This window comes from Gaetbulibacter sp. M240 (genome assembly GCF_043876815.1).
Classification (GTDB): Bacteria; Bacteroidota; Bacteroidia; order Flavobacteriales; family Flavobacteriaceae; genus Gaetbulibacter_A.
This window is the reverse complement of record NZ_JBAWKA010000004.1, coordinates 346,028-403,698: the sequence shown is the minus strand read 5'-3', so window position 1 is coordinate 403,698 and position 57,671 is coordinate 346,028. Positions and strand designations below refer to the sequence as shown.

Below are 57,671 nucleotides of genomic sequence, written 5' to 3'. Positions count from 1 at the left end.
CTTGCTAATCTATATTCGTTCCCATACAATTCAGAGTCCGTAATACGCTGTAAGGTGTTTGGGTGGAGTAAATGATCTAAAACACGTTCTTGATATCTTAAGACTGTGCTGTGAATTTTAGGATCTTCCGGTCCACTAAAGAAATTAAATCCACGACGTTTTTGTGCTAGATAATTATAGAGGTCATTTGGTGCTTCAAAAGCATTTGGTGCAAAAACATGATCACTCAAAGCTTTCATAGCCCGTTTCTGGTCTTTTAGACTTACTGGAGTATAAGGCTGCGTAGCATTTTCCTGGCCAACAAACGCTCTGTTAACATAAACACCACCAATAAATCTAGATATGGTATTAGCCGCACCTGCTTTTTGACTATTCAAAATATTGAAAACACGTCTTAGCTCATCATAAAACTCTCCTTCTGTCGAAAACTTGGTTTTAATATTTTTCATGAGGTCATCTGCAAGCCCCATTCTACTTATAGCCCATGTTATTTGGTCATTTGATTGATCTCCGGTGTTAACTCTCGGGTCAATGGCTTTACCGGGTGAACGCATATCGTCGGCATCATTACCAAAAATATGTTCCGGTCTCGTAGATTGAGCTAATAAAGCTTCGCGTTCTTCCTCTGATTTAAAGGGTTTATAACCACATTGAATAGCCCATATATCGTATGGTCCAACGGCAACATCATCATATTGTCCTTGCTTACTTCTATCTCTTGTAATATTTAGAGCGGCGTAATCCATAACAGAAGCCGTTAAACATTTTCCTTCGATAAATTCAGGATCCTCCAATTGCTCTGGTGAAAATAACTGACTAGCTTTCATGTTATGATAAAGCCCTAAAGTGTGTCCAACTTCATGCATGATCAATGCTGTCATGGATTGCTTTCTAATTTTTTCCATTTCAAAATCCGACGCACCGGTAGCACTTACTACAGCATTGGCAAACATAAGTTCCTGGTGTAGTTCACTTCCTAATGAACAAAATTTAGGATCGTTGCTAAATGGTTCTGCTTCAGCTTCCATGCCCACATCGTTAAATAATTTATCGTAAAGAACGCGATTAGTAAAATGAACAAATTCGAGCATAATATCAGCACCTAGAATTTCACCTGTTCTCGGATTCACGAAACTAGGTCCGTAACCTCCATAAGCAGGGCTTGGAGAAGATACCCAACGCAATACGTTGTAACGAATATCACCTGCGTCCCAATCGGCATCATCAGGCTGAACCTTTACCGCCATAGCATTTTTAAAGCCGGCTTTTTCAAAGGCTTTATTCCATTGTAAAACGGCTTCCTTTATGGTTTCACGCCATTCGAAAGGTGTGGTATTCTCGATCCACCAGGTAATTGGTTCTACTGGTTCTGAAATTTCAGCATTCGGATCTTTCTTTTTTAAATTCCAACGATGAATTAAATCTCTGTAGGCTGTAGTTCCGGTACCCGTTTGATCGTCTACCTGTTCTGTAAAATAACCAACACGTTGATCATCCAAACGCACTTCATAATCATTATCGGGCATTTCCATTAAACTGTGGAAAACTTTTATACTCACATTTCTACCATCAGCAACAGCATTCGATCCGCCATTTAGAACAGAAGGCGAAGAGTATACGTATTCGACCTCCAAATTGGTGTTCTCAGGATAATTATTTATTTCTAATATTTTTGATTTAGATTTACTTAAACTTCCTAATTTGAAAGACATAGGAGAGCTTCCGGGGGTAGAAGGACGTTTAATCTGTGAAAATGTTTCTGTTAAAAACAGATCATCTGCCTTAATTAAATAAAGGCCTTTATCTTTGTCGTAGGCCTCAATTTCTACGCTGGCCATATTGCCTTCACTCATGTTGGCGTCTTTCGACTTTGATAAAGGATTCTCAGGATCAAAATAAAATGAGGTGTTTTGGGTTACAAATTCTATTTTGTTGAAATATTTTTCAACCTTAAAAACTTTGGAATCTCTATAGGAACCCCTAATGATTCTCCCAGCATCCATAACGCCATCAGCAATTTGGCTGAAATAAATATACTCTTTATCTAATTGGTCTTTCGAAACTACCATTTGAAGAGAGCCTGTTAGAGTGTCTTGATAGATTGAAAAAAGACCTTCAATTTTCTTGCTGGACTTGGTTAAACTCTCAATAGTTTTTTCTTTTTTAGGGGTGGGAGCTTTGGCTTCAACATCATCTTTTTTCTTGTCTTTTCGCTTTCGCTGGGCCTGCATATCGGATGGAGTCAAGACAAATAAAAGCGACAAGGCTAAAACAAAAATGTTAAACGCCTTTAGGGATTTTGGTGTCATTTTGCAATTGGATTTTAAGAATTATTGAATAATTAAAAGTTAGTCGGAGCTAAAATAATAAATGTATAATTCAAAAGATTGTAAAAAAAAGTTAAAAAAGATATAATTGATTGTCTTAATTAAAGTTAGGACATTTACCCTTCGATTTTTAATCCATATCTTTACACACATGATAAAAGATATTAAATTAGCCGTATTAATTGACGGTGATAATATTCCTTCCAGATATATTTCCGAAATGCTGGAAGAAATAACCAAATATGGTACACCAACCATAAAACGTATTTACGGTGATTGGACAAAACCACACTTATCCAAATGGAAAAAGATATTACTGGAGCATGCTATTACACCCATCCAACAATATGGGTATACAACAGGGAAAAATGCTACTGATTCGGCGATGATCATTGATGCCATGGATATCCTTTATTCTCAAAAGGTAAACGGATTTGTTTTGGTGTCCTCCGATAGCGATTTCACGAAGCTAGCCACACGTCTTCGTGAAGCGGGTTTAGTTGTATACGGAATGGGAGAAAAGAAAACTCCAGATCCCTTCATTGTGGCTTGTGATAAATTTATTTACCTAGAGATTTTAAAGTCTGACAACGAAGGTAAGCATGAAAAGGGAGATAGTTCTAAAAAGCAAAACCTATACAATATTACGCCCAAAACGATTAAGCTGTTAAAAAGCTCTGTTAATGGGGCTGCAGATGATGACGGTTGGGCATTTTTGGGAGATGTTGGCTCATTGATTTTGAAAACGCAACCTAACTTCGATTCTCGAAATTTTGGATTTGCTAAACTTACACCCCTGTTTAAATCGTTAGATCAGCAATTTGAGCTTGAACAACGTGACCAGCACTCAGGTGGTCGATTCAAATTAATTTACGTTAGAAATAAAGAATAGAAAAAGCGCCTTGTGCGCTTTTTTATTAGTCTGTAGTTTCTTCCATGGTGTGATATACGTTTTGAACGTCATCATCTTCTTCCAGCTTTTCTAGTAATTTTTCAACATCCTCAGCTTCTTCTGGTGTTAATTTTTTTGTGACTTGTGGAATACGTTCAAAACCTGATGATAGGATCTCGACACCTCTGGATTCCAATTCCGACTGAATGGCTCCAAAACTTTCAAAAGGAGCATAGATTAGAATACCATCGTCATCCACAAAAACTTCTTCAGCACCGAAATCAATTAATTCTAATTCTAGCTCTTCAGGATCTAGGCCTTCAGCAGGAATTCTAAAATTACAAGTATGATCAAACATAAAAACCACAGAACCAGAAGTGCCTAAACTACCATCACATTTATTAAAATAACTACGAACGTTGGCTACGGTTCTGGTATTATTATCAGTTGCGGTTTCAACTAAAATAGCTATTCCATGCGGTGCATATCCTTCAAAAATAACTTCTTTAAAATCGCCTAAACTTTTGTCGCTGGCGCGCTTAATGGCTCGCTCTATATTATCTTTAGGCATGTTTACGGCCTTGGCATTCTGAATAACAGCGCGCAGTCTGGAATTTGTATCCGGGTCTGGACCACCTTCCTTCACAGCCATGACAATATCTTTTCCAATACGCGTAAAGGCCTTGCTCATGGCTGACCAGCGTTTCATTTTTCGTGCTTTCCGGAATTCAAAAGCTCTTCCCATAGTATATTTTTTTAAATCTTTCCGCGGAAGCGGAATAAATAAATGCCTTTTTAGAGCACAAAAATAAAATTATTCTTCAGGTTCTACAATAGATTCTATAGCTTCAATAAGTTTAAAATCTTTTTCAGTAACCCCACCGGCATCATGTGTAGATAAGGAAATGGTTAGAACATTATAAACATTGGACCAGTTTGGATGATGGTTTTGAGCCTCGCATTCAAATGCAATGCGACTCATGGCACTGAAACAATCTTTGAAATTTTCAAATTCAAATTCAGCGTGCAACGCTTCATCAAAATAATCCCAATCCGGGTAGCGTAGTAATTTTTTTTCGATATCGTTATTTGATAATTTATCCATAAGAAAATGTGTTTTTTAAAATTACTTATATTTTTAGTTCTGATAAAATATCCTGGCTATTTAATTGCAGATGTTTTGGTAGTTTGTTGAATTTTGGGAGTACTGCCAAGTAACGATCATCATTCGTGGTGTAAACACGCTTATATATAGCCTGTTGTTCCAAATGCAGAGATTCTGTGATTTCCTTTATAAAATCGTCATGATGTACAAGATCAGTACTGCCTAAATGAAAAATTCCGGATTTTTTTCGGTTAATAATGTAATGTATTTGCTGGGTTACTTTAGAGTCTGTTGTGACATTTATAATCAGGTTTGGAAACACTTCAATAGGGTCCTTACTTTTAATTTGTTCAATGATTTCAGTGATTCGCGGAGAATGTGCTCCAAATACCATAGGCAACCTTAAAATAGCGATCTGTCGTTTGGGCAATCGCATGAGCATATTTTCGATTTTAATCTTAAAATGACCGTATATACTATTGCTATAGGTTTTATCGTCCTCATAACTTGGGTATTTGCTATAGGCATCAAAAACATTTGCGGAAGATAAAAACAGTAATTTTATTTTATTGGAAAACACATACTCTGCAAGATGTTGATGTAATAAAACCTGTTTTGAAAAATCGCCGCGAAGGGCAGATATAATAATAGTAGGTTTCGTAATATCTAAGATCTCATATATATCGTCTTCTTCCAGATTGAATTGAAAAAAGTGATGATTCTTTTCCAAGACCGTATTCGAACGATTATAAGTCCCAAAGGTTTTAAAATAGGCGCAAAGCTCTTTGTAAATAGCAGAACCTAAAAATCCGCTAGCTCCAAGAATTAAAATGTTATGCTTACGGTCGTTCGCCTTTTTTGACATGAATCAAACTTTGATTTATTTTTTATAAAATGGAAGTTTTACGATAGTAGCCGGAATAGTTTTTTTTCTGATTTGAATATGGATGATATTTCCAACACCACTATTCTCCGTGGTAACATAACCTAAACCAATACCTTTACCCAGAGACGGGCTCATAGTTCCGGAAGTCACTTCTCCAATAGGTTCATCATTGTCATTAACAATAGGGTATCCCTGTCTGGGAATTCCGCGTTCATCCATTTCAAAAGCAATCAATTTGCGTTTCGGACCTGCTTCTTTCTCGGCTTTTAAAGCCTCAGAGTTTGTAAATTCTTTCGTGAATTTTGTGATCCAGCCTAACCCTGCTTCAATAGGCGAGGTGGTATCATTAATATCATTTCCATATAAACAATACCCCATTTCTAAACGTAAGGTGTCGCGTGCCGCTAAACCAATTGGTTTAATACCATAATCAGATCCGGCCTCTAAAACCTTATCCCATACTTGCTTAACCTCACTGTTTTTGCAATAAATTTCAAATCCGCCGCTTCCGGTATATCCCGTAGCAGAGATGATAACGTGTTCGATTCCTGCAAAATCACCAACAATAAAGTTATAAAACTTGATCGCTGATAGATCACGGCTGCTCAGACCTTGCATGGCTTCAACAGCCCTAGGGCCTTGTATGGCTAATAGCGAATAATCTTCACTAATATTTCGCATCGTAGCACCAATGGCATTTTTAGACTCCAGCCACTTCCAGTCCTTTTCAATATTGCTGGCATTTACAACCAATAAGTATTGTTCCTCTTTAATTTTATAGATGATCAAATCGTCAACAATACCGCCTTCGTCATTTGGCAAACATGAATATTGCGCCTGACCAATTTGCAGTTTTGAAGCATCATTACTGGATACACGCTGTATCAAGTCCAAAGCGTGTTCACCTTCAATCAAAAACTCACCCATATGAGATACATCAAACACACCAACGGCGTTTCTAACCGTTTCATGTTCTATATTTACGCCTTCATATTGCACAGGCATATTATAGCCCGCAAAGGGCACCATTTTGGCCCCAAGAGCTTCATGAGTTTTTGTTAAAGCCGTGTTTTTCATTTACGCTTATTTAATGTGTTACAAAGTTGCGCAAATGTATTGAAAATTTATAATACCGCTTTCGCGGAAATTGGAAAAGGTTTGTTAAAAATCAGGTCAACAAAAAAGTTTTTAAATCTTCATACGAGGCAATTGAAGTAGCTTTCTTTTTTTTGTCTATTACCGCTTTGATTTGTTCTGGAAGTTCCTGCTTATCCGATATAACATCTTCAACGACGTCCAAGAATTTTGTTGGATGTGCCGTTTCTAAAAACACAGTGTGTGCTTTTGGGTGTTTTTTTAAATAAGCTTTGCAGCCTAAATAACCCACAGCTCCATGCGGATCGGCGACGTAATTGTATTTCTGATATATTTCTAACATCGCAGATTTGGTTTCCTCATCAGTAAAGCTATAAGAGCTAAGATACTTTTTTAGGGCTTCAAAGTTATTTTTATAGATTTCCTGAATGCGTATAAAATTACTGGGCGCTCCAACGTCCATGGCATTACTGATGGTTTGGATGGCTGGTTTTGGTTCGTATAATTGTGACAATAAATATCTTGTAACGACATTATTCACATTGTTAGAAGCAACAAATTGTTCCACTGGCATTCCAAGTTGTTGGGCCATCATACCGGCACAAATATTACCAAAATTCCCGCTGGGCACAGAAAATACGAGGTTTTCATGTTTTTCATGTAACGCCTTGTAGGCAAACATAAAATAAAACATCTGCGGTAACCAACGTGCCACATTTATAGAGTTGGCAGAGGTTAAGGCCATCTTACTTGTTAAGTTTTCATCGAGAAAGGCTTGCTTTACCATGGTTTGACAATCATCAAAAGTGCCATCGACTTCCAAAGCTTTAATATTTTGACCTAAGGTGGTTAGCTGTTTTTCCTGAATATCACTCACTTTTCCGCTCGGGTAAAGGATCACTACATTAACACCTTTTACACCCAAAAATCCATTAGCAACGGCGCCACCAGTATCTCCGGAAGTGGCTACTAATACAGTAACTTCATTATTGTTATTTCTGTTGAAATACCCTAGACAACGTGCCATAAAACGCGCACCGACATCTTTAAAAGCCATTGTAGGCCCGTGAAATAATTCTAAAGTAGAAATCTGTTCATTTAAATCAACGACAGGAAAGTCAAAAGATAGTGTTTCTTGAATGATCCGTTTTAATTCTGCTTCAGGGATATCCGGACTAACAAATTGTCTAATGGCTTCATATGCAATGACTTCATGAGATAAATTTGCAATATCATTCCAAAAGGATTTTGGTAAAGGCGTAATGCTTTCAGGAAAATACAAGCCTTTGTCTGGCGCCAATCCCTTTATTACAGCTTCTCTAAACGTCGCATTAGGCGCTTCATGATGTAACGAATAATAGGTCATTAGTCTTTTAATATTTTAATTCCCTCTGTATTTATTTTACTTACAAATACATCAAAGGCAATGTCTGTTTTTGAAAATATATTTTTTATGGTTTCAGCAACTTTCTCAGCCATTTCAGGCCCTTCACTCAAGGTATAGATCGAGGGGCCCGAACCCGAAATCCCACAACCTAATGCCCCCGTTTCCAGAACGGCTTTTTTAACCACGTCAAAATGGGGAATCAATGCACTGCGATGCGGTTCTACAACCACATCTACAAGCGACTCTTTTATTAATTGATAATCATTAGTGTGCAGGGCATGAATAAGACTACCTACATTGGCCCATTGCGTAATGGCTTTATCCATGGAAATTTGTTTCGGTAAAATAGCACGAGCTTCAGCTGTTTTAATTTCTATCTGAGGATGAACCATAGTGGCAAATAAGTTCGGCGGCGTGGGTATTTCTAAAACCTTTACAGGAGAAATACTCTTTACCAAAGTAAAACCTCCAAATATGGCTGGAGCAAGATTATCGGCATGCTCACATTTACTGGCGATCGCTTCTCCTTTAATAGCAAAAGCCGTAAGCTGCGTTTTATTGAAGGGCCTACCCAACAACTCATTCATACCGAAAACACTTCCAACGGCACTAGCCGCAGAGCTTCCAATGCCACTTCCAGGTTTTATGTTTTTGAAGATCTCAATTTCAAAACCAAAATCGACATCAATGTTATCATACATTTCTAAAGCAGAAACCCCGGCAACATTTTCCCTGGAATCATATGGTAGGTCGTAGCCTTCGATCTTGGAAATAAAAATGCCTTTCTTTTCAACCTTCCTTATAATCATTTCATCACCGGCGTGATCTAAACAAAATCCTAGTACGTCATAACCACATGAAACGTTAGCTACTGTGGCAGGCGATATTATTTTTATGCTATCCATTTTTAATTGTTTCCGATTCTAATGATATCTGCAAATAATCCTGAAGCTGTTACATCGGCACCAGCTCCCGCACCTTTAATGATCATAGGTTGTTCTGGATAACGCGTGGTGTAAAACATCACAATATTATCTTTTCCTTCTAAATTATAAAACGGATGTCCTTGCGGAATTTCCTCTAATCCTACGCTGGCTTTGCCTTTATTAAATTTAGCAACATACTTTAACTGACTCCCTTTTGAAGCTGCTGAAGCGTATAGCTTTTGATAATGCGCCTCATCCTTGATCAGGGTTTGATAAAAATCTTCAACGGTGTCGCTTTGTAATCCGGATTCAGATAAAAAGGTTTTATTTTCAATGTCTTCCAAATTCATTTCAACGCCGGATTCCCGCGCTAAAATTAATATTTTTCGCGCAACATCAACGCCACTGAGGTCAATTCTAGGGTCAGGTTCGGTGTAACCTTCAGCTGCAGCCTGTTTCACCACATCATAGAATTTGGTATCCTTGTTAAAGTTATTAAATACAAAGTTCAAACTTCCTGAAAGCACCGCTTGTATCGATGTAACTTTATCGCCTGATGCAATTAAATTATTTAAAGTATCTATTACTGGTAAACCGGCACCTACATTGGTTTCAAATAAAAATGGCGCATTGTATTTCAAGGATAGTCGCTTTAATAAATTATAATGATCCAGATCGCTGGAACAGGCAATTTTATTACAAGCTACCACACCGATACTTTCGCGTAAATAATCTTCATAAAGACTTGCAACATCAGCATTAGCAGTAATATCAACAAAAATACTATTGCGGAGATTCATACTTTTTACAGTTTCAAAAAAAACATTTAAAGAAGCTTTTTCACCAGCAGCTAACACAGATTTCCAATCTTTTAAATCAATACCATCTTCATTAAAGGTCATGGTTCTGGAGTTTGACAAACCAGCAACACGAATATTGATTTTTAAGTTGTCCTTTAAATACTTTTTCTGTGCTTTAATTTGTTCTACCAGGCGTTCACCTACATTACCAACGCCTGTAATAAAGACATTAAGTTGTTTGGTTTTTATTTCAAAGAATTGCTCGTGTAAGGTGTTCAAGGCTTTTTTTACATCTTTTTCGGCAATTACTACCGAGATATTTTTCTCTGAGGCGCCCTGAGCGATCGCCCGAATATTCACATTATTTCTACCTAAGGCACTAAACATTTTACCGCTTAAACCCTGATGATTTTTCATATTATCACCTACAAGAGCTACAATAGAAAGATCTTTTTCCACTGTAAGCGGTTCAATTTTATGGCAGGTTATTTCATATTCAAAAGTTTGATCAATAGCTGTTTTAGCGCGATCAGCCTCATTGGTTTCAATCCCCAAACAAATAGAATGTTCTGATGACGCCTGAGTAATAAGGATCACATTGATTTTTTCCTGTGACAAGGTCTCGAATAAGCGTTTTGAGAATCCTGGAATACCGATCATGCCACTCCCTTGAAGGGTTAAAAGTGCAATATCGTTGATATTACTGATACCTTTTACCGGTTTAGACCCATTACTCGGACTATTTGAAATTATAGTACCGTCGGCTTCGGGTTCCATCGTATTTTTAATGTGAATTGGGATATTAAGATCCAAAACAGGTTGCACTGTTGGTGGATACAAAACCTTGGCACCAAAATGGGAGAGTTCCATAGCTTCCTGATAGGATATATTTTTTATCGGGTAAGCTTGTTTTACCAGTTTTGGATTCGTTGTATACATTCCGCTTACATCTGTCCAGATCTCTAAAGTATCTGCATGTAATGCCGCAGCAATGATAGCTGCTGTAAAATCAGAGCCACCGCGACCTAGTGTAGTATCCTCGCCATTTCTGGATTTGGCAATAAATCCGGGAAGGATAGTAATTGATTTATCAGATGATTTAAAATATTCTCTTATCAATTGGTTACTGATGCTATAATCAACTTCAGCTTTTGTAAAATTTGAATTTGTAATAATGAGTTCCTGTGTATTCTTCCGCGCAGCAGAAAGCCCTCTATTTATAAGGGTTTCAGCTATAATTAACGAAGATAGTTTTTCTCCGAAACCAACCAGTTTATCTGATGTTTTAGGAGATAACTCATTAATTAGAAAAATACCGTCCAAAAGACTTCTTAGATCCTTTAAAGTAATACTAATATGATCTATTAAGGATTTTGTTGGTGTTTCATTTAAAGCATTGATAATGTCGGTATGGATGGCTTCAACAGTTTTGAATGTTTCGATATAACCGGCATCTTTGTTTTGAGCTTGCTGTCCTGCAAAAAGTAATTTATCTGTAATGCCGCCGACAGCTGAAACGATACATATTACATCTTCATCCTTCGAATAAGTTTCGAGAATGGCTATAACCTTATTGATGTTTTTTGAAGACCCAACAGAGGTTCCTCCAAATTTTAAAACTTTCATGTTTTAATACGTTGTAAATTGAAAAAATAATTGATAAAGAGGTGATTTTTGAAATCACAGCAAAGACCTGAAGGAAATGTAATTAATAACCCCAAGGGGTTGTAATCGTGGTGGTTGTAACAAACAAAGAAGCAGTTTTCTCTGAGAAAAAAGAAAATGAAAATGCGTTATTAGCGTTTGATTGATACATTATTACTATTTATTACCCTTCAAAAGTATTACTTTTAACCTAATAAAAAAACTTGTTTAATTTTTTTGCGGGATTCTTATATAGTCTCAATTTTTATAAAAAAAATTCCGCTTTAAGCGCGAAGAATTGATAAATCAATAATCGGTGTTTCATGAAAATTTTCTCTAAAGAACAAATTTACGAAGCTGATCAACAAACCCTGAAAAACCAGGGAATTAGCTCGACAGAGCTCATGGACCGGGCGGGAAGCCAAATTTTTAATTGGATACATCTCCGCATGCAAGGTGCTCAGGTTCCCATTCATGTATTTTGTGGCATTGGGAATAACGGGGGCGACGGGCTGGTTTTAACACAGCATTTAATCTCCCACGGATATAACGTAACGACCTATATTGTAAACTACAGTCACAAGCGGTCCAAGGATTTTTTGGTTAATTATGATAAGGTGAAATCAATGACCAAGTCCTGGCCCATTGTACTGGAAGATAAATCATCCTTTCCTGAAATGAATCAAGACGACATCATAGTTGATGCTGTTTTTGGTATAGGACTTAACCGACCGGTAATTGGTTGGGTGAAAGGTCTGTTTATGCATTTTAGAAAATCAAAAGCCTTTACCTTATCTATTGATGTACCATCAGGGTTATTTTTAGAGCAGCCTGTAAAAGATGACGACGCCGTCGTTTGGGCTGGTTATACCTTGAGTTTTGCTTCGCCGAAATTGGTGTTCTTTTTACCGGCGACCGCTAAATTTACACAACAATGGGAAGTTTTGGATATCGGTTTAGATCAGGACTATTTGATGTCTGTAGAGACAGAAGCGGATCTAATAGGTAAACATGAAGTGTTGCCATTATATATCCCAAGAGAAAAATTTTCTCATAAAGGTACTTTCGGTCACTCCCTAATTATTGGAGGTAGTTATGGTAAAATAGGGGCCGTAATCTTATCGAGTAGGGCAGCTTTGTGTGCCGGTTCGGGATTAGTGTCTGCCTATGTTCCGAAATGCGGCTATATCCCCTTGCAGTCGGCCTTTCCTGAAGCTATGGTGCTTACTGATATAGACGATAATGAAATTACGGATATTTCTTTTGACATGGAACCTACTGTTATTGGCATAGGTATGGGATTAGGAACTTCTCCAAATACCATGGATGCCTTTGAAGCGTTTTTGCAAAACAATAAGACTCCACTTGTTATTGATGCTGATGCTTTGAATATTTTGGCTAAGAGGAAGGCTCTTTTAAAATTATTGCCGCTTCATTCTATTTTTACGCCACATCCTAAAGAATTGGAACGACTGATAGGGACGTGGTCTGATGATTTTGAAAAGTTGAAAAAAGTAAAGGCCTTTTCAAAGAAATATCGCGCTGTTATAGTTTTAAAAGGTGCTCATACTATAACCGTGTTTCAAGATAAATTGTATATCAATACTACAGGAAATCCGGGTCTTGCTACGGCAGGAAGTGGCGACGTATTAACCGGTATTATAACTGGTTTATTGGCTCAGGGTTACAGCGCACTTGCCGCTGCTATTTTTGGGGTTTATTTGCATGGGAAAGCTGCTGATATCGCTGTAGAAAATTTTGGTTACCAAAGTTTAACAGCCAGCCATGTTATTGATTATTTGGGAAAGGCATATTTGAGTTTGTTTGAACAACCGCAGTTGCCCCCGGAAGAAGAAAATGACCAGGACGATTAAAAACAAAAAAGCCCACATTTTTGTGAGCTTTGTGTTCCGTTAAGATATATTAAATATTCAATTCTTCAAACAAGTTGATAAGATCAGGATTAGAAGGTCTTGGCGCAGATGCATCAACAATATTTCCTTCTGGATCAATCAAAATAAACCTTGGAATACCTTGAATTTTATAATCCGTTACAAATTGAGATTTCCAGTCGTTATCGGCAAATAATTGAATGCCACCTAGCTCTTTATCTTCTACCATAGCTTTCCAGGCTTCATGATCTTGACGTCTATCGATGGATACACTTACAAAAGCAATGTTTTTGTCATGATATTGATTTTCAACCTCTTTTAAAAAGGGTATCTCACGTTTGCATGGTCCGCACCAGGTAGCCCAAACATCTACATAAACATATTTTCCTTTGAGGTCATCCAACGACATGGTTCCTCCTGCATAATTTTCGTAATCCACAAATTTCGGTGAAGGATTGCCGGGATTTAAAGCTTGAAGCTCTTTGTATTTATCACTGATAACCTTTTTATGGTCTTCATTTGTAGTGTGGGTCATGAAAGTATCATAAAAAGTATCTAGATCTTTGGCGTAATTAATATTAAAATTGGCAAAATCAAATAGCAATGTGTTCTTTATGGTATCACTTTGAATATCGCCTACCGTTTTCATAAATGCCAAATCATTTTGTAAGCTATCCTTTTTAGCTAAGGTTTTACTTTTAGTCATATAGTAAGATTTTACCATACTTTGATAATCGTTCGAATACAAATAATCATCTTCATTATTGTAATCAAGAGTTTCCGTTTCGTCTAAAAAATCTTCTGAAACTTCAAACTCAGGGTTACTTGAATAGTATTGATGCGCTTCTTCATAATTCATTAGCCTGTTTAAATAGGCATAATTAATGTTTCGGGATTCTTTAGCTTTGAAATTTTCGGCTAGATTTGCTGTGGCGTTCAACAAGGAATCCTGAGTTGTCTTTAGTGCCAGCATTTTTTCCTTAAACTCCTCTTCATTCAAAGAATAGGTATCCTTACTATTTCCAAATTTCTCCTTGGTAAGTGATTTTTTTTCTATCAGGTAATTATTGGCTTCAGCACCTTTTCCAGTGATACTAAGCGAGTTTTCAAAATCATTGTTGTCATAACTTATATTCAGATTGTATCCAGGTTCTAAATGAAGAAACACGGGATGTTGACTGTCATAAAGTACGTAAGAAGGGGATTTTACATAAAGCGTATCCGTAAAGGAACCGTCACTTGATAATTCTAAAGTTTCTGTAAAAGATCTATCATTAGTATTTATGGTAAGTTCGCTATCTCCAAGGTTTGCGACCTTCCCGGAAATAACAACATAATCTACATTAGCGTCTTGCTTGCAGGATATAACTAAAAGAATAGAAATAGCTATTAAAAGGTTTTTCATTGTTTTGGTTTTGTGATTTGAACAAATATATGTTTTTAGACTTATAAATATTTTAAGGCTTTGTTAATTTTTTTCTTACACTTTTTAAATTATTTTTTTAATAAGTGATTGGTATTCAATAGTATTTGGGATTATTTTTACCTGTAACAAGTGCCTTTGCACGTTTGATATTGTTTCTTCGTCCATGATACATTGAGACCATTCGGTAATTTCTAACCATGACCGTACATCTTCAATTTGAATATTATACATTTCTGAAATTCTAATTTCGATTTGCTCTGTGTCTTTAAAATCTCGAGTGTAAGTATTTATAATTTCAAGAAGACTTTTTAATATTTCCGGTTTATTTTCAATGATTTCATCCCGAGCAGCAATAACAAAACAAGGCCAGGGAGAAAGGCAGTTTCCTATACGACGCAAGGTTCCATTATCAACAAGAGGCTTTGTCATGAATTTTTCCCAAAGGAGATAGTCTACAGCTTTGTTTTTAAAACCGGTTAAAGCGCCTTCAATATCTTGAATGATATTGAATTTCAGATCTTTTTCAATATCCCATTGATTCTGCTCTGCATTAATGTAAGCCATTAAATGCGATCCGGATCCCGAACGGCTAATAGCGGCTGTAGTGCCTTTAAGATCATTTACTGTTCTGTAGGTCGAATCTTTATCGACATGAATACCCCAAACTAGAGGGGATTCAACATAAGTTTGAATAATTTTACTGGCATTACCATCAATAATATCTTTAATGATACCTTCAGTTAGGATTATGGCAACGTCAATGTCATCATTTCGAAGTGCATGACACATAGCTCCGGTTCCTCCCGGAAAATCACGCCATTGAAGGTCAATATTTTGTTTTTTAAAGGCTTTGTCCTTTTGAGCCAAGTGCCAGGGCAGATTAAAATGCTCAGGTACACCACCTATTTTTAGTTGAGTCATTTGTATTCGATTTTAAAACCTTTCCAAAGCATAGGTTATTAGATTTTCAATGGTCTGGCCCGGATCTGAACTAAAGGTTCCATTAGCTCGGTTGGCAATGATCGCATTTAGTGATAAGGCATGATGCCCTAAAAGTTTTGATAAGCCATAAATTGCAGATGTTTCCATTTCAAAGTTCGTGGCACGTATTCCTTTAAAATTAAATGATGCAATAGCATCGATTAAACCGGAATCGCGAAGTGGTAATCGTAATACACGTCCTTGAGCCCCATAAAATCCACCTGCTGTTACCGTAAGGCCAAGGTGTGTTTTTGAACTTTGAAATTTATTTTCTAAAAAGGCACTGTTCTTTACTATCAATGGTCTGGCTTTCTGGGGATCCCAATTCGTATGTTTCATAAAAGCGTCTTCAATATCCTGATGTTGAATAGTTTTTGTTTGATAGGCGTGGAGCATACCATTGATATCAAGGCCGAAAGCACTTAAAACAAAGGAATCTAAAGGGATATCTTCATGAAGCGCTCCTGAAGTTCCCACGCGTACTATATTTAAACTTGTGAGATCTTTTTTTGGCAATCGTGATTCAAGATCAATATTTACAAGGGCATCAAGCTCATTTATAACAATATCAATATTATCAGGGCCAATACCTGTGGAGATCACACTAATTTCTTTATTGTTGTAAGTTCCGGTGTGTGTTACAAACTCACGCTTTTCAGTTTTAAAACGTATAACGTCAAAATGCTTTGAAATTTTAGAAACACGATACTGATCCCCGACAAAAATAATGTTATGCGCAATATTTTCTGGTTTAAGATTGAGATGATATACACTTCCGTCAGGATTTAAAATGAGCTCTGAGGCTTGTACGGTCATTAGGATACTGTTTTAATTAGTTTGTTTTCTTGAGGATTAAACTGAAAATCCAGTTTAAACAATCCTCCAAAGGGTAAATTATTATTAATTTCTGCCGAAAAATTATGCTGTCCTAGTAAAGCTTCGTAGCCTTTTCTATTTAGGGTAATTTCGTCCTTAGTTTCATTGAAGAAAATACTAAGTTTTTCAACGATTCTGTTAATCTGTAGATCGCCATACCCATAATAACCCTGATAGTTCAAGGCATAACCCAATAAATGGTTTCTCGATTTAATGGGGTTATCCCTAACGATACTTAAAATATTACTCTCCATACGATTCAAACCTGTAAAGGTACTTGGAAACCTTTCCAAATGAGCTTTTAAACAATTACTGAGATATTTGAAGGTGGAATTGGTAACGATGTAAGGCTTGAGTAAGTTATGGTCTTTTCCACAATAGATGGCCCATATGGTTAACACCATATCAATATCCTTAGGTGTGAGCTTCAATTTTTTATCAAAATGACTAAAAAGTTGATTGTCTGTCAGTTCGGTTAAAGCTTTTAAGTTTTTGCTTCCACGGATTCTACCACTGGTTATAACGTATATGGGTGCTTTGAATTTTTTTTGTTGTAAAAGAACAATAACCCCAATTAAATTCATATGGCAGAATAAATCGTATTCAAACCACAGGTTAATTTCTGAATAAGCTTCAGGAGTTTCAAGTTTCTCGAAGGCTATTTTTATCTCATCGAGATTTAACTCAATATCATAATAAGAACTAAAAAAATTCTGCCTAAGCTCCAAGAATTCAGGCGTATCGATCTTTTCGATGGTTGGTCCTTCACACAACATTTCCTGCCAGGTAAGGATTTCTCCGGTGAATCGAAGATCCTTAAGTTGCGTTGTTAAAACACTACCATTGGTAATGTGAAGAGGTTTTTTCGACATTCTTTTATCCTCCAACGCGTTTAACGTTAAAGCCTTTATCTTTTAAAAGCGACATGATTTTGTCTCGGTAATCGCCTTGAATTATAATTTTTTCGTTTTTAAAACTTCCACCAACACCCAAGGTCGTTTTAATTTCTTTAGAAAGTATTTTAAAATCTTCCTGTGCACCGTTGTAACCTTCCAGTATGGTGATTGGTTTTCCTTTTCGTTTTTCGTATTTGCAAATAATAGGATCGTCCTGAATCCAGATATTGGGTACTAGTGCTTCCTTGTCCTCAGATTCAGGTTCAACGTGGTCTGGAAAAAGATTTTTCAGTTGATCTTTTAAATCCATAAATTTTATTTTTTGATCAACCCAAGCTCAATTAAACGCTCATTTAAAAATTCGCCAGCTGTAATATCTTCGTATAATTTTGGATTTTCATCGTCAATACAACTTTCCAGAACATTTAATTTCATGCTACTAATAGGGTGCATAAAAAACGGAATCGAATAGCGCGAGGTACCCCAAAGTTCTTTAGGTGGGTTCACAACACGGTGAATCGTAGATTTTAATTTATTATTGGTGTGTCGCGACAGCATATCGCCCACATTGATCATTAGTTCGTCAGGTTCTGCAATAGCGTCGATCCATTCACCCTTGTGGTTCTTAACTTGTAATCCACGTCCTTGAGCACCCATTAAAAGCGTTATTAAATTGATGTCGCCGTGCGCTGCTGCACGAACAGCATCTTTAGGTTCTTCTTTTATCGGAGGATAATGGATAGGTCTTAAAATAGAATTCCCATTATGGATATAATTATCAAAATAATTTTCTTCCAGATCTAAATGAATAGCCAAAGCACGAAGTACAAATTTTGCTGTTTTTTCAAGCATTTTATAGGCTTCTTTACCCACTTCGTTAAAGTCCGGTAATTCTTGGACCATTACATTCTCAGGATATTCTTTTTTTAATTCAGGATTATCTTCCACATACTGTCCGAAATGCCAGAACTCTTTTAAATCACCTTGTTTTTTACCTTTTGCACTTTCTTTTCCAAAAGACACGTAGCCACGCTGGCCACCTATACCTGGAATTTCATATTTCTGTTTCGTTTCAAGTGGTAAATCAAAAAAATTCTTAACCTCTTTATACAAGCGATCAACCAAAGCGTCATCTAAAAAATGGCCTTTTAAAGCTACAAAACCTATTTCTTCATAGGCTTTACCAATAGCATCAACAAAAGCTTGTTTTTTAGAACTGTCATTCGAAATAAAATCATTTAAATCTACGCTGGGAATACTGTTCATTATTTATTTTTTAAAATATCTGTAATTACAAATGTACAAAAACATTGGAAAGATTCGGCTACTACAAAGGGCTTTGATCAAAATAACAGATTCCACTTTTTATGGTATATTTGATCATAGGACAGAACGAAATTTATGAGTCAACAATCCCAAACCAACCCTATAGATTTTCAGACCGAAGGGCTTCAGCCTGAATTTCTAATTTCACTTTATTATAATCTGCTAAAGCCGAGAATGATAGAGGAGAAGATGCTTATTTTACTTCGTCAGGGAAAAATAAGTAAATGGTTTTCCGGCATTGGTCAGGAAGCCATAGCTGTGGGTGTGACATTAGCCCTCCAGAAAGAGGATTACATTTTACCGATGCATCGGAATTTAGGCGTTTTTACCTCACGTGAAATACCTCTATATCGCCTCTTTGCTCAATGGCAAGGCAAGGCTTCCGGGTTTACCAAGGGGAGAGACCGTTCGTTTCATTTTGGCACTCAGGAATTTTCTATAGTGGGTATGATCTCCCATTTAGGACCGCAATTAGGCGTAGCAGATGGTATCGCTTTAGCTTCTAAATTAAAGGGAAACCAACAGGTAACAGCCGTATTTACCGGTGAAGGAGGAACAAGTGAAGGTGATTTTCATGAGGCTTTAAATGTAGCTTCAGTGTGGGACTTACCTGTACTTTTTTGCGTTGAAAATAATGGCTATGGTTTGTCAACACCAACAAATGAACAATACCGCTGTGAAAATATTGCTGACAAAGGGCCCGGTTATGGTATGGAATCATGTATTGTGGATGGTAATAATATTCTCGAGGTTTACAATACCGTCAGTCGTTTGGCGGAAAGTATTCGGGACAACCCGCGTCCTGTTCTTGTTGAATTTAAAACATTTCGACGTCGTGGCCATGAGGAGGCCAGTGGCACAAAATATGTTCCGGACGATTTGATGGAAGCTTGGGCTTTAAAAGATCCGGTGGAGAATTTTGAGCAATTTTTAGAAGATAAAGGCATTATTGATGGGGCTAAAAAGTCTGGTATTAAATCCGAAATCTCTGAAGAAATTAACACAAATTTAGATAAGGCTTTCGCAGAAGACACGATTGTTTCAACTGATATTAATGAATTAAATGATGTATTTAAACCATATGATTATCAATGTATTAAAGAAAATAATAATTTAAAAGAAATACGATTTATTGATGCTATATCCGAAAGCTTGAAACAAAGCATGGAGCGTCATGATAATCTGGTACTTATGGGCCAGGATATTGCAGAATATGGCGGTGCTTTTAAAATTACCGAGCAATTTTTTGAATGGTTTGGAAAAGATCGCGTGCGAAATACTCCTATTTGTGAATCGGCTATAGTTGAAGTAGGGATGGGCCTAAGTATCGCCGGAATGAAAAGTGTTGTTGAAATGCAGTTTGGCGATTTTGTTAGCTCCGGCTTTAATCCTATTGTAAATTATCTGGCTAAATCCTATTATCGTTGGCAACAAGAAGCTGACGTGGTTATTAGAATGCCTTGTGGTGCCGGTGTTGGTGCTGGTCCATTTCATTCCCAGACCAATGAGGCCTGGTTTACCAAGACGCCGGGATTAAAGGTTGTATATCCAGCGTTTCCTTATGACGCCAAAGGCTTGCTGAATACGGCTATAAATGACCCTAACCCAGTGATGTTCTTTGAGCATAAAGCGCTGTACAGAAGTATTCGCCAAAACGTCCCAAAAGCTTATTACACCTTACCTTTTGGTGAAGCGTGTTTAGTAGAATCCGGAACAGATATTAGTATAATTACTTACGGAGCCGGAGTGCATTGGGCTTTAGAAGTTTTGGAAAAACACCCTGAGATATCAGCAGACCTTTTAGACCTTAGAACCTTACAACCTCTGGATACCGAAGCCATTTTTAAATCGGTAAAAAAGACCTCCAAAGCCCTTTTGCTTAGTGAGGATTCTTTATTTGGAAGTGTTATCAGTGATATTTCAGCCTTAATTATGGAGCAATGTTTTGAGTTTTTAGACGCTCCCGTTAAACGTGTGGGGAGTTTAGAAACACCAATTCCATTTGCTAAAGGTTTGGAAAATAATTATTTAGCGAAAAGCCGCTTCGAATCTGCCTTAATAGAAGTTTTAAAGTATTAAGATCATGTTTTCTGTTTTAAAATTTTTTCCAATTCTCTTTTTGATGGTATTTTTTAACTGTAAAGAATCATCAAAATCATTTGAGGATGATTATCGTTGGGAAAGTTTGGAGGTAACGGCGACGGCTTACAATGCCCTAGCCAATCAAACGGATAAAAATCCTCGAATCACCGCATTTGGGGATAGTTTGGATTCTAATGGTCGGTATATTGCTGTATCTCGCGATCTGTTAAAAATGGGATTAGGACATAATACTCCGGTGAAAATTGAAGGTCTTGAAGGCATTTATTGGGTGAAAGATAAAATGCATTATCGTTGGAAAAAACGCATCGATATCTTTATGGGTGTAGATCTGGACTCTGCTAGAAACTGGGGTAAAAAACGTGTTTGCATGACTTACGGAATTATTAAAGACACCCTATAAACCATATAAGATTTTCACAAGGTATTCGCTTCAGAAATGACAAAGGGATAGGCTTTTTTTACGATTTCCTGTTCTGCATTCGAAAGCTGGTCGATAGATTTATTTAAAATCTTAGAGCTGTATAGTGAGCGTAATTCATAAAAAGCCTTGGACATTTCATTTTGGACATGAATAAAGGTTTTGTAGTCTGTTTTTTTACCAAACTGTAAAGAAATAACTGCCTTTTGTGGATTTACCGAAAGATCTTTGTTCTTCGTTCCATAGCAATAGGAACAACTGTTGTCGCCATTATTATCAACAAATAATTTCACCTTCTCCTTTAACTCTTCTAGCTGAATAAGGTCTTTATTTACCATGATTTCATTATCGTTGTTTATATTAATTAAAAGTATATTTCGCTCTGCGACAATACCGCCACAATCTCCTGTAGGACAAACTGCAGGGAGCATTCGGTTAATACCTTGATCTGATGAAATCGTTGCAGTTACCAGAAAGAAGATAAGTAATAAAAAAGCGATGTCGGCCATGGAGCCTGCATTAACGGAGGGTACAAGTTTTGAATGTCTCATTAGATTTGTTTTAATGTTTTTTCTAAGAGTCACAAAAACAGTACCATACATCATTTTTAGTTAATGGGCATAGCGTTTTACACCTTTCCAGGTTGTTGCTTGGAAATAATTATTTGTTAAGATCCTACGTGTTAAAAACAGGTTCTCACCAAAGATAGTATCGCTACGTCTTAATATGGTTTTAAATGGTTTCATTATTTAAATTTTTAAATTGTGTTTGGTTTGAAAAAAAAAGACGCCATTTTTTAGATGACGTCTTTGGATGTTCAGTTTTAAAGCTTTTTTAGCTGATTACTTGTTTATCTGTAACGTCTTTTGTTGTTCCATTGGTAAGCCTTTGAAGCTTTAAAGGTTTCACTTAACTGATTATTGTGAAGTGTTCTCATTATTTCTGTTGTTTTTTGATGATGAATTTGTTTGTTTAAGTGTCACTTATCTGTAACGTCTTTTTGTGTTCCATTGATAAGCCTTTGATGTTTTAAAGGTTTCACTAATATGATTGCTGTGTAAAGTTCTCATGGTTTCTGTTGTTTGTTGATGATGAATTTATTTGTTTAAGCGTTATTATCTGTAACGTCTTTTTGTGTTCCATTGATAAGATTTAGTATTTTTAAATGTTTCACTTATCTGATTGTTGTGTAAAGTTCTCATGATTTCTGTTGTTTTTTGATTGTTTTATACTAGATAGACGACTAAAAAATAATTTTGTTACAGTACTATGTATTACAAAGTAGTATTTAACACATTTTTAACTAAAAAAGAGTAGAGGTGCACCATTAAAAATTATGATAGGAGTAGAAAAACATGTCAAAAATACTCTTGGGAATGGTTTTTGTTATTTTATTATTAAAAATGAGCTCGTATTTTAAATATTGATGCTTTAATAAATATATTTGAACTTTAAAAAGTGCATGCTTCAATTATGAAATCAGTTTTACCGCTAATACTTGTAATACTTTTTGTAGCGAAAAGTTTTGCTCAGATTGAAAACCAAAACAAAAGCAAAACTATTCCAGCTATTGAAAGCAAAAAAGATTCTTCTGATGTGATTGTAGTTAAACCAATTATTCCTGAGAAAAAGGATAATAGTGGTCTTAATGGCATGAATGTACCGAGTGTCCTTCCAAAATTCGAGATGCCTCAGAAATCCTTTTCCATGCTTCCGCAAGAACAATTTGGCAATCCGGGTGAATTATTTGATAAGCGATTTCAAAATAAGAGTAACGATATAAAGCGAGAATTGAATCTAGGAACTAAGGGAAGTAAAACAGATCAATTTTTTGGAGAAATAAAAACGAAATCAAAAAAAGTTCGGGTAAGATATAGGGATTATGGAGAGCAAGATGGTGATCTCATCCGGGTTTTTATCAATAATAATGTTTTGCAATACAGGGTATTATTGGCCAATGCCTTTGGTGGTTTTGAAATAGACCTTAAGGAAGGGCAGAATGTTTTTGATTTTTTAGCCATAAATGAAGGCTATCTGGTGCCAAACACCGCTCACTTTCAAATTATAGACGAGGATGGAAATGTTTTAGCCTCAGATATGTGGGCTCTTTCTCAAGATGTTAAGGCTACCATCATTATAACCAAAGAATAAATTTCATTATTTAATTTCTGTTTCTACTCACGGAGTGTGGATTTTTCTAGGCTTAAAGGTTTTTTATCAAAATTTTCCAGCAAAAAAATCGTCAAAAACCCTTTAAAGGTGTTATTTTTGCAAATCTGAAAAACAAAAGCATGTCCAAAATTTCTACTCTAGAACTCGAAGATCGCAAAGAAGGAAAAAAGTTATATAGTTATCAAAAAGGCGCTATTAACAAGATTTTTAAAAGCTTTGAAGAATCGCCGGACGATTATCATCTCTTGTATCAACTTCCCACTGGCGGTGGAAAAACGGTTATATTCTCTGAAATTGTTAGGCAGTACCTAAAACATCACCAAAAGAAAGTTTTGGTCATGACGCACCGTATTGAATTGTGTAAGCAAACCTCAAATATGCTTACCGAATTTGGTGTGGTGAACAAAGTGGTAGATAGTAAAGCTGATCTAAGTGACCAGGGAGAATACAGTTGTTTTGTAGCGATGGTAGAAACCCTAAATAACCGCTTAAATGATGATAAGTTAGATATCTCGGATATCGGACTTGTTATTATTGATGAGGCTCACTACAATTCGTTTACCAAATTATTTAAGTTTTTCAGTCAATCCTTTATTCTTGGTGTTACGGCAACTCCTTTAAGTTCCAGCATGGAATTACCTATGACAGATAATTATGATGAACTTATTGTAGGTGAGAGTATCGAATCGTTAATTGAAAATGGTTTTCTGGCACGGGCGGAAATGTTCTCCTATAATGTGGGGTTAACATCTTTGGTCGTTGGAGCTAATGGTGACTACACGGTAAAGTCGTCTGAGGATCTTTACACAGCTACCGATATGTTGTCGAAATTATTACAGGCCTATGAGGAGCGTTCAAAAGGGAAGAAGACCCTGATTTTTAACAATGGTATTAATACGTCGTTACATGTCTATGACACTTTTAGGCGTGCTGGTTATCCTGTTGCACATTTGGATAATACCAATACCAAAAAGGAACGTGCGATGATCTTGAAGTGGTTTAAGAAAACACCGGATGCTATTTTAACATCCGTGAGTATCTTAACTACCGGTTTTGATGAACCTACCGTAGAGAGTATTATCCTGAATCGTGCTACTAAGTCGTTAACCTTATATTACCAAATGATTGGCCGTGGATCACGTGTTCTGGAAAATAAAAAGACCTTCCAAGTGATTGACCTTGGTAATAATTTCCACCGTTTTGGACCCTGGGGTGATAATCTGGATTGGCAACGCATATTTAAATCTCCAAATTATTATCTCGATGCCTTATTAAGTGATGAAGAACTGGAAAGTAATTTCAGGTATGAAATGCCTGATGAATTGCGGGAGAGGTTTTCTAATTCAGAAGAAGTATATTTCGATATTCAAAAATGTTATGTTGATGCCGTTAGAGCAGGTGAGTCCTCAAAGGTGGTTTTAGAGCGGTCCATAGAACAGCATGGTAAAATTTGTATTGAAAACAGCGAAGATGTTTATGATGCTCTTACTTTGGCTAAGGAATTAGGTGACGATATTGACCATAGGATTGGGAAATACACTAAATGTATTAGTAAAAGCACCTTTAATTTTGTGGAATGGCTGAAAGGTGATTATCGAAAAAAATTAAATTCCTATTTAAGACAAAATTTTGATTTGGTTTTCGAAGAAATCCATGGTTATCCGCCGGAGGATTAAACTTAATATTATTTTATCTCTCTGGATTTAAAACCCTTAAATATCCTGTATCTTTGCCCACAAAGTCAGGTAAAAACAACGACAATTTAGAAATATCAAATGCCGAAACCTTCCAAAACCTTAAGTATCGTATTGGCGTTTTTCGCTATTTATGTCATCTGGGGTTCTACGTATTTACTAAATAAAATAGCCGTTTCCGAGTTGCCACCTTTTTTATTAGCTTCAATTCGCTTTATAAGTGCCGGTGTCATTATTTTTATTATTGCTAAACTATTAGGGGTTAGTATTGCAATTACCTCGGCGCAAGTGAAAAATACGATAATTGCAGGTTTTTTGTTTTTAACCTTCGGTAATGGTGTGGTGGTTTGGGCTCTAAAATATGTTGATAGTGGCTTTACGGCTTTGGAAATTTCTGCACAGCCTTTAGTGGTACTTATCATGATGCGAATATTACAAGGGAAAAAAATCTCAGCCATGTCTTATGTAGGTGTGGTTTTAGGATTTATAGGAATTTATCTATTGGTTAGTCAGAAACAAATCATTAGTCAAGAAAACCAATTGTTGGGTATAGCGATGATTTTCGTTTGTATGATTAGTTGGTCTTACGGAAGTTTATTCGTTGGAAAAGCCAATTTACCTTCAAATTACTTTGTAAATACTGGTTACCAGATGTTATTCGGAGGCTTGATGCTGGTTATTGCAAGCTTAGCATTTGGAGAGCCCTGGACTTCACCTGTTTACTGGAGTACAGATGTCATTTGGTCTATCATAATTCTTATTGTTTTTGGCAGTATCGTAGCGTTCACCTCTTTTAATTATTTGCTTAAAGTGGTTTCGCCGGAAAAAGTAAGTACAAGCACTTACGTAAACCCTATAATAGCATTAATATTAGGTTGGTGGATTTTAGATGAAACGATCAATTTACAGTCTATTATAGCAGCAATAATTTTGCTTACAGGGGTGTATTTTATTAATTCGAAACGAAAGTTCAGACCGCGCAGTATTGGGCGTTAGAAGCTATACTCTTAAATTAATTTCGATTGTATGTCATTCAAAATACAGATCAATAAAATTAGAAGAAAAATCATGCAAGGCCTTACCAAGCGTATTGGCCGGTCATATCGAGAACCTAAAAAAGGTGAGTTTTCCGCTAAAGATATTCAAAACGTCTTGATCATACGTCCAAATCATCGCTTGGGTAATCAATTGTTATTAACGCCTTTAGTTCAAGAGGTTTCGGTGTTATTTCCCGATGCAAACATCGATATTTTTGTTAAGGGTGGCGTTGCTTTTCCGGTATTTGAAAATTATAAAGCGGTAAAAACTATTATTCCTTTACCTCGTAAACCATTTAGTAATTTGATCACCTATTTCAAATGCTGGTTTTCGATCAATCAAAAAACATACGATCTGGTTATTAATGCCGATAAAAATTCTTCTTCGGGACATTTATTAACCCAGCTAGCGAATTCAAAAATTAAAATATTCGGTGAAATTCATCCTTCCGTAGAAAAAACATATCCTGATTTTAAACATATTTCGAAATATCCTATTTACAATTTACGCTATCATTTAAAAAACTGGGGTTTCACAATCGATCGAACCGAAGTTCCGGTTTTAGATATTAAATTAACGGAGGAAGAAATTTCAAAGGGAAAAATGATCTTATCAAATCTCGTAAATAGTGAAAAGCCAATTATTTGTATCTATACTAATGCTACGGGAAACAAATGTTACTCCGAAACCTGGTGGGAAACTTTTTATTCGCGTTTACTAACAGCGTATCCGGGATATACTATCATTGAGATGTTGCCCATTGAAAACACATCTCAAATTAACTTTAAAGCACCTCATTTTTATAGTAAGGATATTCGGGAAATGGCGAGTATTATCAAAAATACCACTGTATTTATAGCCGCTGATAACGGTGTAATGCATTTGGCGAGTGCTGCATTAAACCCTACCGTAGGATTCTTTTCTGTAACAGATGAAGATATCTATGGACCTTATGGAAATGGTAGTTTCGCTATCAATACGAATGAAACCGATATAGACGATTGGATTCTAAAAATAGATTCTATCTTAAAATAATTAATCAAGTGTCTTCCTGCGCTTTGTAACGTTCTTTAATCTGCGCACCTTTCTTAATGTAGTTATACAAGGGTATAGCGATGCCTAACAAGAATAATATGCTAGCCAATTTTAGTTGATGGCTATAGTGCGCAAAGGTATCTCCCGCGGTTAGGATTCCTAAAATCAACAACACTGAGAATGGTAGTGAAAAGGTTAAAATGGCTAGCGCGAATTCCATATTAAAGGTTTTACGGGCCTCAGGAACTTCTATTTCTTTATCAGAAACACCACAAATATGAGCAAAAGGCCAAAAGCTGCAAGCACTTAACCCGAAAACAAGATAAAGTAAAATATCATTTTCAACACCAACTTTAAAGAAATAGGATAAACTACCAATAATAAATATGGTCAATGCGGCACGTAGGGATAGTAAAGAAAATATTTGAAGAAATTCTGTTTTTTGAATACGTACTGACAAACCTATAAAAATAAGAACCAATGGCGCCATGATCACACTCAGTCGGTTTAGAATCTCCTGTAAAACGATAGGGAGATTGGTATTGTTAAACCCAAAAGTCAAAAGGATTAGAGCGACAATTATAAAAGCATTAATAGGCTCGAAAAGGAGGGTTTTAATCAGACTTACAAGCTTATTTTTTGTGGATTCCTTAGGAATACTTTGATTATTCAGATACCAGCGCAATGCAACCAGGTACAATACAATAAGTACAAAAAACTTATTCCCTAGATCTGCCATAGCTGCTTTGGCTAAGTAATCCGGTCCTAAAAATTCTAAGATAAATGGAAAACAAGATAAGCCAGGAGCCAGGGAGGGTATAAGTAACCTCGCCGTATTAACGGTTGGTTTGTCTTGAATACCAAGTAATAACAGCAGACCCGGGGTAATAAAATAAAGGAGAATATTAAAACCGAGTGCTAAAAAGGGTAATAAAAATAAACCCAGATTTATTTGGATCTTGAGGAGCGCGATAAAAATAGTTGCTGGTAAGGCTAGAAGTAAGATAATCTTCTTTAAGCCATTAACCTCATCTTTTGAAGTGAATTTTCGCTTCAATAAGATGCCAATAACTATAAATAAAATAAAAGAAAGCGCTTTTATTAAACCATCCGTCATTAAGCAAATATTTCATCCATGGCACTGGTGAACATAACCATTTCATCCATAGTTCCTATACTTACCCTACACCAATTTTTACCCCAGAATTTAAACGCTCTAACAGCAACTTGCTTATTGTATATTTTTTCAAGAAACTCTGAGCCGTCCATGGGAATTTGAAATATCATGAAATTGGTTTGAGATGGAATATAGTCATATTCATTTCGGTCTAAATAGGCTTGTGTGTAAGCACGAGCTTCAGCTATTTTAGTTTTGGTCATATCCAAAAACTCTTTACCTCCCAAACTTGTTGTCGCTGCCATTATGGAGGGGCCCGTAATTCCCATGCCGCCTCTGGTGATATCATTAATACGGTTTAAAGTTTCCTTTTTACCTAACAAATAACCAATTCGCAATCCGGCCATACCGTGAATTTTTGAAAAGGTACGAGCTACCATTACATTCTTACCTTCACTTACCAAGCTAACCATACTGTCTTTGATGCCATGGTCTGAAAGTTCTATGTAAGCTTCATCAACGAATACAGGGACTTTTTCTGAAACACGACTACAAAAATCTCTCAAGCGATCTGCATTGGTTACAGATCCTGAAGGATTATTAGGGTTACAGATATAAACAAGTTTTGTATTGTTATCAATACCGGCCTCCATGGCGTCAAGGTCGTGTTGGTAATCATCTAATAGTTTATAAGATTTCCATTCCCCGCCTACGGCCTGCGATACGATCATTAAGGACATATAACTTGGGTCGGCACTAATTACATTACCCCCATTTTGAAAGAACACCATAGCAGTTTTTTCAAGAAGATCTGAAGATCCGGGTGCCATTATGATCTGGTCTTTCGATACATTTTCCTTTTCCGCAATAATATCAATCAGATTATTTAAGGTTTGCCATGCATAACGATTCCCTGAAAAAACGTCATCCCTAAAAGCTTGTGCAGCCATGGGTGGTGGGCCGTAAGGATTTTCATTAGCACGTAAAATTGCTTTGATTTTTGGTTCATTGAAACCAACAGGAGGAGTGAACTCATTAAATTCGTGGGAACCTTTGAATAAAAATGTACGATTTTCTAATTGTGCTTGAGTGACGGTTTTTGCCCAAAATTCTTGAGGTATCATCGCCATTCCGGCCATAGTTAAAACACCTTTTTTAAGCCAATCACGTCTATTAATTTTTGAGGAATTCATAGCGTTATTTTAGTGGTTAGTTATTATAAATAATGCAACCAATTTACATATTATATTTCATTTTTTTTATGCAGAATAAAATTTAACACTTTATTATCAGTAAAATTAGAAATTTAGTAATAAAAGTGTATTTAATTTTTCAAATCGTTATTTGACTTGTGTTTGATTTTTTGTTAACTTAAAGAAAACCTTAATGATATGAAAACCATAATTACATTTTGTGCCTTATTATTATGCAACATAGTTTTAGCGCAATACCCTGATAATACGATTGAAACACCTGAAGTCCGTGCAGAAGCTGAAAGATTGACTGAGATTTATAGTGCCGAATTAGGACTGGATGGGACACAGCTTCCTATATTTGAAGATAAGGTTGGAGATTACCTGACACTTCGTAAGGAGGTTATTGAAACCTATCAAGGAAAAGAAGCCTTGGATAAACTCACGCAGCTTATGGTAAAAGAGTCTTTGGAAATGAAGGATTTGTTAACAAGAATACAATACAATAAGTACAAAAAAATACGACAAACCGTTCAACCGATAAAAACGGTAGAATAAGCTCAATAAAATTACCTTTTTAAATTTAAGTATATTAAAAACAAGCACTTACAACATTTTTTAAATCGTTCTTTTTAGAAGCATGCTTTTACCGACAAAATCAGACTTCTTAACTGTTTAACGAAAATATTGAGACATCAAACGAATATTTTCTTTCAAAACACGCTCTGTTTCATAGCTTTGACCCACAGGACAAGATTTAATTAACCTATTAAAAATTATTGATCCATGAATAAGCTACCAAATCTTTTTTACATTGCCTTAGCCAGTGTTATGTTTATGAGTGCAAATGCACAAGAATTATCTTCAATTTACGACTACACAGAAGTAAACTTAAATAGCGTAGACACAGTTCCAGATTACGCTTCAAAAGCTGAAAAAATTAAAATTACCGGTACTATCTATAAAAATGATGGTGTAACTCCTGCAGAAGGTGTTATTCTTTACGTGTATCAAACTAACGAAAAAGGGAATTTCAAAATGAAGCGAGATGACCAAGGAAAACGTTATGTGAAGCATAGTGCCTGGGTAAAAACAGATAAAGACGGTAAATACACCATTTATACATTTATGCCCGGAAAATATTACCACACAAAAGAATTAAAGCAAATTCAGCGCGTGGTTAAAGAACCAGGCAAAAAAGAATACGCTTTAAACCCTTTCTTTTTTGACGATGATCCGCTTATCGCTGATCTCACTTTATCTTGTAGATCAAAAGTAGCTCAAAGCATGTTGAGACTAAATGAAAAGGATGGTATGCTTGTAGCTGAAGAAGATATTCGTTTAAATAGTAATACTACGGTAACCACTATCGCTTTAGGTCAATAAAGAATTTATATATACTAGACTAACTAATTATTAAGTGCATTCGTTTGAGTGCACTTTTTTTATGAATACGATTTCAGTTTCAGAAGTTTACATCTTAAATTTTAGGTCCCGGTTATTTGTGCTTCGATTCTTCAACTGTTTAAAAAATTATAAGTAAATTCACGGCAGTTGATTTTAAATAAATTTCATGCCATTTTCAATTAAAAAAATTATCCCGCATGGCTTAGTTATGCTGGGGTTTGTTGTTTTAGCTTTAGCCTATTTTAGTCCTGTGCTTCAAGGTAAAGCGCTTTTCCAAAGCGATATCATGCAGTATATTGGAATGAGCAAACAACAAAAAGACTTTAAAGCTCAAACGGGAGAAGAAACTTATTGGACCAATGCAGCATTTGGTGGTATGCCAACCTACCAACTTGGTGCTAAATACCCTCATAACTATATTAAAAAACTCGATTTGACGCTCCGGTTCTTGCCACGACCGGCAGATTATTTGTTTCTATACTTTTTAGGATTTTATATTTTGTTATTGGTTCTTAAGGTCGATTTTAAATTGGCTGCTATAGGGGCATTAGCCTTTGGCTTTTCAACTTATTTAATTATAATTCTCGGTGTGGGGCATAATAGCAAGGCTCATGCTATAGCCTATATGCCACTTGTACTGAGTGGTATCATACTTACCTTTCAGAAAAAATATTTTCTTGGGTTTTTACTGACTGCGGTAGCGATGGGTCTGGAAATTGTGGCAAACCATTTTCAAATGACCTACTATTTAATGTTTTTAGTTATAATACTCGGGATTGCCTATTTGATTGATGCTTTTAAAAAGCAGGTCCTAGCACATTATTTTAAGTCTGTTGCGCTTTTAGCGGGAGCAGTGCTTTTGGCAGTGGCTTTAAACGCTACTAATATTTTAGCTACTCAAGAGTATGTAAAAGAAAGCACACGTGGAAATACTGAACTTACAATGAATCCCGATGGTTCTAAAAAGGAGGTAACTTCGGGTCTGGATCAAGATTATATTACAGAATATAGCTATGGTTTTTGGGAATCGTTTAATTTGTTCATTCCACGCTTCATGGGGGGTGGGAACAGTGAGGATGTTGGCAAGGATTCTGAAACCTATAAAGCCTATAGAACTTTAGGAGCAACGCCTTCTCAGGCTGCTCAGGAATCGCAAAGGGCTCCTATGTACTGGGGTGATCAGCCCATTGTAGAAGCACCGGCCTACGTTGGCGCGGTGGTAATATTCCTATTTGTGTTCGCCTTATTTCTTGTTAAAGGACGTTTAAAATGGTGGCTTGTAGGCGGTACACTTTTTGCTTGGATTCTATCTCTAGGAAAAAACTGGTTTTTTGTTTCTGATCCGAACCCGGACAGTAATCCTATTACAAATTTCTTTATATCCTCCATGCCACTGTATAATAAGTTCCGGGCAGTCACCTCGATTCAAGTCATTTTAGAACTATGTATTCCTGCTCTAGCCATCTTTGGTCTGGTAAAATTATTCAGTAACAAGATAAATTCAGATCAGAAGTGGCATGCCTTAAAATTAACTACATTGATTACTGGTGGACTTGCTTTAATTTTCTTGTTGTTCAAAGGTGCGTTTTTCGATTTTTCGGGTGGTAATGATGCTTTATACAGGCAAAGTTATGGGCAAGCCTTTGTAGATGCCTTAAAGGCCGATCGAAAATCATTGTTTACGCAAGACACCCTGAGGAGTCTGGCTTTAGTGTTAATAGCCGCTGGTCTAGTATATGGCTATTTAAAACAGAAGTTGAAAGGCCACTGGGCTATGGTAGGTTTTGCTGTTCTAATTTTATTTGATTTGGTTGGTGTTGATAAACGTTATGTTAATAACGACGATTTCGTATCTGCCGTGCAGGTGAATAAACCGTTTCAAGCCAATGAGGCTGATAAACAGATTATGCAGGACACCGGCTATTACAGGGTCTATGATCTTACAACGAACTCAACTAAACCATCGTATTTTCACAATTCGTTGAATGGTTATCATGCGGCAAAATTAAGACGTTATAACGACCTTTTTAATTGGTACATCTCTAAGAATAATCTGAATGTACTGAATATGTTAAATACTAAATATATTATTGCTCCAAATGAGGAGGGTGGAGTATTTACATTTACTAACGAAGAAGCTAATGGAAGCGCCTGGTTCATAGAGCGACTAAAAGAAGTTAAGTCTGAAAACGAGGCCATTAAAGCCCTAGATAGCCTGGATAACAAACATGTAGCCGTAATCAATCATAAGGATATTAAAACCTACTTTAAATCTGAGGCAACCGGCAGCTTTTCTGTAGATTCAACAGCATCAATTCAAATTAAAAAACACGATCCAAATTATTTAAAGTACACAACAACTAACGATCAAGATGGTTTTGTGGTTTTTTCAGAAGTATATTACAGTCATGGCTGGAAAGCCTATTTGGATGGAAAGCAAGTGCCTCACGTACGCGTCAATTATACCCTACGTGGCATGTATGTTCCAGCCGGAAGGCACGAGATCGTATTTAAATTTGACCCTGAAATTGTTAAAACTGGAAGTAACATTGCTCTAGCGAGTTCAATTTTGCTCGGCTTGCTCTTAATAGGAGGCTTGGCATACGCGCTCAAAAAGCGACTATAAACCAATGTGTTGTCCAATAGGTAAATGAAAAAGAAAGTACTCATAATCACCTATTACTGGCCTCCAGCTGGCGGACCCGGGGTTCAGCGTTGGTTGAAATTTGTAAAATACCTCCCGGAATTCGACATAGAACCGGTGGTTTATATTCCTGAGAACCCGCATTACCCATTGCAAGATTTGAGTTTAAATTCAGAGGTTTCAGAGTCTATTACTATATTAAAGCAACCCATTCGAGAACCTTATAATTTGGCTGGTCTATTTTCAAGAAGAACATCCAAAACCATTAGCAAAGGAATCATTTCAGATACCACAAACCAATCTTTTATAGAGAAACTACTATTATTTATCCGAGGTAATTTTTTTATTCCTGATGCCCGCAGATATTGGGTAAAACCATCTGTAAAATACATTTATGATTATCTCGAAAACCACGGTATTGATACTCTTATTACTACAGGTCCGCCACACAGTTTGCATCTTATTGGCTTAGATTTAAAACAAAAATTAAATATAAAATGGATCGCTGATTTTAGAGACCCATGGACCACCATTGGGTACCATAAACAATTGCGATTAACCAAGCGGGCAGAAAAAAAACATAAGAAACTGGAATCGGAAGTCTTAACAGGAGCAGATAAAATAATAGTGACAAGTCAGGTGACCAAATCTGAATTCAAATTGATCACTTCGAAACCAGTAGAAGTCATAACAAACGGCTTTGATGATGAACGTGTTTCGGACTTTTCATTGGATTCTAAATTTTCTCTAGCGCATATAGGGTCGTTATTATCTAAACGAAATCCTGAAATATTATGGAAGGTCTTGTCTGAATTAGTTGATGAAAATACTGAATTTGCTAAAGATCTGGAATTGAAATTTGTTGGCGCCGTGAGTGATCAAGTATTAAAATCGATCCACGATAATAAGTTAAGTGATTATGTAAATGAAGTAGGTTATAAGTCCCATAATGAAGCTATTAAAATTCAAAAAGAATCTCAAATCTTATTACTTATTGAAATTGATTCTGAGGCTACAAAATGCATAATACCAGGAAAACTTTTTGAATATATGGTTTCTAACAGACCTATACTGGCTTTGGGACCCAAAGGTTCGGATGTTGAACGTATCATTACCGAAACTAATACCGGAAATTACTTCTATTATGAAGCTCATAATGCTTTAAAATCGACTATATTAAGGCATTATAAGTCATATAAGACCGATGATCTAAAGATGCAACCAATAGGCGTACAAAAATATCATAGAAAAGCTCTAACAGAATCATTATCAAAATTGTTATAAATGGGACTTGTAGCTTCGCAATCATTTAAAAATATCATTTCGACCTATATCGGTTTTTTTATTGGAGCTATTAACACATTATTCCTATACACTAATTTTTTAACTGATGAGTATTTTGGCATGGTGGGTTTTATGCTATCACTGGCGTCGGTAATTATGCCGCTTATGGCATTTGGAGTGCCAAATACACTCATTAAGTTTTATTCCTCTTTTAAAAGTAGAGTAACACTGCACAGTTTTTTAACACTTATGTTATTTCTACCCTTTGTGTTTATTATACCTATTGTTATTTTTACCTATTTAGCTCATGATACCATAGCTCAATTTTTGGCTGAGCGAAACACGATTATAAAATTCTATTTATGGCATACCATCATTATTGCCATTGCTCTCGCTTATTTTGAAGTATTTTTTGCCTGGGCAAAAGTGCATATGCGTACCGTATTTGGGAATTTTATGAAAGAGGTATTTCATAGAGTAGGTGCGATGCTTCTCTTGGTTGCTTTATACTTTAATTGGCTGAGCTTATCAGCGTTTATGTGGGGCCTTGTTATTGTGTATGTTCTTCGTATGGTGGTTATGTGTTTGTTTGCATTCTCTATTACCTTACCTGTTTTTTATCTGAAGAGAGTAAATCACCTCAATCGGATTTTAAAATATGCTTTTCTCATCATTTTAGCCGGCTCTGTTGCCACCATATTATTGGATATTGATAAAGTAATGCTAGGGAAATATTTACCGGATCTTAAATATATCGCTTATTACAATGTGGCCGTATTTATAACGGCTGTTATCGCTGTACCGCAGCGTGCCATGCATCAGATTTTAATGCCTTTATCGGCAAAGTATTTGAATGCTAAAGACTTTCCGGCCTTAAATGACTTGTATAAGCGAAGTTCAATAAACCTTTTTATAGTTGGCGGCTTGGTATTCTTACTTATAGTATTAAATATTAATCAGCTTTATTATTTAATAGACCCGGCGTATCGAACTGGTCTTTTTGTAGTGTTATTAATTAGTATTGCTAAACTGTATGATGCGCTTTTAGGAAGTAATAATGCCATTTTATTTAACAGTGATTACTACAGGATCGTACTTATTCTGGGTGTTTTTCTGGTGGTAATTATGATTGTTCTTAATCGTTTACTTATTCCTGTTTATGGTATAAATGGGGCAGCTGTAGCGACTTTCATTGCGATCGTCCTTTATAATTCGGGAAAACTGTTTTTCGTTTACAAAAAGTTAAAAATAATACCCTTTACAATAAACACGGTAAAAACCGCGGGTTTTCTTCTTGTTTTCCTATTGGTATTTTATTTCTGGGATTTTTCCTTTCATCCCATTATTAATATTGGTCTGAAATCGACTTTAATTGTATTGGTTTACAGCGCGGTGGTCTATTTATTTAATTTTTCAACAGATATTACAGATTTAATTAATAAGACCTTCAAAATAAAATAACGCAACTCTTTATTAAAGAGAAAACCCCTCGGATTTGCTTTGAGGCAAACTTACCGAAGGGCTTTCCAAACTAACCAACCAAAATTATTATGATCTGCGTCGTGGGTTCGCTGACCTTGAATTATTTATAGAGTTCTGACTTCTTTGAGTCTGAGCCTTTGATCTATCTGATCCCGGCGATGGGGTATTGGCTTTCGAGCTTGAGCGTTGTTGACGCTCTGGTCTTACTTCAGCTTGTGCTGAATTTCTGCTAGGAGCCTGATTCCCTTTATTATATGTACGGTTTGAACTTCGATTTGGTTGTCGTACCACCGGATTATTTCTTTGAGAACCTTGATTCCTGTAATTCGAGTTATTTTGACGCGATGGTGTACTGTTTCTGTTCACCTGTGGACGCGTAGCTCTGGTATTCGAGTTATTTGAATCACCTCGATTAGGAGTATTATAACTTCTGTTATTTAATGGTTGTGTTCTCCGGGCTTCTCCATTATTTGCTCTTGAATTAGAACCTCTATTGTTGCCTATAACAGGTCTTTCTCCGCGGTTTGCATTGTTACCGTTGTATCTGTTTGATCTTTCTCCACGATTTCCATTGTTACCGTTATACCCGTTAGATCTTTCTCCACGGTTACCATTGTTTCCATTATATCTATTGGATCTGTTTCCATTATTTCCATTATTGTATCTATTAGACCCGTTATTGTTGTTCGCGATTGAACGTCTGTTAGCACGTGTATTTACTCGTGTAACATTTTTTGGGCTTCTAAATACTGTGGCGTTATTTCTATATCTGTTAATAGTATTGCCACGTCGGCTATAAACCGCTGAATAAGGCCTGTGATTGTTATAGAATGGTCTTGAATACACATAACGCACCGGGGTGTAAAAGCGTCTGTAGGGTCTATCATATACCACACAATAATTTCTTGGTGGAATACTAAAATAACGATGCCACGGACGGAACACATAATTTCTGTTATAAACATTTATAAAACCTCTGAAATTTGAAAACTGACGCGCATTATTATAATACACAAACAAACCTCCTACACTAGAGACGTAACCAAAATTGTTATAATTAATAATAATATTTCCAATTTGATTTACACGCCCATAGTAATCATAATAAATAGGGGTGTTCTCTATTTGAATAATAGCCCCAAATTCATCATATTGCACATAAGCATTATAATCATAACCGGAGTTAAAACTAAAATTGGCGTTTGGTGATCCTACCGAAACACTAACCCGCGGGCCATAATTAGGAATATAAAAATCGAATTGACCATCAGGAAAAACAGAAAATTCAATATTATCCTCCGAAAAGATAATTGATCTACTATATCCATTGTAAATAGTAGATGTTGTAGCGTTATTGTTGTTGCTTTCTGCGAAAGCAGGAGATCCTATCAGGATCGTTGCTGCTAATAAAAAAATAAATCGTTTCATAATTTTCTGTTTTAAAAGTGATTCATTTATAATGTTTCAAACAGCGTGCCAAAAATCATTAATCCGCTATAAACCCCTATAAACACTGAAAAAATAATTTTATTTATCAAATTTCATATGGGGTAAATTGAAAAACCCCAACGGTTTTACCACGTTGAGGCTTTTCCTTTTTAACTAATAACTAATCGAATTTTTAGCTTATCGTTTTTTCCGTTTTTTAACGGCTCCATTTTGTTTGAAGTAATAATAATCATCATCACGTCTATCGTAATCTCTATCATCATTGTTATGTCCGTAATGATTGTCATATCTATTTCCATGGTCATCGTCACAACCTAGCATGCCACAGGTATTACAATTTTGATTTAAATGATTTACTTGTCCGCGTAGCGAAACAATTTCACCCCAACGGTTATAGTTAATCTGTAACCCACCTACATTTCTTAGCCAGCCATTTCCTCGGTTGTAATCTATAAAAACGGATCCAACCCTAGAGATACGACCTTGGCGATCGTAGTTTAAATACACATTTCCAACACGTCTTACCTTGCCGTTAAAATCTCTAATGACAGACACACCAAGGGTGTTCGAATTCCTGTTAGAGGAATAATTAACAGAAACATTTGGACTTCTGTAACCTACATCGATGCTACTTCTACGCGCATTGGCGCCATAATATGTGTTTCTGTTTTGTACATTATACATATTGGTGTTGAAATCGAAACTTCCATCAGGGAAGATTAAAAATTCTACACCACGCTCTACAAAATTAATAGGCTGTGTAAAACGCAATTTTTTGTTTCTATCGAAACGTTCTTGAGGGTTTTTAGTGTCTGCAGATGTTGCCGACGCCGTTGCTAACCCTATTAACAAACTTGCAAATACGAGTAATAATCTTTTCATAATCATAGGATTTTATATTACGCCTACTCTTTAGCTTTTCGGCTTACGCTTTGTTGTTATAGTTTCAAACAGCGTGCCAAAACATAATATGAAGGTTTACATAAGTTTGCGTGTTATAGCTTATATTATTGTATTTCAGAATGTTAAAAGCTTGAATATTTTTTTTATTTTTACTGCATAAATCAACTTACTTTTATTCCAAACATTTTTTAATGGCTGAAGAAAAACAGATCTGTAAAAATTGTGAGACCGAATTTAATGCAGATTTTAACTTCTGCCCAAATTGTGGGCAAAAAACAAAGGACGATCTCACCATAGGTGTATTATTTTACAATACCATTAGCAATTATTTTTCTTTTGATGCACGCTTTTTTAAAAGTATTTTTCCTTTGTTATTTAAGCCTGGCTATCTTGCCAAAACATTTGTGCAAGGCAAACGACTTCAATTTTTACATCCGGCTCAACTTTATTTATTTGTTTCTGTGATCTTCTTTTTTATTCTCTCAATTACTGTTGTAAATAAACAGGTTGAAACTTTAGATAAAACCTTGAAAGAAACAGTAAGTAAGCCTTTATTTTCTTCAGAAAAACAGATAAAGCAACTTGTAGATACGGTTCAAGTGGATAGTGTTTTTAAGGTTTTAGAGAAGAAGAACCCTGAATTTGCAAAACAGGCCAATCTAAAATCGATCGATGCACTAATTAAATCGGAAACAAAAAAAGATAACACGAATAGAGGTATTTCGTTCGGCTTTAATGAAAAGAAAATTGATTCATTAATTAACATAGGTGCACCGAACTCAGAGATATATAAAGCGATGGGCATGAGTGATGATGCCGGATGGTTTAGTCGAAAAATTCATGCGCAATTGCTAAAGTTTTACCAACAGCGAAACGGCGGACAAATGTTGAAAGCCGTTTATGATACCATTCCTATTTCATTATTTATTTTATTGCCCATATTCGCATTGCTTTTAAAGTTAGTTTTTTATCGAAGAGGACCATATGCCTACCATTTGGTATTTAGTTTTTACTTTTATTCTTTCTTATTTACTGTGTTTAGTTTGATCTTATTAGCTAATACTGTCGTTGGAATTCCAGCTTCTTTAGATTTCTTTTTATTGCTATCGACATTCGTTTACATGGTGATCGCTGTCAAGCGGTTTTACGAACAAGGGTGGATGCGGAGTATTTTTAAATCGGCACTTGTTACTGGAATTTATTTTTCATTTGTTATTCCAATCGCAGTGATCCTTTTGGTTCTTGTTGGCTTTTTGTCTTATTAACTATAATTTTTCTCGAAGATAAATACCAGTTAAGGACTCCGGGTTTTTAGCTATGGCTTCTGGTGTGCCGGTCGCTACTACATGGCCGCCCTCTTCACCACCATGAGGTCCCAGATCGATAATATGATCAGCACATTTAATGAGTTCCAGGTTATGTTCTACAACGATAACCGAATGTCCATTTTCAATTAGGGCATTGAAAGAGGTTAATAATTTTTTGATATCGTGGAAATGCAGACCGGTAGTAGGTTCATCAAAAATGAAAAGCACCCTTTCTTTATTGGAACCTTTACCTAAAAATGAGGCTAATTTAATACGTTGTGCTTCACCGCCTGATAGGGTAGAAGAACTCTGCCCAAGTGTTACATATCCTAAACCTACATCCTGAAGTGGCTGTAATTTGGAGACTATCTTTGATTCATTTTGACTTTCAAAAAATTGAATGGCATCATCAATGGTAAGGTTTAAAATAGCGTCAATATTTTTTCCGGAAAATTCAACTTCCAGAACTTCTTTTTTGAAACGCTTACCTTTACAAGTCTCGCATTCTAAATGCACATCGGCCATAAATTGCATTTCAATAGTTACTTCACCTTCACCTTTACAGGTTTCACAGCGTCCGCCATCAACATTAAATGAAAAGTGCTTAGCCTTGTAATTTCTGATCTTACTTAATTTTTGCCCCGCGTATAAAGCCCGAATATCATCGTAAGCCTTTATGTAAGTTACTGGGTTTGAGCGCGAGGAGCGACCAATCGGGTTTTGATCAACAAACTCGATCTTTTTGAATGGTCCATAATTTCCTTCAAGGGCCGTAAATTGTCCGGGCTTATCGCCGTAATCCGTTAATTCCTTTTGTAATGCCGGATATAAAATCTTTTTAACCAATGTACTTTTTCCGCTTCCGGAAACACCGGTAACTACAGTTAATACACCCAAAGGGAAGGTTGCATCAATATTTTTTAAATTGTTTTCTCGTGCGCCCTTAATGGTAACCTCATAGCGCGCTGTTCGTCGTTGACCAGGGACTTCTATTTTTAAATTTTCATTTAAATATTTCGCTGTTAATGATTCCGATTTTAAAATGGTTTCAAACGTGCCTTCTGCTACCACTTCACCACCAAAGGTACCCGCTTCAGGTCCGATATCTATAATCGTATCGGCTGCTTTCATTATATCCTCATCATGTTCTACAACAATAACGGTATTTCCTAAGTCTCGTAACGAAAGTAAAACCTTTATAAGGCGCTCGGTATCTCTTGGATGTAAGCCAATACTGGGTTCATCCAAAATATACATGGAACCAACCAAACTACTTCCCAAAGAGGTCGCTAGATTTATACGTTGGCTTTCGCCACCTGAAAGGGTATTTGATTTTCGATTCAAGGTTAAATAATCCAAGCCAACATCTGATAGAAAGGCCAGACGATTATTAATTTCTTTGAGGAGCCGGTTCGCAATTTGAGCATCATATTCATTAAGTTCTAATGCCGTAAAAAAGTGCACTAATTTTTTAATGGGACGATCAACCAAATCAGTAATGGTAACACCACCCACTTTAACATAATTAGCTTCTTCTCGTAAACGCTTACCATTACAAGTTTTACATTTTGTTTTACCACGATAGCGGGACAGCATAACACGATTTTGAATCTTATAAGCCTTGGCTTCAAGTTCAGCGAAAAAATCATTTAAACCTTCGAAATACTGGTTACCGGTCCAGATCAATTCTTTTTGTTCTTCCGTTAATTTGAAATAGGGTTTATGCACCGGGAAGTCAAATTTGTGCGCATTATTAACCAACTGATCACGATACCAGCTCATACTTTCGCCCCGCCATGGAAATATGGCATTTTCATAGACTGAAAGTCCTGTGTTAGGAACAACCAGATCTTCATCAATACCAATAATATCTCCATAACCTTCGCATTTCGGGCATGCGCCATAGGGATTATTAAAGCTGAATAAATGAACGTTAGGTTCTAAAAATTGAATACTATCTAATTCAAATTTATTGCTAAATGCTTTTTGTTTTTGATCATTTAAGGTTTCAACGAAACATTCCCCTTTACCTTCAAAGAAAGCGGTTTGAATAGCGTCTGCCAATCGATTAAAGAAATCTTCTTCATGTTTTACGATAATACGGTCTACAACCAATGCAATAGAATCTTTTTTACCTATAGATTCAATTTCATCAATCCGTTTTACGGTGTCATTCACTTTAACTCTAGCATATCCCTGTTGGTTTAATACCTTTAGTTTATCCTCAATACTTCGACCTTTCTCTAAATGAATAGGAGCTAAGAGGAGCATTTTTTCACGTTCAGGAAAGGTTTTTATATACTCTAGAACATCTTTTACCCGGTGCTTTTTAACTTCTTTTCCTGAAACAGGGGAGTAAGTTTTTCCAATGCGGGCAAAAAGTAGTTTTAGGTAGTCGTAGATCTCTGTTGTTGTACCCACAGTTGATCTGGGATTCGTTGAATTCACCTTTTGTTCTATTGCGATGGCAGGAGCGATCCCTTTAATATAATCAACCTTGGGTTTATTTAGGCGGCCTAAAAACTGACGCGCATAACTGGAAAGACTTTCAACATAGCGCCGCTGGCCTTCGGCATAAAGTGTATCAAAGGCTAAGCTCGATTTCCCCGAACCGGATAGACCCGTAATTACGACCAATTTATTCCTGGGAATAACAACATCGATGTTTTTTAGATTATGCAGTTTGGCCCCCTTGATGATAATGTTTTCTTTGGGGTTTACTTGGGAAATATCAGTAGTCATAGGCTTGTACACACGTAATTTTGCAAAGATACCACAAGTATTTCATCCAATAAAATGGGTGGAATTAAAATAAAATATTAAAAAACAAGATTTATTTTTGTTTTTTAGGAACGATTGTTGTTATATTTGAGGTAGTTAATCAATTTAAAATCAACACTTGCCTATAGCATAATATTACTTTTTTAAAAAAATGTATCCCCAAACACTGCGCACAAGCACAGTGTATTAAAGTAATAATTATGCAAAAAGAACTTATACCAGACGCTACTTTGGTTAAAGATTATATGAGTGGAAAGGAATCTGCTCTAGAGGTTTTAATCATTCGGCACAAACACAAAATTTACAGTTTTATTTATTCAAAAGTTTACGATTCTGATGTGGCTGAAGACATTTTTCAGGATACGTTCATTAAAGTTATTCGTACCTTAAAACGGGGCGCATACAATGAAGAAGGTAAATTTTTGCCCTGGGTGATGCGTATCGCCCATAATTTAGTGATCGATCATTTCAGAAAAAGTAACAGAATGCCAAAATTTGATAATGCTGGCGAATTCAATATTTTTTCTGTTTTAAGTGATTCAACTTTGAATGCTGAAAAAAGAATTATAAAATCGCAGGTTGAAGATGACGTAAGACGCCTAGTTGATGAATTACCTGAAGATCAGCGTGATGTGTTATTGATGCGAATCTATAAAGATATGAGCTTCAAGGAAATATCGGAACGCACTGGTGTAAGCATCAATACAGCTTTAGGAAGGATGCGTTATGCACTTATTAATCTGAGAAAAATAATAGAAAAACATAATATTGTTTTAACCAACTAACAATAAAGTAAGTTTTTTGCCGTTAATTATTAAGTTAACTTTTAAACTATTACAATGGCAAAACTTTACTCTGAAAAATCTATTAAAAAATTTAACCGGTTAGAACCTAAAGAGGAGACTGTGAAGTTTCTCCTAGAATACTCTAAAGCTTTAAGTGTTATAAGTTATAAGTCTCTGAAGTTTGAAACACTTCTGAATTAAGTATTAAAATGTCCTGATGAACTAAACATCAGGACTTTTTTTTGTGATATTCTTTGATCACGGATTGTCTTCCGATCGTTTTTGTAATGATATCTTTTTCAAGATTCCAACCTCTGGCTGGAGAGTATTCACGACCATACCAAATGATCTGAAGGTGCAAATCGTTCCAAAGTTCTTTCGGGAACAAGCGTTTGGCATCTTTTTCAGTTTGAACTACATTTTTTCCGTTGCTAAAAGTCCATCGGTACATTAAACGATGAATATGTGTATCTACCGGAAAAGCGGGAACACCAAATGCTTGCGACATCACCACGCTAGCGGTTTTATGGCCAACAGCAGGCAAAGCTTCCAACGCCGCAAAATCCTGAGGTACCTTACCATCATGCTTTTCAATTAAAATTTTAGACAATCCATAAATACCTTTGCTTTTCATCGGCGATAACCCCACAGGCTTGATGATTTCACGGATCTCTTCAACACTAAGTTTTATCATGTCGTAAGGATTATCAGCTTCTGCAAACAGAAGAGGTGTAATCTGATTGACCCGCACATCGGTACTTTGAGCAGAAAGCAGTACAGCGATCAGTAGGGTATAAGGGTCTTGATGTTCTAAGGGGATAGGGATTTCAGGATATAATTCATTTAAGGTTTTTATAACAAAATCTACCTTCTCTTTCTTAGTCATAAATTGTATTTTTGTAAAAATCAAAGTTAAGACTATGAATACTTTAAAACAAGGTGATGCTGTGCCTAATTTTACAGCAAAAGACGAACAAGGAAATTCGATATCATTGAGTGATTACAAAGGCCAAAAGCTCGTTGTATTCTTTTACCCAAAGGCCAATACACCGGGTTGTACTGTTGAAGCTTGTAACTTGCGCGATAACTATAAAGCATTACAAGACCAAGGCTATGCTTTACTAGGTGTGAGTGCGGACTCGGAGAAAAAACAGGCAAATTTCAAAGAAAAGTATGATTTTCCGTTTCCTTTGCTAGCTGATGAAGATAAAACTGTGATCAACACTTTTGGCGTTTGGGGACCAAAAAAGTTTATGGGCAAGGAATACGACGGTATTCACAGAATGACGTTTATTATTGATGAAAAAGGTGTGGTAGAACGTGTTATTGATAAGGTAAAAACGAAAGAACACGCTGCACAGATATTAGATTCATAAGAATAGAATTACCATATTAAAAAAGCGACTCTATTTGGAGTCGCTTTTTTATTTATCTATTGCGTTTTTTTGAAGCTCATTTGCGTCTTCTACTCAAGGTTAGTGGTTTTCGCGTGTAACCAAATAGCCTGTAATCTTTAATAAGTTCAGCGGTACCAGCCGGAACCATATCTTCCCAACCTGATTCACCTTCCGAGATCATTCTTAAGATTTCCCTTGAGAAAATATTCATGATGGTTTCATCGTATTCTTTAATATCGATTACTTTACCATTGTATTTAAAGAATTTGTATAACTCCTTCATTCGTGGATATACTTTCAGGTTTTCACTATTAATGAGTTCCCCGGTTTTAGGATCCAACATAGGGTATAGGTAAACTTTAAGATCTTTAAAGAACAATTTCCCAAAAGCTTCAAGAATACCACCACTGATATGACGATAGTATTTTTCATCGAAGATATCAACCAAATTACTCACGCCCATGACAAGCCCCATACGTGCTTTTGTGTACTTGGAGAAGTACTCAACAACCTTATAGTATTCCTGAAAGTTGGATATCATAACAGACTGTCCCAAAGCACATAACAAATCGGCTCTATCAATAAAATCTTGCTCGTCGATCTCGCCTTCAGCTCTTAAATTCGAGAGTGTAATTTCAAAAACAACAACAGTCTTTTTCTCATCAACTTTATTCTCTTTGATAAACATCTCATATGATTTCTCATACATGGCCATGTTCACCTTGGTTACCGGTCTGAAACTACCTCGTAGCGCTAAAACGTTTTTTTTGTAGAAAACACGTGCCGGCAATTCGTTTGTTCCATCCGGACCAAACATCACCGCATCCGTCATGCCATTCTTTACCAGCTGTAAACTCATCAGGCGGTTATCTACATTTTGGAATACCGGTCCGGAAAAGTTTATGGTGTCGATCTCTACCTGATCTTTATCTAAATGATCATACAAATAACGTAGTAGCTTTTTAGGCTCATTGTATTTGTAAAAGGAACCATAAATAAGGTTTGTTCCTAAGATACCTAGGGTTTCTTGTTGTAAACGCGCATCAGTTTCCTTAAAGCGAACATGCAAAATAATCTCGTTATATTCCGCATTAGCTTCAATTTGGTATTTGATCCCTACCCAACCATGTCCTTTGTATTGCTTAGCAAAATCAATCGTCGCAACAGTATTCGCATAGGTGAAAAATATTTTATTAGGATGCTCTTCACGCGTTAAACGACTTTCTATCAAATTCATCTCGTGAGAAAGCATTTTGCGTAAACGAGCCTCGGTAACATAACGGCCGTCTTCTTCAGCACCATAAATGGCATCACTAAAGTCCTTATCGTAGGCTGACATTGCTTTGGCTATAGTACCCGAAGCACCACCAGCCCTAAAAAAATGGCGACAAGTTTCTTGACCTGCGCCAATTTCAGCAAATGTTCCGTAAATATTTTCATTTAGGTTGATGCGTAAAGCCTTGGATTTCAACGATGGGACGTTATCGAATTCTTTATCGCCTTTAATGGTAATTTCCATATAATTTATAGGTATAAGGTAACATTACAAAGGTATTAAATAAGTATATCAAACAAAAAAATAACCTTATTTTTGTTCAAAACATATGCTATTTTGAAAATCACATTTTTAGGCACCGGAACTTCACAAGGAATTCCTATAATCGGAAGTAAGCATCCGGTGTGTTTAAGTACAAATCCGAAAGACAAACGGCTGCGCGTTTCCATTTTGGTGGAATGGGATGATTATACGTATGTGGTGGATTGTGGTCCTGACTTTAGATATCAGATGTTACGTGCCAATGTAGATCGTATTGATGGCATATTATTCACGCATGAGCACGCAGACCATGTAATGGGGTTTGACGACATTCGACCGTTTTATTTCCGGCAAGGTGATATCCCAATTTATGGGCATCCAAGGGTAATAACCTCGTTACAACACCGATTCGATTATGTTTTTGCTATTGAAAACAAATATCCCGGAGCACCGACAGTAACCGTAAATGAGGTTTCAAATGAACCTTTTTATTTGCATGATCTAAAAGTCATACCGATTAATGGAGATCATGGCGGCGTTCAGGTTTTCGGATTTCGATTTGGCGATTTTGTCTATTTAACCGATATGAAAACGGTGTCTGATGATGAGATCGAAAAAATAAAGAATGTCCCGGTTTTGGTTGTAAATGCCTTAAGAACTAAACCGCATCGTTCGCATTTTAATCTTTCTGAAGCTTTGGAATTCATCGAAAAGGTAAATCCAGGAAAAGCCTATTTAACCCATATTAGTCATTTGCTCGGATTTCACGACGACGTGGAAAACGAGTTGCCGGATCACGTCTCTCTGGCCTATGACACCTTAGAAATAATGCTATAAAAAATAAGTCTTATGAAACAGAAAATCTTTATCTATCTATTTGTATTTACGGCACTTTTAGTAGTCTATCAATTTATTAGTTCAAAGAACACCTTTAAGGATATGAATGCGACTATAGGAGATTACAAAGCTCTGAATAAAACCTATAAAGATTCCCTGGTTGCGATGGATCATAAGATTCAGGAATTATCCTATTTTAATTTGGAGCGCAATGAAGACGCTATGAGCTATTTTGAGCGTGATGGTTATAATGTTGATTCTTTAATTCCTGTCATAAAAGATCAATTACACGAGCTTAATTTCGAGAAAAAGAATCCATTAATCCCTTATGAATCTAGTGAAGGGCGTAAAATGCTCATTAATACGGTGAAAATATTAAATCATAAATGGATCATCGCTGATTTTTCAGATGGCGAATACTGGGGCGAATTATTTATCAATTATTTTATTAATGAAGATAAGACCATCGATTTCGAATTACAGGAGTCTTTTTTGTATCCTTTCGATTAACCCTATTAATCAGCCTTATAAGCAATGCCTTTTTGTTTGGTAGTTTCTCCGACGTAACTATATTCAAACGTATAGGAGGAATCCGTTGTGGTCAAGATCTTTAAATGGATATCCTTGCGTTCGGCCATATTCTTTGGGTTTATAGTTTTAAAAATAACCTCGCAATCGTTTATCCATCGCACTTCAGAAGAATCCTTGTGATCGTTATAAACTTCAACCTGAGTGGTATTTGTTCGCTGAAAATTAGAGGTAAAAACGGTACCATCTATAGTCACTTCACTGTAGAAGGATCCCGTTTTAAAATCTTTGCAATTCCGGGTGGTTTGATAACAACTGCTAAGCAAAGTTGCAAGACACAGGACCAAAACGTATTTCATGAATGTTTTTTTAACAAAAATACGAATAGGTTTATTAATTCTGAAAGTTTTCAAAACTTCCATCGGAATAAAAAATAACGATGCGTTCTATTGATTTTCCTTCAGCGTGCTTTTTTGGTAACGAATTAATTTTTTCTTCAATTTCATTGGATGCTGGTGTCTGATCTTTTTTTTCTACAGTTTCACCCTGGGAGGGAAAATTACCCTTGCCGTTCAATAACCAATATAATTCTACATCAGGGTAGGTAGAAAGGATCTTTAACACAAAGTCCAGACTAGGCTTATTTCTTCCGGAGAGGATATGCGAAATACTGGAACGTTGTACACCAATCGAATCCGCAAAAGAGGAGGCGCTTTCACTGTAATAATCGATGACTTTTTGAAGTCGTTTAGCAAAATCGTCAGTGTTTATCATTGTAAATTACTAAAGAGATTAATTCTTTACAAATGTAACAAAAAAAGATTTATAACCGTGTTAAAAATGGCTTATAATAGCATATTTAATAAATCAAATATTTAAGTAAAGTAGTTTAAAAAGTTGAAAACATGATATTTAAATACATAATATAAGTAATGATTATATAAAAGGGTTCAAGCACAACTAGTAGTTTACATTTGTAACTATTGTTTTGTTTACAATTGTAAAATTGTATTTGTTTAGTTTTGTAATCAAAATAAGAAAGATGCGCATCAGTGCTATTAAACAGCTTTACAAGACCCACAAAGAAAAAGTCCTATTTGGTCGTTACATAACCAATGAACACATACAGCCTTTATTAGAAAAAAACCAGATTGATACATCTGTGGAGATCATCGGGTATTCTGTTCTTAACAAACCCATTTATGGTTTAACCTTAGGGAAAGGATCAAAACGGCTCTTGTTCTGGTCTCAAATGCATGGTAACGAATCGACAACCACAAAGGCGCTTTTCGATCTATTAAATACCCTTTTAACGCCAAATAAGGACCTGAATCACATTTTGGAATCATGTACCTTATATATCATACCTATTTTAAATCCGGACGGCGCAACGCTTTATACACGTTTAAATGCCAATGAGGTAGATCTTAATCGTGATGCTCAGAACTTATCGCAACCGGAAAGTCGTGTACTAAGAGCGGCATTTACCCAATTTAAACCGGATTTCTGTTTTAATCTTCACGGACAACGTACTATTTTCAGTGCGGGAATAAGCAATAAGCCTGCAACGGTGTCTTTTTTGGCCCCGGCACAAGATGAAGCTTGTTCAGTCACTGAAAATAGAAAAAAAGCAATGGAGCTTATTTCTGTAATGAATACAGCCCTTCAGGAACAGATCCCGGATCAAATAGGCGTCTATGACGATGCTTTTAATATCAATTGTGTTGGTGACACCTTTCAATCTTACAATGTACCCACTGTACTCTTTGAGGCTGGCCATTATCCTAACGACTATCATCGTGAAGTGACGCGAGAACTCATTTATGCCGCATATCTAACGGCTCTCGATTATATATCGAAAACAGATATCAGTGGAGATCATCACCAACCGTATTTCAAAATACCTGAAAACGCGAAGTGTTTTTATGATATTATCATTAGAAACGCTTTGGTTAATTATAAGGTAACGGATGTTGCCGTGCAGTATGAAGAACGATTGGTTGATGATGACATTCATTTCGTTCCCATCATTGAGAAAATGGAATTATTATCCAATTATTATGGTCATAAGGAGATCGACGCTAGAGGCGGAGCGGTATTATCAGCTATTGGGACTACTTTGGAGTGCTCCAGCGAAAACGTTTTCGTAATGTTGAATAATGAAAAAATCTCACTTTTGACACAATAAAATGTATTAAATATGCATTATTATTAATAAAAATCTACTATTTTTGCCTTATATTTAAGAAGTTTCAATTATGGGGAAAATTAAATTAGACGAAATCGATCATCAGATTCTTGATATGTTGATCGACAATACAAGAATACCTTTTACAGATATTGCTAAGAAATTATTAATCTCTGCCGGTACAGTTCACGTTCGGGTTAAAAAAATGGAGGAGGCCGGAATCATTCGTGGATCTTCACTGACTCTGGACTATAAAAAATTAGGATATTCGTTCATTGCTTACGTTGGGGTTTATTTAAACAATACTTCGCAAACTAAATTTGTTTTAGAGCGTATAAATGAGATACCTTATGTGACCGTAGCCCATATTACGACAGGCAAATTCAATATTTTCTGTAAAATCAGAGCGCGCAGCACCGAGCATGCTAAAGAAGTTATCTTTTTATTAGATGATATTGAAGGCGTTTACAGAACTGAAACCATGATCTCTTTGGAAGAAAGCATTAACGACAAAAAACGATTGATGCATTCGATTTTCAATGATATGTAATCCTTTTTCATAATACAATTTTAGCTCTTCTTATACGAAGGGCTTTTTTTATGCCTGAATGCTTCTTTTTATAGTATTTATAGGTTATTCAAAGAATAGATTTGAACATTTTATATAAAAATTTGATATTTGGCTTCTTGAAAAATCAGCCTCAACTATGGTATTCAATTCTTTCTCCTTTTTTCTTTTTCTAGGGATCGTTTTTACGCTTTATTGGTTCGTTTTTAAGAAATCTCTAAAAGCACAGAATATCCTGATTTTAGTAGCCAGTTATTTTTTCTATGGCTGTTGGGATTGGCGTTTTTTATCTTTGATCCTTTTAAGCACAACGGTTGATTATTTTGTGGGATTTCAGATCCATAACACCGATAATAAAGTTTTAAGAAAACGTTGGCTTTGGGCGAGCGTACTATTTAATGTCGGACTCCTTGGATTTTTCAAGTATTATAATTTTTTCGTGGATTCCTGGGCAGATCTCTCTGCTTCATTAGGATATACCATTAAAAGCACTTGGACCTTAAGTGTTATTTTACCGGTAGGGATCTCCTTTTATACCTTTCAGACCATGTCGTATTCCTTCGACATCTATTATAAACGTCTGGAGCCCACAAAAGACTTTTTGTCGTTTGCAGCTTTCGTAAGTTTCTTTCCGCAACTTGTGGCCGGACCTATAGAGCGGGCATCCAATTTGTTGCCTCAAATTACAAATAAGCGCGTCTTTAAGCGAATCCAGATCATAGATGGCATGAAACTTATCTTATGGGGATTATTTAAAAAAATAGCTATTGCCGATGCTTTGGCGCCTATGGTTGATGACATTTTCTTAAACTATGTGTCCTATCCGGCATCAACACTTATTTTGGGAATTGTCTTTTTTAGTTTTCAGATCTATTGTGATTTTAGTGGCTATTCAGATATCGCTATTGGTACTGCTAAATTGTTTGGTGTTGAGCTCATGACTAATTTTAAATTTCCCTATTTTTCAAGGGGTATTGGAGAATTTTGGCGCCGCTGGCATATTTCATTGTCTACCTGGTTCAGGGATTACCTGTATATTCCTTTGGGAGGTTCAAGGGTTAATCTCATAAAAAGTGTGCGAAACGTTTTTATTATTTTTTTGGTTAGTGGTTTTTGGCACGGCGCTAACTGGACCTTTATATTTTGGGGGGCTTTTCATGCTTTGGCCTTTATACCGGTTTTTTTATTGGGTACGAATACCGCTTTTAAGAATACGGATATTGGGCAAAATTCTGTTTTACCCTCTATAAAGGAGTTAGGGCAAGTGTTATTTACCTTTTTATTTATAAGCTTTTCGTGGATATTCTTTAGGGCCGATTCCATTTCAGATGCATTTCAATATATCGGTCGTTTGTTCACAAACCTGTCCTTTGCAAACTATACACATCCCTTGGGCTATCGTTTGGTCGACTATTTTATTCTGTTAGGTATTTTTATTTTATATGAATATCGTATCAGAAAAATGCCTCGTTCTCCTTTTAATTTTAAAAATAGAGTTGTGCGTTTCGTTAGCTATGCAGTTGTCATTCTGGGTATTTTGTTATTTTATGATGACGGTATTGACCGGTCGTTTATTTATTTTCAATTCTGATGGATATGCTGAAAATTTTATTAAAATCGGGATTGTATGCAGTGCTCATCTTGCTGTGTTTAGAAGCTTTTATTCGGGTATTTCATTTAACGAAAGATTATCCCTCACGTTATGTAGATAAGTATGGGGTAGAGAAGTGGGTGCCCAATCAGAATGGGTATTCGGTTACGGGGATCCGTCGACAAAATTTTTCAGAATATCACATCAATAACTTCGGGTATAATTCGTACCGAGAGTTCAAACCAACCTACAATACTCAAGAGATTGCATTAGTAGGCGATTCTTTTATTGAAGGCTTTCACCAAAATTATTCTAATTCGATCGGTAAAAAAATTGAAAACCAACTTGATAACGTTCAAGTTTTTGAATTTGGTTATGCCGGATATGATCTGGCCGATCAGTTGCACCTTATAGACGTCTATAAGGATATATTTGATAAAATAGACCGCGTATATGTTGGATTGTCCTTCGAGGATGATCTTACAAGAAGAGAATATTCTGTTCTAGAAGAACGTATGAAACTGGAATCGCCGCTTTACAAGACCTTGAGAAAAAGTAAACTCATTGTCTATTTGAGCGATATAGGAACTTTAAGCGCTGTGACTTCTCTGATGAGTGAACTGTTGTCTTTACAAAAGCGCCTGATTCCCGAAAACTCACAAAAAAAAGCAATTAATAATATTGATTTAATTGAAAAACGATTGAGTAATTTTAAATCCTTGGTGTCCTTATACGGATTTGATAAGAAGCGATTTGTCTTGTTCCTAGATGTAGAAAGAACCCCTGAAGAATTCATAATGTATTTACAAACCCACAATTTTCAATATTTAGATTTTGGGTCTGCTTTGGAACGATCTGAAGAGCCCACAACATTAATTTATGATATGCATTGGAATGATCATGGCAGAAATATTATTGCGGACCTCATTGTGACGGAATATGAAACACATTTGGAGTAAATAAACTAAGATCCCTTTGAAGAACAATATTGATGTAATAGTCTAATTAAGTTAATTAATAAGCTGATATTTAACAAAAATATAAATATGGTAATACTAGGATTAAATTATTATTTTCATGACTCCTCGGCCTGTGTGGTTAAGGATGGCCAACTTATTGCTGCCATCGAAGAAGAGCGGTTGAATAGAGATAAACATACTAGAAGGTTTCCGATGCTTGCGATCGATAGATGCCTGAAGATAGCCGGTTTAGATTATAATGATATTGATCACATAGCCGTTTCAATAAAACCCACCCACAACTTGGGTAGAAAAGTAATACACGGTCTAAACAATTTCAAAACTATTAATCATTTTATAAATCATGAACTGGTGCGTGGATACAACAATCAGAAAAGTTTTTGGACCTGGTTTGGTTATCACTGGGATTCTAAAAAAGAAGGACCGGAGGTTCATTTTATCCCCCATCATTTTAGCCATGCGCCTGGAAGTTTTTTTGTATCTCCTTACAAGGAAGCTGCCCTTTTAGGTATAGATGGTTCCGGGGAATGGGCCACAACATGGTTGGGTCATGGTAAGGATAATGAAGTCAAGTGTTTGAAACAAACTTTTTTTCCGCATTCTTTGGGTTCATTTTATGAGGCTGTAACGCAGTTTTGTGGATTTCGTACCAATTACGATGAGGGGAAGACCATGGGACTTGCCCCCATGGGAGATCCAAATATTTTTTTAGAGAAAGTTGATAAAATAATTACAGTGAATAGTGAAGGGCGGTTAAGCTTTGATATGAGCTACTTTAATTATCAAAATATGAGTTGGAAGCGATGTTCCGATAAATTCTTTAAAGTTTTTGGTGAACCTCGAGAGAAAGGAGCGCCTTTCCAAAAGCATCACATGGATGTAGCAGCCGCTTTCCAACGGGTTTTAGAAAATAAAGTTTTGGAAATTTGTGAGATACTTCATAGTAAAACAAATGCAGAGTATTTAGTGGTTTCCGGAGGCGTGGCTTTAAATAGTGTGATGAATGGTCGGATTGTTCGCGATAGTCCATTTAAAGATGTGTATGTCATGCCTGCAGCAGGAGATAATGGTACGGCTATTGGAGCAGCCTATTATTTGTATAACGGACTCCTAAAGCAACCCCGGAATTTTGTGCATTTAAATCCTTATGTTGGAACGACCTATAGGAACGATGACATCGAGATAGTTCTAAAAAGGGCCAAATTAAAGTACAAAAAACAGGATGATATCTGTGATGCATCAGCACAACTTTTAGAAGAAGGTAACATTATTGGCTGGTTTCAGGGCGCTATGGAAATTGGTCCCCGAGCTTTAGGAAGTCGCAGTATTTTAGCGAATCCGGCCTTTCCTCATATGAAAGATAAGATCAATGCGGAAGTAAAGTTTAGAGAGGCGTACAGACCATTTGCACCTTCCGCTATTGTAGAGGCCAAAGATGATTTTTTTGATCTGGAGGTTGAAGCCCCCTTCATGTTAAAGGTTTGTAATGTTCTAAAAGAAAAGCAATCTGTGATCCCTGCCGTAACTCATGTCGACGGTAGTGCACGTCTTCAAACGGTAACCAAGGATTCCCATCCCAAATATTACGATTTAATTAAAAAATTAGGGGAACGTACGGGAGTACCCGTGGTGCTAAACACGAGCTTTAATATTCAAGGTGAACCTGTGGTAGAATCCCCTCAGGATGCCATTCGTTGTTTTTTCTCAACGGGATTGGATTATTTGGCTTTAGGCGATTTTTTAATTTCAAAGGAATAGTGAATTAGCGATTATTAAACCGGTAAAGAGGAAAATAATAATTCCTCATATCATCTTTATGGATATCAGAATAAGTGCCCACTTCATTTTCGCATAAGACTTCATATACTTTTTGATCTACAATTTTTCTGCCGGTATAATAAATAACCTCATCATCTTTTGGGAAAAAGGATTTTTTGCTTTTATATAAGCTATCTCCATCTTTAAGGCCTCCACCAAGAACATAGCTTGTTAACTTATTTTTTATAGCCCATTTAATAACTTCTACTCTTAAAAAGTCATTTGGTCGGTATTTATAATAATTAGAATCTGTACCTCCCAAGTAAGCATAAATAGTGTTGTTGTTATTAATAATTAATTCTGTAGAAATAGGGATATTATCTTTATAAACAAGCGCAATATTCAAATTATTTTTATTGTTTAAGATCAGGTTGTTAAAATATTCAAGGGAAAAGAAATAGATCGATTTCGCCTTATTTCTAATCATGGTGTTTATGTAGATCTCATAAAATTGTTTGATACAGTTTTCATCAAGTGTTTCTTCATTAAACAATTTAAAATCTAAATTGTATGAAACAGCTTTTCTATAGTTATTTCTTACCTTAGGTAGAAATGTGTCCCATTGTAATTCAAAATCACTTTGTAAGCGTCCTTTTACATTACTTAAAGTATTAATTAATAACCCACTATACCCGGTATAATTTTGGTTTAGGCTGAAGCGAATAAATTCGGATACTACATGATTTGTTTTGTACCATTGATCTACAGACTTCCAAAACACCTTCATATCTCTTTCACTTATATCCTCATCCATCAAAGGTCCGCCATAACCATAGGGGGTAATGGCATCATAATATTTAGTGGGCTTGCCGTTACTCATAACTTGTCGTAAATATATAGGCATTAACACTTTAGTACGACCGTGTATTTTAAGGGAAAAATAGTAAAGGATATTCGTTAGGTTTTCATAATACTTAAGGTTATCCACACAATAATAAATATTATTGTCCCATTTTGTCCTTAAAATTTTGGAATATATTTCAATTTTTGGTGAGGTGTCTAAAGTATGAGCTTCAAATTCATAATTTGATAACTCAATCTTTGGCGTCTCTACAAGATCCTCAAATAAGATCCCGGATAAAACTTTTGACAGGCCGATGATCCTTCCACAATGTTCCACATGCCAAACGGCTCTATTCTCAATAACATTCCCTGCGAGCATAGGTCCCATAATATGAAATCCCGGGCTTGATTCTAATTTTTCATTCACGTAAAATCCAATATTAGAGGGGTTTGGAGTACAAAATCTTTTAGAAATTAAATTTTTATGCAATTCGGGAATATCCTCTTGAGTTAGATTTTTACTTCCTACGCAATTAATGATCAGATGGAAGGGCATTTTGGAAACCCTTTCCTTCTCTGTTTCAGTATCTTTATACACTAATTTATAGTCTTTGGAAGTATCAGGTTTCAAATCTAAAAAACGTCCTGCAATGTGTTCAAATCGATCTTGCGACCTAAGTTCTGAAACGACATTTGAATAGTGTAAACCGGCACAGCGTTGGCGTCGACCTATATCGTTGCCATACTTACAAGCAAAAATCTCTAGCTCTTTTTGATTTAATTCTTCCAACAAAAGACCAAAATGCTTTGAAATGATCTCTACTGTTGAGGCGGGGCCTAATTGGATCTCCTCCGCGACATCCAAATCCTTGTAGGTGGCCTCAGCAATTAATTCTGCAGTAAGATTTTTTTTCGATTTTAGTGCCTTTAAGTGTTTTGGGACAAACAATTTTTGACGTTCTTCATCAACCAGAGCATCAGGTAAGCGACCATGTGTCGATAAGAATGTAAAACTCGTATTTTTAAATGCTCCTTCTTTTTTAATGTCATTGAGTTTATAAAGCATTTCTAAAGCACTGGCATTAGCCCCGACAATTAAAACATTGGTATAGTTATCTTTAGATCTGTTTTTTATAAAACTCTTAGCTTTTTTGAGACTTGATCTTAAATTGGGACTGTACGGATTGTTTAAGACCATTAAATTATCATCTTCAACAATAGATTTGTTCTTCCATAAATAATTAACAGGTAAAGAGCCCACAGAAAGCACCGCTTTTCGAGTGGTAATAGTATCACCGCATTTTAATTTAATATGGTAATACACTTCTGAGACTTTATCCACATCAACCACCTCTCCTTGAATGAATTCAACGTTCACCAGGTTTTTTTGTGACAATGCTTCTATTTTATTTTTCACGCGCTCATCAATGTAGCAACCAAAAAAACGTCTGGGAATAAACAAATCTTTCCAATCATTTTGAGTAATGGCGTCCTCATTATCAATTAACCATTTTTCAGATAAGAGGCCACCTTCATTTCTTAATTCTTCTAGAAGCCATGATTTATTTTTGTTCAACCAATCGATAAAAAGGGTGAGCTCGGGTTCAATTAAAAAATTTCGAAGTGAAGTAATTAATAAGGTCGAAAAACCAGACCGCTTACCATATGGTATTCCGGTATTAAATTCTGTATGCCTCTCAATAACAGTTACCGTTATTTTGTCCCTCATTTGAGATTCACTTTCCAGTAAATCTAAAAAATTCAGAATACTAAAGGAGGTAGAAATACCTGAACCAATAAATGTTATGTCAGAGCTAAATTTTTTCAAGGTTCCTGATATCAATTATTTATTTTAATTATTTTTCCCGGATTACCAACTACAGTGGCATAATCCGGTACATCTTTGAGGACAATGGTACCGGCGCCGATCGTGCACCACTTTCCAATTTTTACTTTTGGAATAACGACCGCACCCACGCCTACATGAGACCCTTCACCAACCTCCACATGACCACATAGTGCTACCTTTGGCGAGATGTGTGCAAAATCACCAATAATATTATCATGATCGACACTAGCGCCTGTATTGATAATCACATGTTTTCCGACCCGAGTATTGGTTTGAATAATACATCCTGCAAAAACTACAGTTCCTTCTTCAATAACTGCATTT

At 36.0% G+C, this 57,671-nt stretch carries 50 protein-coding genes (2 of these 50 running past the window's edge); 23 read left to right on the top strand and 27 right to left on the bottom strand.

The features are described from left to right. On the bottom strand, positions 1-2,309 hold the 5' portion of the coding sequence (locus V8G61_RS13040) for a zinc-dependent metalloprotease (RefSeq protein ID WP_394876279.1). Its footprint begins 277 nt before the window's first position; the window shows 2,309 of its 2,586 coding nt (coding positions 1-2,309); its start codon is at positions 2,307-2,309; its stop codon lies off the left edge, out of view. Positions 2,310-2,478: 169 nt separating this feature from the next. Here V8G61_RS13040 and V8G61_RS13035 point away from each other — a divergent pair, with 169 nt between their 5' ends. Further along, positions 2,479-3,219, top strand: coding sequence for an NYN domain-containing protein (locus V8G61_RS13035; RefSeq protein ID WP_394876278.1), 741 nt, complete (start codon positions 2,479-2,481; stop codon positions 3,217-3,219). A 25-nt stretch (positions 3,220-3,244) separates the two neighbouring features. Here V8G61_RS13035 and V8G61_RS13030 read toward each other — a convergent pair whose 3' ends face one another. The 7 genes from V8G61_RS13030 to thrA form a co-directional block, all read right to left on the bottom strand. Beyond that, complete coding sequence (locus tag V8G61_RS13030; RefSeq protein WP_394876277.1) at positions 3,245-3,964, bottom strand: YebC/PmpR family DNA-binding transcriptional regulator; 720 nt, start codon at positions 3,962-3,964, stop codon at positions 3,245-3,247. A 69-nt stretch (positions 3,965-4,033) separates the two neighbouring features. Then, on the bottom strand, positions 4,034-4,324 hold the full coding sequence (locus tag V8G61_RS13025) for a 4a-hydroxytetrahydrobiopterin dehydratase (RefSeq protein ID WP_394876276.1): 291 nt from the start codon (positions 4,322-4,324) through the stop codon (positions 4,034-4,036). A gap of 25 nt (positions 4,325-4,349) precedes the next feature. Then, positions 4,350-5,189: a sugar nucleotide-binding protein gene (locus tag V8G61_RS13020; RefSeq protein WP_394876274.1), complete on the bottom strand. Its 840-nt coding sequence runs from the start codon at positions 5,187-5,189 to the stop codon at positions 4,350-4,352. 15 nt (positions 5,190-5,204) lie between these two features. Beyond that, the gene (gene gcvT / locus V8G61_RS13015) at positions 5,205-6,287 is read right to left on the bottom strand and encodes a glycine cleavage system aminomethyltransferase GcvT (protein WP_394876273.1); all 1,083 of its coding nucleotides are present in this window, start codon (positions 6,285-6,287) and stop codon (positions 5,205-5,207) included. Positions 6,288-6,378: 91 nt separating this feature from the next. Beyond that, positions 6,379-7,671: a threonine synthase gene (gene thrC / locus V8G61_RS13010; protein ID WP_394876272.1), complete on the bottom strand. Its 1,293-nt coding sequence runs from the start codon at positions 7,669-7,671 to the stop codon at positions 6,379-6,381. After that, positions 7,671-8,597, bottom strand: coding sequence for a homoserine kinase (locus V8G61_RS13005; protein WP_394876271.1), 927 nt, complete (start codon positions 8,595-8,597; stop codon positions 7,671-7,673). Before V8G61_RS13005 ends, thrC begins: the two co-directional genes overlap by 1 nt. A 2-nt stretch (positions 8,598-8,599) precedes the next feature. After that, on the bottom strand, positions 8,600-11,044 hold the full coding sequence (gene thrA, locus V8G61_RS13000) for a bifunctional aspartate kinase/homoserine dehydrogenase I (protein WP_394876270.1): 2,445 nt from the start codon (positions 11,042-11,044) through the stop codon (positions 8,600-8,602). A 341-nt stretch (positions 11,045-11,385) separates the two neighbouring features. Between thrA and V8G61_RS12995 the strand changes: the two genes are divergently transcribed. Then, positions 11,386-12,936, top strand: coding sequence for an NAD(P)H-hydrate dehydratase (locus V8G61_RS12995; protein WP_394876268.1), 1,551 nt, complete (start codon positions 11,386-11,388; stop codon positions 12,934-12,936). Between the two features lie 49 nt (positions 12,937-12,985). Here V8G61_RS12995 and V8G61_RS12990 read toward each other — a convergent pair whose 3' ends face one another. The 6 genes from V8G61_RS12990 to V8G61_RS12965 all read right to left on the bottom strand — a co-directional run bounded on the left by V8G61_RS12990 (position 12,986) and on the right by V8G61_RS12965 (position 18,399). Further along, positions 12,986-14,359 (bottom strand): TlpA family protein disulfide reductase, encoded by a 1,374-nt coding sequence (locus V8G61_RS12990; protein ID WP_394876267.1) that lies wholly within the window; start codon positions 14,357-14,359, stop codon positions 12,986-12,988. A gap of 84 nt (positions 14,360-14,443) precedes the next feature. Then, positions 14,444-15,301: a substrate-binding domain-containing protein gene (locus V8G61_RS12985; protein ID WP_394876266.1), complete on the bottom strand. Its 858-nt coding sequence runs from the start codon at positions 15,299-15,301 to the stop codon at positions 14,444-14,446. A gap of 12 nt (positions 15,302-15,313) precedes the next feature. After that, complete coding sequence (locus tag V8G61_RS12980; protein ID WP_394876264.1) at positions 15,314-16,177, bottom strand: nucleoside phosphorylase; 864 nt, start codon at positions 16,175-16,177, stop codon at positions 15,314-15,316. After that, a complete protein-coding gene (locus V8G61_RS12975; RefSeq protein WP_394876263.1) occupies positions 16,177-17,109 on the bottom strand; it encodes a DUF1835 domain-containing protein in 933 nt (310 codons plus the stop codon). The genes V8G61_RS12980 and V8G61_RS12975 overlap by 1 nt, the downstream gene beginning before the upstream one ends. A gap of 4 nt (positions 17,110-17,113) precedes the next feature. Continuing rightward, positions 17,114-17,443, bottom strand: coding sequence for a translation initiation factor (locus tag V8G61_RS12970; protein ID WP_394876261.1), 330 nt, complete (start codon positions 17,441-17,443; stop codon positions 17,114-17,116). A gap of 5 nt (positions 17,444-17,448) precedes the next feature. Beyond that, a complete protein-coding gene (locus V8G61_RS12965) occupies positions 17,449-18,399 on the bottom strand; it encodes an isopenicillin N synthase family dioxygenase (RefSeq protein WP_394876259.1) in 951 nt (316 codons plus the stop codon). A 135-nt stretch (positions 18,400-18,534) separates the two neighbouring features. Here V8G61_RS12965 and V8G61_RS12960 point away from each other — a divergent pair, with 135 nt between their 5' ends. Together V8G61_RS12960 and V8G61_RS12955 are read left to right on the top strand one after the other, a co-directional pair. Beyond that, positions 18,535-20,538 (top strand): thiamine pyrophosphate-dependent enzyme, encoded by a 2,004-nt coding sequence (locus V8G61_RS12960; protein WP_394876257.1) that lies wholly within the window; start codon positions 18,535-18,537, stop codon positions 20,536-20,538. A 43-nt stretch (positions 20,539-20,581) separates the two neighbouring features. Continuing rightward, entirely contained in the window at positions 20,582-20,962 is a 381-nt protein-coding gene (locus tag V8G61_RS12955) for a 3D domain-containing protein (RefSeq protein WP_394876255.1), read from the top strand. A 14-nt stretch (positions 20,963-20,976) separates the two neighbouring features. Here the strand turns inward: V8G61_RS12955 and V8G61_RS12950 are convergent, their stop codons facing one another. After that, positions 20,977-21,531 carry an ExbD/TolR family protein gene (locus tag V8G61_RS12950; protein ID WP_394876253.1) on the bottom strand — a complete coding sequence of 185 codons (555 nt, stop codon included), beginning with the start codon at positions 21,529-21,531 and terminating at the stop codon, positions 20,977-20,979. Positions 21,532-21,591: 60 nt separating this feature from the next. Next, complete coding sequence (locus tag V8G61_RS12945; protein ID WP_394876251.1) at positions 21,592-21,726, bottom strand: hypothetical protein; 135 nt, start codon at positions 21,724-21,726, stop codon at positions 21,592-21,594. Between the two features lie 727 nt (positions 21,727-22,453). On the opposite strand from V8G61_RS12945, the gene V8G61_RS12940 reads away from it, so the two are divergent. From V8G61_RS12940 to V8G61_RS12925, 4 genes are all read left to right on the top strand, one after another. Continuing rightward, on the top strand, positions 22,454-23,131 hold the full coding sequence (locus V8G61_RS12940; RefSeq protein WP_394876249.1) for a hypothetical protein: 678 nt from the start codon (positions 22,454-22,456) through the stop codon (positions 23,129-23,131). A gap of 140 nt (positions 23,132-23,271) precedes the next feature. Further along, on the top strand, positions 23,272-24,828 hold the full coding sequence (locus V8G61_RS12935; RefSeq protein WP_394876248.1) for a DEAD/DEAH box helicase: 1,557 nt from the start codon (positions 23,272-23,274) through the stop codon (positions 24,826-24,828). Positions 24,829-24,927: 99 nt separating this feature from the next. Further along, a complete protein-coding gene (locus V8G61_RS12930) occupies positions 24,928-25,842 on the top strand; it encodes an EamA family transporter (RefSeq protein WP_394876246.1) in 915 nt (304 codons plus the stop codon). A 30-nt stretch (positions 25,843-25,872) separates the two neighbouring features. Further along, a complete protein-coding gene (locus V8G61_RS12925; protein WP_394876245.1) occupies positions 25,873-26,919 on the top strand; it encodes a glycosyltransferase family 9 protein in 1,047 nt (348 codons plus the stop codon). Positions 26,920-26,923: 4 nt separating this feature from the next. On the opposite strand, the gene V8G61_RS12920 is transcribed toward V8G61_RS12925, so the two are convergent. Together V8G61_RS12920 and V8G61_RS12915 are read right to left on the bottom strand one after the other, a co-directional pair. Further along, a complete protein-coding gene (locus V8G61_RS12920; RefSeq protein WP_394876244.1) occupies positions 26,924-28,036 on the bottom strand; it encodes a permease in 1,113 nt (370 codons plus the stop codon). Then, positions 28,036-29,229 carry a pyridoxal phosphate-dependent aminotransferase gene (locus V8G61_RS12915; RefSeq protein ID WP_394876242.1) on the bottom strand — a complete coding sequence of 398 codons (1,194 nt, stop codon included), beginning with the start codon at positions 29,227-29,229 and terminating at the stop codon, positions 28,036-28,038. The genes V8G61_RS12920 and V8G61_RS12915 overlap by 1 nt, the downstream gene beginning before the upstream one ends. Positions 29,230-29,427: 198 nt before the next feature. Between V8G61_RS12915 and V8G61_RS12910 the strand changes: the two genes are divergently transcribed. The 5 genes from V8G61_RS12910 (at position 29,428) to V8G61_RS12890 (ending at position 36,025) form a co-directional block, all read left to right on the top strand. Then, positions 29,428-29,787 carry a hypothetical protein gene (locus tag V8G61_RS12910; protein WP_394876240.1) on the top strand — a complete coding sequence of 120 codons (360 nt, stop codon included), beginning with the start codon at positions 29,428-29,430 and terminating at the stop codon, positions 29,785-29,787. A 228-nt stretch (positions 29,788-30,015) separates the two neighbouring features. Continuing rightward, the gene (locus tag V8G61_RS12905) at positions 30,016-30,615 is read left to right on the top strand and encodes a hypothetical protein (RefSeq protein ID WP_394876239.1); all 600 of its coding nucleotides are present in this window, start codon (positions 30,016-30,018) and stop codon (positions 30,613-30,615) included. Between the two features lie 187 nt (positions 30,616-30,802). Then, positions 30,803-33,262, top strand: a complete 2,460-nt coding sequence (locus tag V8G61_RS12900; protein ID WP_394876238.1) for a YfhO family protein — start codon at positions 30,803-30,805, stop codon at positions 33,260-33,262. 24 nt (positions 33,263-33,286) lie between these two features. Then, positions 33,287-34,564 (top strand): glycosyltransferase family 4 protein, encoded by a 1,278-nt coding sequence (locus V8G61_RS12895; protein WP_394876236.1) that lies wholly within the window; start codon positions 33,287-33,289, stop codon positions 34,562-34,564. Further along, entirely contained in the window at positions 34,565-36,025 is a 1,461-nt protein-coding gene (locus V8G61_RS12890; RefSeq protein ID WP_394876234.1) for a lipopolysaccharide biosynthesis protein, read from the top strand. It abuts the gene before it with no gap. 87 nt (positions 36,026-36,112) lie between these two features. Here V8G61_RS12890 and V8G61_RS12885 read toward each other — a convergent pair whose 3' ends face one another. After that, positions 36,113-37,474, bottom strand: coding sequence for a hypothetical protein (locus tag V8G61_RS12885; RefSeq protein WP_394876233.1), 1,362 nt, complete (start codon positions 37,472-37,474; stop codon positions 36,113-36,115). Positions 37,475-37,672: 198 nt separating this feature from the next. Further along, positions 37,673-38,377: a hypothetical protein gene (locus V8G61_RS12880; protein WP_394876231.1), complete on the bottom strand. Its 705-nt coding sequence runs from the start codon at positions 38,375-38,377 to the stop codon at positions 37,673-37,675. A 212-nt stretch (positions 38,378-38,589) separates the two neighbouring features. Here V8G61_RS12880 and V8G61_RS12875 point away from each other — a divergent pair, with 212 nt between their 5' ends. Next, complete coding sequence (locus V8G61_RS12875; RefSeq protein ID WP_394876228.1) at positions 38,590-39,663, top strand: DUF3667 domain-containing protein; 1,074 nt, start codon at positions 38,590-38,592, stop codon at positions 39,661-39,663. Here the strand turns inward: V8G61_RS12875 and uvrA are convergent, their stop codons facing one another. After that, the gene (gene uvrA, locus V8G61_RS12870; protein WP_394876226.1) at positions 39,664-42,447 is read right to left on the bottom strand and encodes an excinuclease ABC subunit UvrA; all 2,784 of its coding nucleotides are present in this window, start codon (positions 42,445-42,447) and stop codon (positions 39,664-39,666) included. Positions 42,448-42,686: 239 nt separating this feature from the next. Here uvrA and V8G61_RS12865 point away from each other — a divergent pair, with 239 nt between their 5' ends. Beyond that, positions 42,687-43,271: an RNA polymerase sigma factor gene (locus V8G61_RS12865; RefSeq protein WP_394876225.1), complete on the top strand. Its 585-nt coding sequence runs from the start codon at positions 42,687-42,689 to the stop codon at positions 43,269-43,271. Positions 43,272-43,500: 229 nt separating this feature from the next. Here the strand turns inward: V8G61_RS12865 and nth are convergent, their stop codons facing one another. Further along, on the bottom strand, positions 43,501-44,157 hold the full coding sequence (gene nth, locus V8G61_RS12860; RefSeq protein ID WP_394876222.1) for an endonuclease III domain-containing protein: 657 nt from the start codon (positions 44,155-44,157) through the stop codon (positions 43,501-43,503). 34 nt (positions 44,158-44,191) lie between these two features. On the opposite strand from nth, the gene bcp reads away from it, so the two are divergent. Further along, positions 44,192-44,647, top strand: coding sequence for a thioredoxin-dependent thiol peroxidase (gene bcp, locus V8G61_RS12855; protein WP_394876220.1), 456 nt, complete (start codon positions 44,192-44,194; stop codon positions 44,645-44,647). A gap of 76 nt (positions 44,648-44,723) precedes the next feature. Here the strand turns inward: bcp and V8G61_RS12850 are convergent, their stop codons facing one another. Continuing rightward, positions 44,724-46,187, bottom strand: a complete 1,464-nt coding sequence (locus V8G61_RS12850; protein ID WP_394876218.1) for a TonB-dependent receptor — start codon at positions 46,185-46,187, stop codon at positions 44,724-44,726. A gap of 93 nt (positions 46,188-46,280) precedes the next feature. On the opposite strand from V8G61_RS12850, the gene V8G61_RS12845 reads away from it, so the two are divergent. Together V8G61_RS12845 and V8G61_RS12840 are read left to right on the top strand one after the other, a co-directional pair. Then, positions 46,281-47,042 (top strand): MBL fold metallo-hydrolase, encoded by a 762-nt coding sequence (locus V8G61_RS12845; RefSeq protein ID WP_394876217.1) that lies wholly within the window; start codon positions 46,281-46,283, stop codon positions 47,040-47,042. A gap of 12 nt (positions 47,043-47,054) precedes the next feature. After that, the gene (locus V8G61_RS12840; protein WP_394876216.1) at positions 47,055-47,552 is read left to right on the top strand and encodes a hydrolase; all 498 of its coding nucleotides are present in this window, start codon (positions 47,055-47,057) and stop codon (positions 47,550-47,552) included. Between the two features lie 5 nt (positions 47,553-47,557). Here the strand turns inward: V8G61_RS12840 and V8G61_RS12835 are convergent, their stop codons facing one another. Next, a complete protein-coding gene (locus tag V8G61_RS12835; RefSeq protein WP_394876214.1) occupies positions 47,558-47,929 on the bottom strand; it encodes a DNA topoisomerase IV in 372 nt (123 codons plus the stop codon). A gap of 34 nt (positions 47,930-47,963) precedes the next feature. Beyond that, positions 47,964-48,344: a helix-turn-helix transcriptional regulator gene (locus V8G61_RS12830; protein ID WP_394876213.1), complete on the bottom strand. Its 381-nt coding sequence runs from the start codon at positions 48,342-48,344 to the stop codon at positions 47,964-47,966. A 268-nt stretch (positions 48,345-48,612) separates the two neighbouring features. Here V8G61_RS12830 and V8G61_RS12825 point away from each other — a divergent pair, with 268 nt between their 5' ends. The 5 genes from V8G61_RS12825 to V8G61_RS12805 all read left to right on the top strand — a co-directional run bounded on the left by V8G61_RS12825 (position 48,613) and on the right by V8G61_RS12805 (position 54,655). Then, the gene (locus tag V8G61_RS12825; protein WP_394876211.1) at positions 48,613-49,758 is read left to right on the top strand and encodes a M14 metallopeptidase family protein; all 1,146 of its coding nucleotides are present in this window, start codon (positions 48,613-48,615) and stop codon (positions 49,756-49,758) included. A gap of 70 nt (positions 49,759-49,828) precedes the next feature. Then, positions 49,829-50,308: an Lrp/AsnC family transcriptional regulator gene (locus tag V8G61_RS12820; protein ID WP_394876209.1), complete on the top strand. Its 480-nt coding sequence runs from the start codon at positions 49,829-49,831 to the stop codon at positions 50,306-50,308. Positions 50,309-50,465: 157 nt separating this feature from the next. Continuing rightward, positions 50,466-51,917 carry an MBOAT family O-acyltransferase gene (locus V8G61_RS12815; protein ID WP_394876208.1) on the top strand — a complete coding sequence of 484 codons (1,452 nt, stop codon included), beginning with the start codon at positions 50,466-50,468 and terminating at the stop codon, positions 51,915-51,917. A gap of 5 nt (positions 51,918-51,922) precedes the next feature. Then, complete coding sequence (locus V8G61_RS12810) at positions 51,923-52,876, top strand: hypothetical protein (protein WP_394876207.1); 954 nt, start codon at positions 51,923-51,925, stop codon at positions 52,874-52,876. Between the two features lie 87 nt (positions 52,877-52,963). After that, on the top strand, positions 52,964-54,655 hold the full coding sequence (locus V8G61_RS12805) for a carbamoyltransferase (RefSeq protein ID WP_394876206.1): 1,692 nt from the start codon (positions 52,964-52,966) through the stop codon (positions 54,653-54,655). A gap of 4 nt (positions 54,656-54,659) precedes the next feature. Here V8G61_RS12805 and V8G61_RS12800 read toward each other — a convergent pair whose 3' ends face one another. After that, the gene (locus tag V8G61_RS12800) at positions 54,660-57,326 is read right to left on the bottom strand and encodes a GNAT family N-acetyltransferase (protein ID WP_394876204.1); all 2,667 of its coding nucleotides are present in this window, start codon (positions 57,324-57,326) and stop codon (positions 54,660-54,662) included. A gap of 11 nt (positions 57,327-57,337) precedes the next feature. After that, positions 57,338-57,671, bottom strand: partial view of an acetyltransferase gene (locus tag V8G61_RS12795; protein WP_394876202.1) — the 3' portion only. The gene runs 305 nt beyond the window's last position; the window shows 334 of its 639 coding nt (coding positions 306-639); its start codon lies off the right edge, out of view; its stop codon occupies positions 57,338-57,340.

Excerpts from the sequence above, each read along its gene's own strand:
- V8G61_RS12975 (WP_394876263.1), bottom strand. The coding sequence starts at position 17,109 with ATGTCGAAAAAACCTCTTCACATTACCAATGGTAGTGTTTTAACAACG.
- V8G61_RS12805 (WP_394876206.1), top strand. The coding sequence starts at position 52,964 with ATGGTAATACTAGGATTAAATTATTATTTTCATGACTCCTCGGCCTGT.
- V8G61_RS13005 (WP_394876271.1), bottom strand. The coding sequence starts at position 8,597 with ATGGATAGCATAAAAATAATATCGCCTGCCACAGTAGCTAACGTTTCA.
- V8G61_RS12815 (WP_394876208.1), top strand. The coding sequence starts at position 50,466 with ATGGTATTCAATTCTTTCTCCTTTTTTCTTTTTCTAGGGATCGTTTTT.
- V8G61_RS12915 (WP_394876242.1), bottom strand. The coding sequence starts at position 29,229 with ATGAATTCCTCAAAAATTAATAGACGTGATTGGCTTAAAAAAGGTGTT.
- V8G61_RS12935 (WP_394876248.1), top strand. The coding sequence starts at position 23,272 with ATGTCCAAAATTTCTACTCTAGAACTCGAAGATCGCAAAGAAGGAAAA.
- V8G61_RS13030 (WP_394876277.1), bottom strand. The coding sequence starts at position 3,964 with ATGGGAAGAGCTTTTGAATTCCGGAAAGCACGAAAAATGAAACGCTGG.
- V8G61_RS12875 (WP_394876228.1), top strand. The coding sequence starts at position 38,590 with ATGGCTGAAGAAAAACAGATCTGTAAAAATTGTGAGACCGAATTTAAT.
- V8G61_RS12920 (WP_394876244.1), bottom strand. The coding sequence starts at position 28,036 with ATGACGGATGGTTTAATAAAAGCGCTTTCTTTTATTTTATTTATAGTT.
- V8G61_RS12820 (WP_394876209.1), top strand. The coding sequence starts at position 49,829 with ATGGGGAAAATTAAATTAGACGAAATCGATCATCAGATTCTTGATATG.
- V8G61_RS12810 (WP_394876207.1), top strand. The coding sequence starts at position 51,923 with ATGCTGAAAATTTTATTAAAATCGGGATTGTATGCAGTGCTCATCTTG.
- V8G61_RS12850 (WP_394876218.1), bottom strand. The coding sequence starts at position 46,187 with ATGGAAATTACCATTAAAGGCGATAAAGAATTCGATAACGTCCCATCG.
- V8G61_RS12830 (WP_394876213.1), bottom strand. The coding sequence starts at position 48,344 with ATGATAAACACTGACGATTTTGCTAAACGACTTCAAAAAGTCATCGAT.
- V8G61_RS12950 (WP_394876253.1), bottom strand. The coding sequence starts at position 21,531 with ATGAGACATTCAAAACTTGTACCCTCCGTTAATGCAGGCTCCATGGCC.
- V8G61_RS12885 (WP_394876233.1), bottom strand. The coding sequence starts at position 37,474 with ATGAAACGATTTATTTTTTTATTAGCAGCAACGATCCTGATAGGATCT.
- V8G61_RS12995 (WP_394876268.1), top strand. The coding sequence starts at position 11,386 with ATGAAAATTTTCTCTAAAGAACAAATTTACGAAGCTGATCAACAAACC.
- V8G61_RS12985 (WP_394876266.1), bottom strand. The coding sequence starts at position 15,301 with ATGACTCAACTAAAAATAGGTGGTGTACCTGAGCATTTTAATCTGCCC.
- V8G61_RS12905 (WP_394876239.1), top strand. The coding sequence starts at position 30,016 with ATGAATAAGCTACCAAATCTTTTTTACATTGCCTTAGCCAGTGTTATG.
- V8G61_RS13025 (WP_394876276.1), bottom strand. The coding sequence starts at position 4,324 with ATGGATAAATTATCAAATAACGATATCGAAAAAAAATTACTACGCTAC.
- bcp (WP_394876220.1), top strand. The coding sequence starts at position 44,192 with ATGAATACTTTAAAACAAGGTGATGCTGTGCCTAATTTTACAGCAAAA.
- V8G61_RS12940 (WP_394876249.1), top strand. The coding sequence starts at position 22,454 with ATGAAATCAGTTTTACCGCTAATACTTGTAATACTTTTTGTAGCGAAA.
- V8G61_RS12880 (WP_394876231.1), bottom strand. The coding sequence starts at position 38,377 with ATGAAAAGATTATTACTCGTATTTGCAAGTTTGTTAATAGGGTTAGCA.
- thrA (WP_394876270.1), bottom strand. The coding sequence starts at position 11,044 with ATGAAAGTTTTAAAATTTGGAGGAACCTCTGTTGGGTCTTCAAAAAAC.
- thrC (WP_394876272.1), bottom strand. The coding sequence starts at position 7,671 with ATGACCTATTATTCGTTACATCATGAAGCGCCTAATGCGACGTTTAGA.
- V8G61_RS12970 (WP_394876261.1), bottom strand. The coding sequence starts at position 17,443 with ATGGATTTAAAAGATCAACTGAAAAATCTTTTTCCAGACCACGTTGAA.
- V8G61_RS12965 (WP_394876259.1), bottom strand. The coding sequence starts at position 18,399 with ATGAACAGTATTCCCAGCGTAGATTTAAATGATTTTATTTCGAATGAC.
- V8G61_RS12980 (WP_394876264.1), bottom strand. The coding sequence starts at position 16,177 with ATGACCGTACAAGCCTCAGAGCTCATTTTAAATCCTGACGGAAGTGTA.
- V8G61_RS13035 (WP_394876278.1), top strand. The coding sequence starts at position 2,479 with ATGATAAAAGATATTAAATTAGCCGTATTAATTGACGGTGATAATATT.
- nth (WP_394876222.1), bottom strand. The coding sequence starts at position 44,157 with ATGACTAAGAAAGAGAAGGTAGATTTTGTTATAAAAACCTTAAATGAA.
- V8G61_RS12990 (WP_394876267.1), bottom strand. The coding sequence starts at position 14,359 with ATGAAAAACCTTTTAATAGCTATTTCTATTCTTTTAGTTATATCCTGC.
- V8G61_RS12865 (WP_394876225.1), top strand. The coding sequence starts at position 42,687 with ATGCAAAAAGAACTTATACCAGACGCTACTTTGGTTAAAGATTATATG.
- V8G61_RS12955 (WP_394876255.1), top strand. The coding sequence starts at position 20,582 with ATGGTATTTTTTAACTGTAAAGAATCATCAAAATCATTTGAGGATGAT.
- V8G61_RS12835 (WP_394876214.1), bottom strand. The coding sequence starts at position 47,929 with ATGAAATACGTTTTGGTCCTGTGTCTTGCAACTTTGCTTAGCAGTTGT.
- V8G61_RS12925 (WP_394876245.1), top strand. The coding sequence starts at position 25,873 with ATGTCATTCAAAATACAGATCAATAAAATTAGAAGAAAAATCATGCAA.
- V8G61_RS12960 (WP_394876257.1), top strand. The coding sequence starts at position 18,535 with ATGAGTCAACAATCCCAAACCAACCCTATAGATTTTCAGACCGAAGGG.
- V8G61_RS12895 (WP_394876236.1), top strand. The coding sequence starts at position 33,287 with ATGAAAAAGAAAGTACTCATAATCACCTATTACTGGCCTCCAGCTGGC.
- V8G61_RS12890 (WP_394876234.1), top strand. The coding sequence starts at position 34,565 with ATGGGACTTGTAGCTTCGCAATCATTTAAAAATATCATTTCGACCTAT.
- V8G61_RS12945 (WP_394876251.1), bottom strand. The coding sequence starts at position 21,726 with ATGAAACCATTTAAAACCATATTAAGACGTAGCGATACTATCTTTGGT.
- V8G61_RS12910 (WP_394876240.1), top strand. The coding sequence starts at position 29,428 with ATGAAAACCATAATTACATTTTGTGCCTTATTATTATGCAACATAGTT.
- V8G61_RS12900 (WP_394876238.1), top strand. The coding sequence starts at position 30,803 with ATGCCATTTTCAATTAAAAAAATTATCCCGCATGGCTTAGTTATGCTG.
- V8G61_RS13020 (WP_394876274.1), bottom strand. The coding sequence starts at position 5,189 with ATGTCAAAAAAGGCGAACGACCGTAAGCATAACATTTTAATTCTTGGA.
- gcvT (WP_394876273.1), bottom strand. The coding sequence starts at position 6,287 with ATGAAAAACACGGCTTTAACAAAAACTCATGAAGCTCTTGGGGCCAAA.
- V8G61_RS12930 (WP_394876246.1), top strand. The coding sequence starts at position 24,928 with ATGCCGAAACCTTCCAAAACCTTAAGTATCGTATTGGCGTTTTTCGCT.
- V8G61_RS12825 (WP_394876211.1), top strand. The coding sequence starts at position 48,613 with ATGCGCATCAGTGCTATTAAACAGCTTTACAAGACCCACAAAGAAAAA.
- V8G61_RS12840 (WP_394876216.1), top strand. The coding sequence starts at position 47,055 with ATGAAACAGAAAATCTTTATCTATCTATTTGTATTTACGGCACTTTTA.
- uvrA (WP_394876226.1), bottom strand. The coding sequence starts at position 42,447 with ATGACTACTGATATTTCCCAAGTAAACCCCAAAGAAAACATTATCATC.